The 57671-nt window shown below is 27.8% G+C and carries 46 protein-coding genes and 1 pseudogene (1 of these 47 running past the window's edge); 34 read left to right on the top strand and 13 right to left on the bottom strand.

Going from position 1 to position 57671, the window contains the following annotated elements; translation table 11 throughout:
- A protein-coding gene (locus tag LPC13_RS07290; protein WP_195245080.1) for an endo-alpha-N-acetylgalactosaminidase family protein crosses the window boundary here: on the top strand, positions 1-3886 show its 3' portion. 1952 nt of this gene lie to the left of the window's left edge; 3886 of the gene's 5838 nt are visible here — the last part of the coding sequence; its start codon lies off the left edge, out of view; the stop codon is at positions 3884-3886.
- Positions 3887-4149: 263 nt separating this feature from the next.
- A complete protein-coding gene (locus LPC13_RS07285) occupies positions 4150-10005 on the top strand; it encodes an endo-alpha-N-acetylgalactosaminidase family protein (protein ID WP_234088724.1) in 5856 nt (1951 codons plus the stop codon).
- A 110-nt stretch (positions 10006-10115) separates the two neighbouring features.
- Here the strand turns inward: LPC13_RS07285 and LPC13_RS07280 are convergent, their stop codons facing one another.
- Both LPC13_RS07280 and LPC13_RS07275 read right to left on the bottom strand, forming a co-directional pair.
- On the bottom strand, positions 10116-10928 hold the full coding sequence (locus tag LPC13_RS07280) for a TPM domain-containing protein (RefSeq protein ID WP_005210691.1): 813 nt from the start codon (positions 10926-10928) through the stop codon (positions 10116-10118).
- A 2-nt stretch (positions 10929-10930) separates the two neighbouring features.
- A complete protein-coding gene (locus tag LPC13_RS07275; protein ID WP_040418606.1) occupies positions 10931-11500 on the bottom strand; it encodes a LemA family protein in 570 nt (189 codons plus the stop codon).
- Positions 11501-11686: 186 nt separating this feature from the next.
- Between LPC13_RS07275 and LPC13_RS07270 the strand changes: the two genes are divergently transcribed.
- The 12 genes and pseudogenes from LPC13_RS07270 to fsa all read left to right on the top strand — a co-directional run bounded on the left by LPC13_RS07270 (position 11687) and on the right by fsa (position 22097).
- Positions 11687-13363, top strand: a complete 1677-nt coding sequence (locus tag LPC13_RS07270; RefSeq protein WP_234088723.1) for a DEAD/DEAH box helicase family protein — start codon at positions 11687-11689, stop codon at positions 13361-13363.
- A gap of 3 nt (positions 13364-13366) precedes the next feature.
- Positions 13367-13573 (top strand): annotated as a pseudogene (locus tag LPC13_RS17165) (helicase associated domain-containing protein); the annotation flags it as partial.
- Positions 13574-13786: 213 nt separating this feature from the next.
- Positions 13787-14242, top strand: a complete 456-nt coding sequence (locus tag LPC13_RS07265) for a hypothetical protein (RefSeq protein WP_234088722.1) — start codon at positions 13787-13789, stop codon at positions 14240-14242.
- Positions 14243-14380: 138 nt separating this feature from the next.
- The gene (locus tag LPC13_RS07260; RefSeq protein WP_005210686.1) at positions 14381-15694 is read left to right on the top strand and encodes an MATE family efflux transporter; all 1314 of its coding nucleotides are present in this window, start codon (positions 14381-14383) and stop codon (positions 15692-15694) included.
- A 171-nt stretch (positions 15695-15865) separates the two neighbouring features.
- Positions 15866-16687 (top strand): MerR family transcriptional regulator, encoded by an 822-nt coding sequence (locus LPC13_RS07255; protein WP_005210684.1) that lies wholly within the window; start codon positions 15866-15868, stop codon positions 16685-16687.
- 62 nt (positions 16688-16749) lie between these two features.
- Positions 16750-17106 carry a hypothetical protein gene (locus tag LPC13_RS07250; protein ID WP_005210682.1) on the top strand — a complete coding sequence of 119 codons (357 nt, stop codon included), beginning with the start codon at positions 16750-16752 and terminating at the stop codon, positions 17104-17106.
- Positions 17107-17357: 251 nt separating this feature from the next.
- Complete coding sequence (locus LPC13_RS07245) at positions 17358-18029, top strand: DUF969 domain-containing protein (RefSeq protein ID WP_005210680.1); 672 nt, start codon at positions 17358-17360, stop codon at positions 18027-18029.
- A 20-nt stretch (positions 18030-18049) separates the two neighbouring features.
- A complete protein-coding gene (locus tag LPC13_RS07240) occupies positions 18050-18979 on the top strand; it encodes a DUF979 domain-containing protein (protein WP_005210677.1) in 930 nt (309 codons plus the stop codon).
- Between the two features lie 142 nt (positions 18980-19121).
- On the top strand, positions 19122-19763 hold the full coding sequence (pcp, locus tag LPC13_RS07235) for a pyroglutamyl-peptidase I (protein WP_040418602.1): 642 nt from the start codon (positions 19122-19124) through the stop codon (positions 19761-19763).
- 1 nt (position 19764) lies between these two features.
- Positions 19765-20202, top strand: coding sequence for a gamma-glutamylcyclotransferase family protein (locus tag LPC13_RS07230; protein WP_040418600.1), 438 nt, complete (start codon positions 19765-19767; stop codon positions 20200-20202).
- Positions 20203-20337: 135 nt separating this feature from the next.
- A complete protein-coding gene (locus LPC13_RS07225) occupies positions 20338-21180 on the top strand; it encodes an Mrp/NBP35 family ATP-binding protein (protein WP_005210670.1) in 843 nt (280 codons plus the stop codon).
- A 272-nt stretch (positions 21181-21452) separates the two neighbouring features.
- Positions 21453-22097 (top strand): fructose-6-phosphate aldolase, encoded by a 645-nt coding sequence (gene fsa, locus LPC13_RS07220; RefSeq protein ID WP_005210669.1) that lies wholly within the window; start codon positions 21453-21455, stop codon positions 22095-22097.
- A 249-nt stretch (positions 22098-22346) separates the two neighbouring features.
- Here fsa and LPC13_RS07215 read toward each other — a convergent pair whose 3' ends face one another.
- Positions 22347-22679: a DUF1622 domain-containing protein gene (locus tag LPC13_RS07215; RefSeq protein WP_005210668.1), complete on the bottom strand. Its 333-nt coding sequence runs from the start codon at positions 22677-22679 to the stop codon at positions 22347-22349.
- Positions 22680-22770: 91 nt separating this feature from the next.
- Positions 22771-24192 (bottom strand): LTA synthase family protein, encoded by a 1422-nt coding sequence (locus LPC13_RS07210; RefSeq protein ID WP_195245089.1) that lies wholly within the window; start codon positions 24190-24192, stop codon positions 22771-22773.
- A 598-nt stretch (positions 24193-24790) separates the two neighbouring features.
- Between LPC13_RS07210 and LPC13_RS07205 the strand changes: the two genes are divergently transcribed.
- The 6 genes from LPC13_RS07205 (at position 24791) to LPC13_RS17085 (ending at position 30642) form a co-directional block, all read left to right on the top strand.
- Positions 24791-25018, top strand: coding sequence for a YgjV family protein (locus LPC13_RS07205; RefSeq protein WP_005210666.1), 228 nt, complete (start codon positions 24791-24793; stop codon positions 25016-25018).
- A gap of 130 nt (positions 25019-25148) precedes the next feature.
- Entirely contained in the window at positions 25149-25979 is an 831-nt protein-coding gene (locus LPC13_RS07200) for a mechanosensitive ion channel family protein (protein ID WP_005210665.1), read from the top strand.
- A gap of 211 nt (positions 25980-26190) precedes the next feature.
- On the top strand, positions 26191-27759 hold the full coding sequence (locus tag LPC13_RS07195; protein ID WP_040418612.1) for a MutS-related protein: 1569 nt from the start codon (positions 26191-26193) through the stop codon (positions 27757-27759).
- Between the two features lie 134 nt (positions 27760-27893).
- The gene (locus tag LPC13_RS07190; protein ID WP_040418598.1) at positions 27894-28940 is read left to right on the top strand and encodes an SGNH/GDSL hydrolase family protein; all 1047 of its coding nucleotides are present in this window, start codon (positions 27894-27896) and stop codon (positions 28938-28940) included.
- Between the two features lie 129 nt (positions 28941-29069).
- Positions 29070-29576, top strand: coding sequence for a hypothetical protein (locus LPC13_RS07185; RefSeq protein WP_051040652.1), 507 nt, complete (start codon positions 29070-29072; stop codon positions 29574-29576).
- Positions 29577-29712: 136 nt separating this feature from the next.
- Positions 29713-30642, top strand: a complete 930-nt coding sequence (locus LPC13_RS17085; RefSeq protein WP_005210661.1) for an SPOR domain-containing protein — start codon at positions 29713-29715, stop codon at positions 30640-30642.
- A 455-nt stretch (positions 30643-31097) separates the two neighbouring features.
- Here the strand turns inward: LPC13_RS17085 and LPC13_RS07175 are convergent, their stop codons facing one another.
- Positions 31098-31835, bottom strand: a complete 738-nt coding sequence (locus LPC13_RS07175; RefSeq protein WP_005210659.1) for an NAD-dependent protein deacylase — start codon at positions 31833-31835, stop codon at positions 31098-31100.
- Between the two features lie 239 nt (positions 31836-32074).
- Between LPC13_RS07175 and LPC13_RS07170 the strand changes: the two genes are divergently transcribed.
- Entirely contained in the window at positions 32075-32281 is a 207-nt protein-coding gene (locus LPC13_RS07170) for a hypothetical protein (protein WP_005210657.1), read from the top strand.
- Between the two features lie 193 nt (positions 32282-32474).
- Positions 32475-32948, top strand: coding sequence for a peptidoglycan recognition protein family protein (locus LPC13_RS07165; protein ID WP_005210655.1), 474 nt, complete (start codon positions 32475-32477; stop codon positions 32946-32948).
- Positions 32949-33051: 103 nt separating this feature from the next.
- Here the strand turns inward: LPC13_RS07165 and aspD are convergent, their stop codons facing one another.
- The 4 genes from aspD to LPC13_RS07145 all read right to left on the bottom strand — a co-directional run bounded on the left by aspD (position 33052) and on the right by LPC13_RS07145 (position 37243).
- Positions 33052-34680 carry an aspartate 4-decarboxylase gene (aspD, locus tag LPC13_RS07160; RefSeq protein ID WP_195245411.1) on the bottom strand — a complete coding sequence of 543 codons (1629 nt, stop codon included), beginning with the start codon at positions 34678-34680 and terminating at the stop codon, positions 33052-33054.
- Positions 34681-34907: 227 nt separating this feature from the next.
- Entirely contained in the window at positions 34908-35558 is a 651-nt protein-coding gene (locus tag LPC13_RS07155) for an HD domain-containing protein (RefSeq protein ID WP_005210650.1), read from the bottom strand.
- Between the two features lie 16 nt (positions 35559-35574).
- Positions 35575-36300 (bottom strand): hypothetical protein, encoded by a 726-nt coding sequence (locus tag LPC13_RS07150; RefSeq protein ID WP_005210648.1) that lies wholly within the window; start codon positions 36298-36300, stop codon positions 35575-35577.
- Positions 36301-36373: 73 nt separating this feature from the next.
- A complete protein-coding gene (locus tag LPC13_RS07145; protein WP_005210646.1) occupies positions 36374-37243 on the bottom strand; it encodes a methionyl aminopeptidase in 870 nt (289 codons plus the stop codon).
- A gap of 190 nt (positions 37244-37433) precedes the next feature.
- On the opposite strand from LPC13_RS07145, the gene LPC13_RS07140 reads away from it, so the two are divergent.
- The 10 genes from LPC13_RS07140 (at position 37434) to LPC13_RS07095 (ending at position 49763) form a co-directional block, all read left to right on the top strand.
- Positions 37434-38207 carry a YdcF family protein gene (locus LPC13_RS07140; RefSeq protein WP_234088721.1) on the top strand — a complete coding sequence of 258 codons (774 nt, stop codon included), beginning with the start codon at positions 37434-37436 and terminating at the stop codon, positions 38205-38207.
- 100 nt (positions 38208-38307) lie between these two features.
- Positions 38308-39195, top strand: coding sequence for an ABC transporter ATP-binding protein (locus LPC13_RS07135; protein ID WP_040418596.1), 888 nt, complete (start codon positions 38308-38310; stop codon positions 39193-39195).
- A 1-nt stretch (position 39196) separates the two neighbouring features.
- Positions 39197-40009: an ABC transporter permease subunit gene (locus tag LPC13_RS07130; protein ID WP_005210643.1), complete on the top strand. Its 813-nt coding sequence runs from the start codon at positions 39197-39199 to the stop codon at positions 40007-40009.
- A gap of 182 nt (positions 40010-40191) precedes the next feature.
- On the top strand, positions 40192-41049 hold the full coding sequence (locus LPC13_RS07125) for a nitroreductase family protein (protein ID WP_040418594.1): 858 nt from the start codon (positions 40192-40194) through the stop codon (positions 41047-41049).
- Positions 41050-41246: 197 nt separating this feature from the next.
- Entirely contained in the window at positions 41247-41576 is a 330-nt protein-coding gene (locus tag LPC13_RS07120; protein WP_005210641.1) for a DUF4259 domain-containing protein, read from the top strand.
- Between the two features lie 157 nt (positions 41577-41733).
- Positions 41734-42429 (top strand): hypothetical protein, encoded by a 696-nt coding sequence (locus LPC13_RS07115; RefSeq protein WP_005210640.1) that lies wholly within the window; start codon positions 41734-41736, stop codon positions 42427-42429.
- Positions 42430-42451: 22 nt separating this feature from the next.
- Positions 42452-48148, top strand: coding sequence for an endo-alpha-N-acetylgalactosaminidase family protein (locus LPC13_RS07110; protein WP_234088720.1), 5697 nt, complete (start codon positions 42452-42454; stop codon positions 48146-48148).
- Positions 48149-48331: 183 nt separating this feature from the next.
- Entirely contained in the window at positions 48332-48523 is a 192-nt protein-coding gene (locus LPC13_RS07105) for a hypothetical protein (RefSeq protein ID WP_195245399.1), read from the top strand.
- Positions 48524-48680: 157 nt separating this feature from the next.
- Positions 48681-49121 (top strand): GNAT family N-acetyltransferase, encoded by a 441-nt coding sequence (locus LPC13_RS07100; protein WP_005210632.1) that lies wholly within the window; start codon positions 48681-48683, stop codon positions 49119-49121.
- 30 nt (positions 49122-49151) lie between these two features.
- Positions 49152-49763 carry a DUF975 family protein gene (locus tag LPC13_RS07095; protein WP_005210630.1) on the top strand — a complete coding sequence of 204 codons (612 nt, stop codon included), beginning with the start codon at positions 49152-49154 and terminating at the stop codon, positions 49761-49763.
- A gap of 120 nt (positions 49764-49883) precedes the next feature.
- Here LPC13_RS07095 and LPC13_RS07090 read toward each other — a convergent pair whose 3' ends face one another.
- The 4 genes from LPC13_RS07090 to LPC13_RS07075 all read right to left on the bottom strand — a co-directional run bounded on the left by LPC13_RS07090 (position 49884) and on the right by LPC13_RS07075 (position 52800).
- Complete coding sequence (locus LPC13_RS07090) at positions 49884-50519, bottom strand: ABC-2 transporter permease (protein ID WP_005210628.1); 636 nt, start codon at positions 50517-50519, stop codon at positions 49884-49886.
- Positions 50519-51373: an ABC transporter ATP-binding protein gene (locus tag LPC13_RS07085; RefSeq protein ID WP_005210627.1), complete on the bottom strand. Its 855-nt coding sequence runs from the start codon at positions 51371-51373 to the stop codon at positions 50519-50521. Before LPC13_RS07085 ends, LPC13_RS07090 begins: the two co-directional genes overlap by 1 nt.
- A 2-nt stretch (positions 51374-51375) precedes the next feature.
- Positions 51376-51750: a GntR family transcriptional regulator gene (locus LPC13_RS07080; RefSeq protein WP_040418592.1), complete on the bottom strand. Its 375-nt coding sequence runs from the start codon at positions 51748-51750 to the stop codon at positions 51376-51378.
- Positions 51751-51933: 183 nt separating this feature from the next.
- Positions 51934-52800, bottom strand: coding sequence for a S66 family peptidase (locus tag LPC13_RS07075; protein WP_234088719.1), 867 nt, complete (start codon positions 52798-52800; stop codon positions 51934-51936).
- A 186-nt stretch (positions 52801-52986) separates the two neighbouring features.
- Here LPC13_RS07075 and LPC13_RS07070 point away from each other — a divergent pair, with 186 nt between their 5' ends.
- Both LPC13_RS07070 and LPC13_RS07065 read left to right on the top strand, forming a co-directional pair.
- Positions 52987-53670, top strand: a complete 684-nt coding sequence (locus tag LPC13_RS07070) for an MgtC/SapB family protein (protein WP_005210617.1) — start codon at positions 52987-52989, stop codon at positions 53668-53670.
- A 275-nt stretch (positions 53671-53945) separates the two neighbouring features.
- Positions 53946-57671: alpha-L-fucosidase (locus tag LPC13_RS07065; RefSeq protein WP_234088718.1), on the top strand; the 3726-nt coding region annotated here is incomplete at its 3' end.

The following is a 57671-nucleotide window of genomic DNA, read 5'->3' as shown; positions in this document are numbered from 1 at the left end:
TCCATCAGAAAAAGCTAAGACTTATGCATTTGTAAATGATAATGATTTTGCAATAACTATGAATAATAATGTTGTTGAATATTCAAGTAGAATTCTTCTTAATACTGTTAATAAGAATGGATACAAGGAAACAGGAATTGGAACTGGTGCTTGGACTTATAGAGAAGAAGTTGAAAATGGAGTAGAATACTATAGCTACGAAGATAATTTATGGGCAGAAGCTTATATAACTAAAGACCAAAATGGTGATGATATTGTAGATTGGCAAGATGCTGCTATAGAATACAGAAATAGAGTTGAAGCACCACAAGGTGGAGAATATATTAAAGATAGCTTATCTTATATAGCATTCAACATTGGATACACTCAAAGTCCATTCTTAAGAACTTTAGATACAGTTAAGAAAATATCTAACTATACAGATGGATTTGGACAAATGGTTCTTGAAAAAGGATATCAAGCTGAAGGACATGATGACTCAATTCCAGACTACGGTGGACATATTGGTATAAGACAAGGTGGAGTTGAAGATTTCAACACATTAATTGAAGAAGGAGCTAAGTATAACGCTAGATTTGGGGTTCATATAAACGCTACTGAATATCAAAAGGATGCATTCCAATATCCAGATAACGGATCGGTAAACGAAAATTCTGCTGGATGGAACTGGTTAGATCAAGCTTACTATGTTGATCAAAGGGCTGATATAACTTCAGGAGAATTATTCAGAAGATTAGATATGTTAAAAGAAGATTTGCCTGATTTAGGTTGGGTATATGTTGACGTTTATACAGGAAACGGATGGAATGCTCACCAACTTGGAGAAAAAATCAATGATTTAGGATATCAAGTTGCAACAGAATTCCACAGTCCACTTGAAGAACACGTAACATGGACTCACTGGGGAGCTGACCCTGCTTATCCAAATGAAGGTGGAACAAGTGAAATATTAAGATTTGTAAGAAACTCTACAAAGGATGGATTCTTATCTAATCCATTATTAAAGGGTAACAAGCATTTATTATCAAATGGTTGGGGTAATAACCATGCTATAGAAGGTGAAAAGGGTATGGATACATTCTATAACCAAGTATTACCTACTAAGTATATGCAACACTTTGATATTATGAAAATGACTGATGATGAAGTATTATTCAATGAAGATTTAAGAGCTGTAAGAGAAGGTGCAGACATTAATTACTATAAAGATGGTAAATTGGTTGCAACTACTCCAGAAAGTACAATCGGATCAACTGGTATGGGTAAAACTAATTTATTCTTAGAATGGAACTTCGATGAAGAACAAGATACTAAGATTTACCACTGGAATCCATTTGGAACTACTTCAACATGGGATGTACCAGATTCTTGGTCAGGATTATCTAACGTTCATGTTTATGAATTAACTGACTTAGGTAGAGTTGAAGTTGGAACTGTAGATATTGTTGATGGAAAAGTTACTTTAGATGTTGAACAAAATACTCCTTATATAATAACTCAAGGAGAAGTAGCTCAAGATAGAATAGATGATTGGGGTTATGGTTCACAAATAAAAGATCCAGGATTTGACTCTCAAGAATGGAATACTTGGTCTAAGACATCAACTTCAGGAAATACAGATCACATAACATTTGTTAATGAAACACTTACAAGCAGAGCTGGTAATGATGTAGTAGCTATAACTAATAAGCAAGGAACTATATCTCAAGAAATTGAAGGCTTAGAATCTGGAAAAACTTATTCAATTTCTGCATGGGTTAAGAATAATGATAAGAGAACTGTTACTTTAACTGTTGATTGTGGTGATGTAAATGTTACTAACGTAACTACATTAGATGCATTTGCAAGACAAGGTGAAGGTCATAAATATTTAAATGATAAGTTTACAAGAATGGAAGTTGAAGTTACTGTACCAGCTGGTGTAACTACTGCAAGCATTTCTCTTGATGCAGCAGAAGGAAATGGAACAGTATATGTAGATGACTTTAGAATTTGGGAACATCCAGGACAAACTAATAAAGATGGATATGTATTCTATGAAGATTTTGAAAACGTAGATGAAGGTATTACTCCATTCTTCTTAGCTCCAGGAAGAGGAACTTCAAATAGATCTCACTTAGCAGAAAAAGATTTACTTGGAAGACAAAAAATGACTTGGGTACTTGATGGTAGATTCTCATTAAAGACTAACCAACAATCAGGTGAAACAGGACAAATGTTAGTAACTGATGATTCTACATTTAAATTAGAAGCTAATAAGACTTATGAATTAGGATTCATATACTCTTTAGCAGATGCAACTCCAGGATATACTGTAAATATTAAATCTAGAACAGCTGGAACTATAGTAAGTATTCCTTTAACATCTACAAATGTTGCAAGTGGACAATACACTAATGTAGAAGAAAGAACTACTACATTTACAACTGGAAACAATGATGATTACTATATTTCAATAGATAAGGGTTCAGGATATGCAGATTTAATTTTAGATAATATTTATGTTTCTGAAATTGATACAACTGTAGAAAATCCAGTATTAAATAAAGTTAATTTAAGCCTATCAATTAATGAAGTAGCTGTAGGAGAAGAATTAGATTTATCATTAGTTTTAGTTAATGGATTAATGAATAATGGTTCTAAAGCAGATTTAAGTGATGCTACAATTGAATATGTTATTGATAATAATGAAATTGCTACAATAGAAGACGGTAAATTAGTGGGCTTAACAAATGGAGTAACTGCTATTACTGCAAATGTAACATCTAATGGAAATACAATTTCATCTAATACAGTAACTATAAAGGTTGGAGAAGTAGAAAATGAAATTCCACCAGTAGTTGAAGTAGATAAATCAGGATTACAAGCTGTAGTTGATAAAGTAGATACTTTAATAGAAAGTGATTATACTCAAGAAAGCTGGGCTAATCTAATTGTTGCTTTAGAAGCTGCTAATTCAGTTTTAGCAGATAAAGAAGCGACTGAAGAAGAGGTTAAAACTGCAACAACTAATTTAGAAGCTGCAATTAAATCTTTAGAAGAAAAAGAAGAAAATGCATTTAAGGCTCATTTAGAAATAGCAGTAGAAGAAGCATTAAAAGTAACTGAAGCTGAACTTTCTAATGTTGTACCAGTTGTTGTTGAAGAGTTTAAAGCAGCAATTGCTGAAGCACAAGATATATTAAATAACAATAAAGCTACTCAAGCTGAAGTAGAAAAATCATTTGATAGATTAGCTAAAGCAATGCAAATGTTATCTTTCCAAAAGGGAGATAAAACTAACTTAATAAGCTTAATAGAAAGAATAGAAGCTTTAGATTCAAGCAAGTATATAGCATCAACTTGGGATAAGTTAGCTATAGCTTTAGAAGCATCAAATGGTGTAGTAGCTGATGAAAATGCTATGGAAGCAGAAATTGTAGAATCTTATGAAACATTATTAAAATCATTCTTAGAATTAAGATTAAAACCAAATAAGGATGCTTTAAATGATTTAATAAATAAAGCTGAAAGTTTAGATAGTAGTAAATATACTGAAGAAAGCTTTAATGCAGTTAAAAAGGCATTAGAAGAAGCAAATGCTGTATTTGCAAATGAAGATGCAACAATAGAAGAGATAGAAGTAGCTGAAGAGAACTTAAGAAAAGCTATGAATTCATTACAAGCTAATTCAGGAAGTGGAAACAATAATTCAGGAAATAGTGGAAATAATGGCGGTTCAAATAATGTAGGAAATAGTGGTTCTACAAATAACTCAGGAAATAATGGAAATTCATCTAACAGTGGAAAATTACCACAAACAGGTGGAACTCCAGCTGTAGCAGTAGGATTGTTTGGTACTATATTAGCTGGAATAGGTGCTGTATTCTCTAGAAAGAAAAAATAATCATAAAAATTAAATAAGTAAAACAAAAAAGAATTGAGAATTAAGAAAATTCATAGAATTAATCTTAATCTCGGTTCTTTTTTTGTGTGTAAAAAATACTGCATAATAAACTTAAAAACAAACACGCAAGATAATTATAAAAATTAGCAACTTTTAATAGTTAAAATATGTAAAAAATGAATTAAAATGTAAGTAGGTTATATGAAAATGTATACATAACATTTTGGTTTAACCTATAAAATGTATTTGTTAGGGGGAGAAGGATGCTAAAAAGAAATACTATGAACAAAAATATTGCCCTTATTATAGCGGCAGCGGTAATTGTTGGACAAATTCCTGTATCGGTATTAGCAGAGAATAATACACTAGCTATAGGTGAAGGTGTCGAAGCAGTGGAAGCAAGTGGGGTTGATGAAGCTGAAGTATATGTAGAGGATTATGCATATAATCAAGACTATAATGATTTTTCAAGTACTTCTTGGACAAAGTTTTCAGGGGATGGAACAATAGCAAAAAATTATGATGCTGGAGAGCTAGAAATTAAAAGAAGTGGAAATGCTAAATTAATATTTGTTGAAGATCAAAGTCCATCTTTAAAGAATTTTGAAGCTGAAGTTAGATTTCAATTAAATCCTCAAGATGGAGAAGCTGTTGGGAGATTTGGTCTTGTATTTAGGGGTACAAGTCTAAATAGTCATGGTTTTATAGGATATAACGGTGGTCAAGAACCAGGTAAATGGTTAATTGAAAGTCCAGATGCATGGAATGACCAAATTCAAGGTCCTGTTTTAGAAGCTGGACAATGGGTAACAATGAAAGTTAAGGTTATAGATAGTACAGTAATCTTAACTGTAAATGGAGAAGAGATTTATAATGATGTTGTTAGTTTAAATGGTTTTCCAACAACAGCAGGTCAATTTGGATATAGAACATGGTATGATAATAAAGATATTAAGGTTGACTATTTAAAAATTAAGTCTCTTGATGAAACAGGTACAGAAATAAGTTCTGTAGAAGAAATTAATGTTGAAACTATAGCACAATCAAGACCTGAGTTGCCATATAAAGTGAATGTAACTTATCCTGATGGAACTACAGGTGAAGAAATTGTAATTTGGGATTATATAAATCCAGAAAGTTATGCACAAGCAGGTAGTTTTGTTGTGGAGGGAACTATAAAGGGAGCGTCAGCAACTTCACCAAAAGCAAAGGCTAATATTACTGTTAGAGATAAAGCAACTTATTCAACTGATTTTGAAACGGCTGAAACTAGTGGTGATTGGGAAGTGTTACAAGGTGGTGGCACTCCAACTATTTCAGGAGGAAATATTAAAGTTCCTATGAATGGAGTTTCAGTTGCAGCTGATATGGCTTGTCCTGATGTAAAGAATTTCGTATATGAAACAGATTTTACAACAAGCACTAACGATGGAAGAATAGGTTTAGCTTTTAGAGTTAAAGACAAGGATAACTGGGGAGCTGTTTGTTATGATGCTGGAAACTGGGTATGGAAATCAGCCATAGGTGGTGCTGGAAGCTGGGGTTCATTTACTGGGTCTAAAAAATTAGAAGCAAATATAACTTATAGAATGAAACTTGAAGTTAAGGATGCTAAAATGACTTTATCTATCGATGGTGAAGTTATTGGAAGTGCAACTTCAGATAAAATACCAACAGAAGCGGGTAAAATTGGTTTAGCAGGATGGTTTGGAAATAAAACAGTAACATTAGATGATGTTTTTGTAGAGGAATTAGTAGATACTAATGGAGAACAAACAGCTGGTGATATTCAAACTATTGAGTCAGATGTTATGACAGTTAAGTTAGATAGCAAATTCCCAAGAGTAGTTGAATATAATTGGAAATCTGATGATTCAACATTAGTTGGTCAAGAAGATATATATAACTATGTTAACATTAATGGTAAAGATTATGAGCCAGTTGTTGAAAGTGTAGTTGCTGATAATAAAGCTACCTATACTATGACAATTGATGAAATTGGTGTTACTTTGACAACAGTTATGTCTGTTGAGGATAATAAAGTTAGAATAGAAATCACTGATATAGAAGAAAATAGTAATTTCGTGGTTAAAAAGGTAAGTTTACCTAAGCATAGCTTTGCATCAGTTAGAGATGATAATGGTGGAGCAATTGCAGGAGTATTATCAACAGGAGCTTGGCATCAAATCACAGATGAAATGGCTAATGTTTCAGATATACAACCTTCTGAAAAGGCAAAAACGTATGCATTTATAAATGATAATGATTTTGCTATAACAATGAACAATAATGTCATTGAATATTCAAGTAGAATTCTTTTAAATACAGTAAATAGAAATGGTTATAAGAGTACAGGCATGGGAACAGGTACTTGGACTTATAGAGAAGAAATAGAAAATGGCGTAGGTTACTATAGCTATGAAGATAATTTATGGGCAGAAGCTTATATTACGAAGGATATGAATGATGATAACTCTGTAGATTGGCAAGATGCTGCTATTGAATATAGAAATAAAGTTGAAGCGCCAATGGGAGGAGAATATATTAAAGATAGTTTATCTTATATAGCATTCAACATTGGATATACTCAAAGTCCATTCTTAAGAACTTTAGATACTGTTAAGAAAATCTATAACTATACAGATGGATTTGGTCAAATGGTTCTTGAAAAAGGATATCAAGGTGAAGGTCATGATGATGTAATTCCTGACTACGGCGGACATATTGGTATAAGACAAGGTGGAGTTGAAGATTTCAACACATTAATTGAAGAAGGTGCTAAATATAACGCTAGATTTGGTGTTCATGTTAATGCAACAGAATATCAAAAGGATGCATTTGAATATCCAGAAGAAATAGTTAATGAAAATGCTCCAGGTTGGGGATGGCTTGATCAATCATATTATGTTAATCAAAGAGCAGATATAACTACTGGTGAATTATTTAGAAGATTAGATATGCTTAAAGATGATGTACCAAACCTAGGTTGGGTATATGTTGATGTTTATACAGGAAATGGATGGAATGCACATCAGCTTGGTGAAAAGTTAAATGATTTAGATTTCCAAGTTGCAACAGAATTCCATAGTCCACTTGAAGAACACGTAACATGGACTCACTGGGGAGCAGACCCTGCTTATCCAAACCAAGGAGGAACAAGTGAAATTTTAAGATTTGTAAGAAACTCTACTAAGGATGGTTTCTTATCTAATTCATTATTAAAGGGGAATAAGCACTTACTTGCAAATGGTTGGGGTAATCAACATGCTTTAGAAGGTACTAATGGTATGGATACATTCTATAATCAAGTATTACCTACTAAGTATATGCAACATTTTGATATTATGAAAATGACTGATGATGAAGTATTATTCAATGAAGATTTAAGAGCTGTAAGAGAAGGTGCAGACATTAATTACTATAAAGATGGTAAATTGGTTGCAACTACTCCAGAAAGTACAATTGGATCAACTGGTATGGGTAAAACTAATTTATTCTTAGAATGGAACTTCGATGAAGAACAAGATACTAAGATTTACCACTGGAATCCATTTGGAACTATTTCAACATGGGATGTACCAGATTCTTGGTCAGGATTATCTAACGTTCATGTTTATGAATTAACTGACTTAGGTAGAGTTGAAGTTGGAACTGTAGATATTGTTGATGGAAAAGTTACCTTAGATGTTGAACAAAATACTCCTTATATAATAACTCAAGGAGAAGTAGCTCAAGATAGAATAGATGATTGGGGTTATGGTTCATTAATTAAAGATCCAGGATTTGATGCTCAAGATTGGTCAATATGGAATAGAGAATCTTCTGAAGGAAATACAGACCACATAACATTTGTTAATGAAACTGTTCAAAGAAGAAAAGGTAATGATGTGGTTTCAATTGCAGATAAGCAAGGTAAAATAACTCAAAGCATAGAAGGGTTAGTACCAGGAAGAGCTTATTCAATTTCTGCATGGGTAAAAAATGATGGAGGAAGAGAAGTTACTTTAACTACTCATATAGGAGATACTACTGTAACTAATACTATGGATAGAGCATCTCAAACTAGACAAGGTGAAGGCGTTAAATATTTAGATGACAGATTTGCAAGAATGGAAGTTGAATTTACTGTACCAGCAGGTGTAACTACAGCTGATATTTCTTTAGAAGCTTTAGCCGGAAATGGTACTGTTTTAGTTGATGATTTTAGAATTTGGGAACATCCAGGAGAAACTAATAAAGAGGGATATGTATTCTATGAAGACTTTGAAAACGTAGATGAAGGTATTACACCATTCTTCTTAGCCCCAGGAAGAGGAACCTCTAATAGAACTCATTTAGCAGAAAGAGATTTACTTGGAAGACAAAAAATGACTTGGGTACTTGATGGTAGATTCTCATTAAAGACTAATCAACAATCAGGCGAAACTGGTCAAATGATTATAACTGATTCAACAACGTTTAAGTTAGAACCAAATAAAACTTATGAATTAGGATTTATTTATTCTTTAGCAAATGCAGCTCCAGGATATTCAATTAATGTTAAGTCTGTATCAGGTGGAACAGTATTAAACATTCCTTTAACTGCCACAGGTGTTGCATCAGGACAAAATACTAACATTAATAGTATAGCTGAGACATTTACTACAGGAGATAAGAGTGATTACTATTTATCTGTAGATAAAGGTTCAGGATATCAAGAGCTTATTTTAGATAATATTTATGTTACTGAAATAGATAATACTGTAACGAATCCAGTTATTGATAAAGTAAACTTAAGTTTATCAGTAAATGAATTAGAGGTAGGTGGAGAATTACCTTCATTTATAATGCTAGTTAATGGATTAATGAGTAATGGTTCTAAGGCTGATTTATCAAATGCTACAATTGAATATGTTATTGCTGATGAAGCTGTAGCTAAAATTATGGATGGTAAGTTGGTTGGAGTATCAGAAGGTACAACTACTGTAATAGCTAATTTAACTGTAGATGGAAAAACAGTTTCATCTAACTTTGTAAACATTAAAGTTGGAGAAAATGAAGTTCCTCCAGTAATTGAGGTTGATAAATCAGGATTACAAGTTATAGTTGACAAGGTAGGTACTTTAATCGAAAGTGACTATACAACTGAAAGTTGGGCTAATTTAACTAGCGCATTAGAAGCTGCAAATAATGTATTAGCTAGTACAGATGCAACTCAACAAGATGTTGACACTGCAAAGAATACATTAGAAGAAGCTATTAAGGCTTTAGAGAAAAAGCCAGTTACACCACCAGTAGATGTAATTAAGACTCATTTAGAGATAGCTGTAGAAATGGCTACTGAAGTAACTGATGCAGAACTTGAAAATATAGTTCCTGCAGTTGTCAATGAATTTAAAGCAGCCCTTGAGGAAGCTAAGAATTTATTAGCTAGTGATACATCAACTCAAGAAAAAGTAGATGCATCATTTGAAAGATTAAGTGAAGCAATGCAAATGCTAGAATTCAAGAAAGGTGATAAAGCTAATTTAATAAAATTATTAGAGAGAATTGAGGCTTTAGATTCAAGTAAGTATATAGCATCAACTTGGGATAAATTAGCTATAGCTTTAGAAGTATCAAATGGTATAGTTGCTGATGAAAATGCTATGGAAGCAGAAATTGTAGAATCTTATGAAACTTTATTAAAATCATTCTTAGAATTAAGATTAAAACCAAATAAGGATGCTTTAAATGATTTAATAAATAAAGCTGAAAATTTAGATAGTGCTAAATATACAGTAGCTAGCTTTAGAGCAGTTGAAAGAGGATTAGAAGAAGCAAATAGAGTATTTGCAAATGAAGATGCAACTAAAGAAGAAGTAGGAAAGGCCGAGGCTAACTTAAGAACTGCTATTAGTTCATTACAATCTAATGCTGGAAGTAGTAATTCAGGAAATAATGCTTCAAGCAACAATAGTTCAAATAATATAGTAAGCAATAGCAATTCTAATAAAGTAGTTAGTAATTCAAGTGATAGTGGGAATTCATCTGCTAATGGTAAATTACCACAAACAGGTGGAAGATCAGCAGCTGCAGTAGGGGTATTTGGTACTATATTAGCTGTAGTAGGTGCTGTATTCTCTAGAAAGAAAAAATAACGATTTAATAATATTTCTAAGATTAAAACTCAGATAATTAAAAATAAGAGAATTGAAGACTAAAATATAAATTAGTTTTCAATTCTCTTTAATCATTTTATTTATTAATATTACCAATTACCAGAGGAACCTCCACCATTTGATGAACCACCTCCGAAGTTGCCAAATCCACCGCCAGAATTTGAGTTTCCGCCACCGAATCCACCACCACCACCTCTTCTTCCACCAAAGAAATCATTCCAAAATAGTAGTTGAAGTAATGATGATATAATCCTACCTTTATTAAAAAATAAATCAAAAAATATAAGTATAAAAAAAGCTACTCCAATAAAACCAAATTCTTTATTATTTGAAGTTTTAGAATTAGTAGTATTAGATACAGACGAATCATATGATTTATCTAATGTAATTCCATACTCAGTTGCAATATAGTCACATAAGCTAGCGTAAGAATTTAAAATACCTTCTTCATAATTACCTTGTTTAAATTCAGGCTTAGCTATTGAATCCATTATTCTATTGCTAAGAGCATCTGGAATAGCTCCTTCAAGGCCACGACCAACTTCAACTCTGAAGGTTCTATCGTTTATAGCAACTAGTAGTAATAATCCATTATCTTTGTCACTTTGACCTATTCCCCAGTTTCTAAAAAGTTTATTACAATAGTCTTCGATAGGAATATTATTAGTAGAATTAATTACGACTACAACAGCTTGGGCTGTAGTTTTATCTTCTAATTCTTTACCTATTGAAACTATTTTTTCTTTATATGAATCACTTATTATATTTGCATAGTCATTAACATATTTTAAGTTTGTAGGAGATGGAAAAGCATCATTAGCTTTAGTAATAAAAGATGCACTACATAAAATAATTAAGAGAATAGAAAAAAATAATTTGAACTTATTTTTAATATATTTCATATTTAACTAGAAAAATCAACTTCAGGAACATTTTGTGCATCTTGGTTTGCTTTATATAAAGGTTTTTCCTTAAAATTAAATATTGAAGCTACAATATTTGTAGGAAAACTTTTTCTCTTTGTGTTATATTCAGTAACAGCAGTGTTATAATCTTGTCTTGCAATAGCTATTCTATTTTCAGTTCCTTCTAATTGAACACTTAAATCAATGAAGTTTTGATTAGATTTTAAATCAGGATAATTTTCAACAACAACTAGTAATCTTGAAAGTGCATTACTTAACTCATTATCTGCATTAGCTTGATCATTAACATTAGTTGCACCAGCTAACTTACTACGTGCATTAGCTATATCTGTAAATATATCTTTTTCTTGTGAAGCATATCCTTTAACTGTATTAACTAAATTAGGAATCAAATCTGAACGCCTTTGAAGTTGGGTATCTATATTGGATTCAGAAATATCTACTGCTTGTTCAAGAGTAACTAAATTATTATAACTTGAGATTGTAGGAATAGCTATAATGATTAATATTACAGCAATTACGATTAATGTCTTAACCCATGATTTCATAATTTCATCTCCTTTCATTATGTTATTATTTGCATAAATTTAATTAGTATGAATTATATCCACATTACAAAGATCTAATCTATAAAATATTTAATTATACTTGAAAAAGCACAATGAGAATTATATAAGTTATAATATAACTTATTATGGAATTATTTATTCAGTATAGGAGTCAAAGAAATATAGATGAATGAAAAAGAAAAAATATTACTTGAACTTAAGAAATTAACAAAGAATAGACAGTGTTACCTAATAAAAGAAAAGTTAAATAATATTGATAAAAAAATAAAGGGTATAGTTTTTGAAGAATATTTAGAATTTTTATTTGAAGGAAATGGTTTTATAGCAACTATAAAAGGTGGAGCATATGATGGGGGAGCAGACATACTTTTATCTAGGCCCAATAATCCCAATAAAATTATTTGGATTGTTCAAGCAAAAAATATATTAAACCCTTTAGGAAATCATATTATAAGAGAAGAATTAAAAAAATTTGAAGAAGAAGCAAGTAGAAAATATAATTGTAATTATTTTATGATAATATCTGTAAATGGTTATGTAGAAAAAATAAATATATTTAATAAGACTAATATGTCATTAGAGAGTTTTGATTATATTGAAGAGTTAATAAATAATTATAGTGACAATATAGATGAAGTTATTTTGTTACCAGATTTAAGACCACATAATCGATATACATATAAGGAGATAAAAGCAGTATTCGAAAAAAATAATAGAGTTGCAGTACCAAATGCAACTGGTACTGGAAAAAGTTATATTATACTTCAATTACTTTTTGATTATATAAAAGAAGATAAAATAATTTTAGCTCCAACTAATGAAATATTAGATAGATTAAAGAAATTAGCTCCATGGAGTGTGAAAAAATGCAAATTTTATACTTATAGTAAATTTTCATCTTTATATTTTAAGGGAAAATTAAATGATTTAAAAATTAAGTTAATTGTATTAGATGAATTACATAGAGCAGGAGCAGAAAAGTGGGGACAAGCAGTTAAGTATATTTTAAATGAAAATAAAGAAGCAAAGGTTGTTGGGTTATCTGCTACACCTATTAGATTTCTAGATGATAATAGAGATATGATAAAAGAATTACTTCATGGTAATTCAACGACGCCTTTAGGATTATCAGATGCAATCGTTAGAAGAATACTTCCAATGCCAGTCTATGTTTCTGCCATGTATAACTTAGATATTGAAATAGATAAGAAGTTGAAGTTAATGAAGAAGCTTAATATTTCAAAAAGTGATAAGGAAGAATATATAAATGAGTTAAATTTATATAAAAAACTATGGGAGAGAGAAAACAATATAGAAAATATTATAAAGAAACATCTACCTAAGGGAAAAAGGTTAAAGTTTATAGTTTTTTGTGAAAATAATAAGCATTTAAAAGAAATGAAAGAGGTAGTAGTTCAGTGGTTTGAAAATATTTTATCTTGTGAAAAGAAAGTAAGTTGTTATACTGTAACGTCTGAAAAGTCTAATAGCAAAGAAATTTTGGAAGCTTTTGAAAGAGTTAATGATGAAAATCAAGTAAAACTTCTTTTCGCAATAAGCAAACTTAATGAAGGAATACATATAAAAGACATTAGCGGAATTATTATGCTTAGAAACACTAAATCACCAAGTATATATTATCAACAATTAGGAAGATGTCTAAGTAGTGATTATGAGGGGGATAGTCCTGTTGTATTTGATTTTGTAGATAATATAGATAATTTGGAATTGATTAATTTTAGAAAAAAGTTGGAAGTATCAACTTCTATTAATAATATCTATAGACATCAACTAGGACTTGAAGATTATAATATAAGATTTTCTTTATATGAGGAACATTAAAATATTATATATGAGCTTAAGAATATTGAAAGAAAAATAACTTATAACTGGGAAAAATCATTTGAAAGTTTACTTAAATTTAAAGAGGTTAATAACCATTTAAATGTTCCAAAAAATTTAGAGTATTCAAGGTTATATAGTTGGGTTAATCTTCAAAGAACGCTTTATAAAAAACAAATATTAGGGGAAGAGTTTGTAGAGAAGTTAAATTCAATAGGATTTATTTGGGATATTAATTTTTATAATTGGAAGGAAAATTATAAAAAATATGAAGAATTAATAGCTAATTCTGATTATAAAGAAATTTATTACTACAAAATAATTGATGATAATTATTTTATACCTATATATAAATATGAATCACTTAATTCTTATTATGAAAATAACTCATTAGTTCCGGAAAAAGATTTTATAATAAGATGGATGGATAAGCAGATAAAAGAATTTATATCAGGAAATTTAGAAGAAAAAAGGACACGAATATTAATTAGAGAATTTAGGGAAATATCAAGATTTGAAGAAAATAAATGGATTAGTAGTATTTGTAATATAATGAAATTCTATAGATTTGTTAAAAAAGATTATGGTATAGATTGTTATTTAAAAAGGGTGGCTCCAGATAAAAGTAATTTAATTAAATCTTTAGAGTTAATATACTCAAGAAAAAATATAATAGAAAAGACTGTAGAAAAGAATTTGCCTGCTACTTGTAAAAGTCTAAATTTTAAATATGAAAATGATGAATGGAATAGTATGGCATTTATAGTTAATCTAATACAAGATAGAAGTTTTGATGAATTAAAAGATGAATTCATTGATGAACTAAATAGTATATATTTTAAGGATATTATAGATATGTATGAGAGTAATAGAAGATGATTATTAGCAAATATAATAAATTCTAATGTTAGATTAAGTAATGTTTTAACTCTAAGAAATAAATATTTTTATTTAAAATATATTGACTCTTTTGTTACACAAGAGTTTATAATGTGTAAGGATAAAAAATAGAAGAAGGTGGTATTGTTGAAGAAGGAATTTTTTAAATATGCTATTCCATCAGCATTAGCAATGTTTATTTCCTCATTATATACAGTAATTGATGGTATATTTGTTGGACAAGGTGTTGGAGATTCAGCATTAGCGGCTGTAAATATAGTATTACCATTTACAGTAATGCTATTTGGACTAGCATCTATGTTTGCAATAGGTGGAGGAGCATTAGTTTCTAAAAATATTGGAGCTAATAAGGTAAATAAAGCAGTAAATATTTTTAGACAGGTTTTTAAGTCGCTTTTAATATTTAGTTTAATAATTAGTTTAATTTGTATTATTTTTACTAAGCAAATAGTAAGTCTTTTAGGAGCAACAGAAATTTTAAAACCATTAGCTGTTGATTATTTAAGGTTTTATGCATTATTTTGCATTCCTAATTTAATAGGAATAGTACTTAATAGTTTTGTAAGAAATGATGGTAGACCAAAGCTTGCAATGATATCTACAATAAGTGGTGCAATAACTAATATAGCATTGGATTATATTTTTATTTTTAAATTAGGAATGGGAATAAAGGGAGCAGCTATTGCAACTGGTTTAGGACAAATAATAACTGTTACTATAATATTGCCACATTTCTTGATGAAAAAAGGATATTTATCATTTGGAAATGTAAAATTATCAATTGATACAATAAAAGAATTTTGTACTATAGGATTTCCATCATTTTTTGCACAAGGTAGTTATTCTATAATAGTGTTACTTCATAATATAGCATTAGTAAATTATGTAGGAGAAATAGGAGTATCAGCATATAGTATATTAAATTATTTAACTACTAATATATATATGGTGCTTTATGGAATAACTTTAGGAGTTCAACCGCTTGTAAGTTATAACTATGGAAGAAAAGATAGTAAAAAGATGTTAGGTTTCTTTAAAATAACAAATGTTTCAAATATATTAATAACTACATTTTTTGTAGTTATAAGTTTTGTTTTTGGGCCAATGCTAATATCAATATTTACAAATGATATGTATATATCACAATTGTCATATGATGCTTTAAAAATAGCATGTTTAAGTTATTATGCAGTAGGATTAAATCTAAATACTCTTGTATATTATCAAGCAATTGAAACACCTAAATATTCAAATTTAAGTTGTTTATTAAGATCAGTGGTGTATTTACCAATATGTTTATTTGTACTTGGAAGAATGTTTGGAGTAACTGGAATATGGGCAAGTGCTATTGTATCAGAAAGTTTAACTTTTATCACAATTAAATTACTTGCAGATATAAAGACATCTACTGCAAAGGTAGTTAATGCTTAATAAAGAGTTTAAATAAGAAATATATATTATAAAACTAGGCTTATTCATAAATGCTTAAAAGGTGTTTATGAGTAAGCCTAATTTTGATTTCAATAAATTATTAAAGTATAAGTTATTAATGTATAATAAGGAATATAAGTATGTATTTAATAATTGGGAGAGAAATATATTATGAAAACAAAATATTCAATTGGAAAAGTAGCCAAAATACATAATATGACCATAGAGTCTTTAAGACATTATGATAGAGTAGGGTTACTTAAGCCATCATATATAAATGAGGATACTGGATATAGATATTATAGTGCAAAAGACTTTGTAATACTTGATTTAATAAAGCAATGCAAATCTATGGGACTATCTCTAGATGAAATAAAAATAATAATAGAAAATTATACTTCTTTAGAATCGGTATTAGATGTTATAGGAAAGCAAAAGAACATTATTGATACAAAAATAAATGAATTAAATAGAATAAAAGATAATATTAATTTTTTAGAGGAACGAATAAAAAAAACTTTGGAAGAAGGCTTAAATAGAATTTTTATTAAAGAATATAGTGAAAGAGAATTTGTTAAATACAACAATACTAATAGATTTACAGAAGAATTTGAGGTGAATTTAAGTAAGGCGTTAGCAGAAGTTGAAAAGGATAATTCATATTTTAATAAAGAATTAGCATTTATTATTGATCATAATGAATTTATAAAAAATAATAAAATAATTTATAAAAATATGATGCTTAGTTTTTCTAAAAATGTTGATTTTAAAGGTGATGAAAAAATAGTAATTCCAGCAGGAAAATATTTAACTTTAAACTTTGATGATGATTATAATGAAAGTAAAAAATATTATAATATTATTTTTTCATACATAAAAGAAAATGATATTAAAGTAATTGGTGATTTTTATGAAATTTATATTATTACAAGAGTAGGTAGTGATGGTAGGGAGAAATCTTTAGGAAAGCTTCAAATACGCATAGATAATTAAATAAAAAGTTATAAAAAGTCCACAATATAGATAAGATATTAATAAATGGAGGATAAATTAAAATGAAAAAGTTATTTTTTTTAGTACTGATTATAAGTTTAATGAAAATAAGTATTTGCAAGGCAGACACAATTAATCCTGAAGAAATAAATGATTATGATTTAGTTAGACATTACTATTATAATTCAGATTATGAAAATCCCTATAGCTATTATTATGATTATAAAAAAGGTGGCTTTATAGATTATGAAAATAAATATAAAGATAATCATATATATAAAAATAATTTAGATAATCATAAAAAGCATAAGGACAACTTTTATGATAATTATTATAAGGATTACTATAATAATTATTATGATTTCAACTATTATGATTATTATTATGATTATTTACAGCATAATTACTATATGGATTAAATTTATATTATATTTATTATGAATAAATATTGAATAATGTGGAATATTTATTCAATATTTATTTTATTTTAATATGGCACAAAAATGAAAAATTAAAAATAGAGTGATAGATGTAAAGGGGAATTATTGATGAAATATTAAAAAAGAGGGTGTTGTATTAATAAAAGGTTATTAAATAGCAAATAAATCTGTAGACAAATGTCGAAAAAAGATGTATATATATTATATAAACATATGATGGAGGGAAAGAAATGGTATTAATAGGAATTTTAATAGTAATTATAGGATTTGCATTAAAACTTGATAGTATTGCAGTAATAATAATATCTGGACTTGTAACAGGTTTTGCAGCAAATATGGATTTAAATGAAATATTAACAATACTAGGACAAACTTTTGTTAATCAAAGATTAATAACAATTTTTATATTAACGTTACCTGTAATAGGTATATCAGAAAGATATGGTTTAAAAGAAAAAGCAGTTTCATTAATAAAGCAAGTAAAAAATCTTTCAACAGGAAAGCTTTTAACACTTTATTGTTTAATAAGACAAATTGCTGGAGCTATGTCATTAAGAATAAGTGGACATCCTCAATTTGTTAGACCTTTAATAAATCCAATGGCTCAAGGAGCAGCAATAAGTAAGTATGGAAAATTAGATAAAAAAACAGAAGCTAAAATTAAAGCAGCAGCAGCTTCTATGGATAACTACGGTAATTTCTATGGGCAAAACTTATTCCTAGCTAGTTCAGGAGTTTTATTAATTTCTAATACATTAAGTGAATTAGGATATGCAACAACAGGATTAGATATTGCAAAGGCATCGATTCCAGTAGCGATAATTGCATTTGTATTAGTATTAGTTCAAAATATTTTACTGGACAAGCAGTTAGAAAGACAATTTGGCAAAAAGAATAAATAGTCACTAAGGAGGAAAAAAGTATGGATTTTGCAGCAATTTCTAATACATTATTAGAGATTTTCTACATAATAATTGGAATTATGATGTTAAATACAGCTGTATTAACATTAAAAGATAAAAATCATAAGGCTAAAATAGGAACAGCATTATTTTGGGCTTTACTTGGAATAATATTTATATTTGGACCATCAATACCACCAGCACTAGTTGGTGCAACATTAGTAGTTATAGCAGTACTTACTTTAACTAAGCAAGTTAAACCAGGAACTGTTAAAGCGTTAGATGAAAAATTTGGGGAAGAGCAAGCTGAAAAGTTAGGGCTTAAGGTATTTGTACCATCATTAATTATAGCTTTAGCAGCATTAGGTATTGCACAATTTACACCAATTTCAGGAACAGCAGCTATAGGTGTAGCGGCAGTTATTGCAGTAATAGTTACATTTATTATTACTAAAGCAAAACCAAGAGTATTAGTTGAAGAATCAGATAGAATGCTTCAATCAGTAGGATCAGTTAGTATATTACCACAATTATTAGCAGCGCTTGGAGCGTTATTTACAGCAGCAGGAGTTGGAGATGTAATTTCTTCAGGAATATCAAGTGTATTACCACAAGGGAATATATTCATAGGAGTTACTGCTTATTGTGTAGGAATGGCATTATTTACAATGATAATGGGAAATGCTTTTGCAGCATTCTCTGTAATAACAGTTGGTATAGGTATACCATTTGTATTTGCACAAGGAGCTAATGTTGCAATCGCAGGAGCTTTAGCATTAACAGCAGGTTACTGTGGAACATTATTAACTCCAATGGCAGCTAACTTTAACATAATGCCAGCAGCGTTACTTGAAATTGAAGATAAAAATTCAATAATCAAGCACCAAGCACCAGTAGCATTAATTTTATTAGCAATACATATTGTTTTAATGTATTTCTTAGCATTTTAATTAAAAAATAAATTTAATATGTTATAATGTATATGAGGTATTTTCTAAAGATTTTATGCTTTAGGGAATATCTCATAATTCGTCAGGTAGAGATTAATTAAATTTTACCAAGGAAGAAAAAGTGAAAAGGGAGAAGATAGAGATGAAAGTTTTAATAACAGGATTTGATCCATTTGGAGGAGAAGCAATTAATCCAGCACTAGAAGCAGTTAAATTATTACCAAATACTATTTCAGGAGCTGAAGTAATTAAGCTTGAAATACCAACAGTATTTAGAAAATCTTTAGCTAAAATTGAAGAAGCTATAGAAGAACATAATCCTGATATAGTAATTTCTGTAGGACAAGCTGGAGGAAGATTTGGAATAACTCCAGAAAGGGTTGCAATAAACTTAGATGATGCAAGAATTGAAGATAATGAAGGAAATCAACCGTTAGATATCACTATTTATGAAGATGGAGCACCAGCATATTTTTCTAACCTACCAATAAAGGCTATGGTTAATGAAATGAAGAGTAATGGAATTCCAGCATCAGTTTCAAATACGGCAGGAACTTTTGTATGTAACCATGTTATGTATGGTGTATTATACTTAGTAGATAAGAAATATCCAAATATAAGAGCAGGATTTATACACGTTCCATACATCCCATCACAAGTAGTTGATAAACCAGAAAAGCCATCAATGAGCACAATTGATATCTCAAAAGGGCTAGAATTATCAATAAAAGCAGCAGTAGAAAATTCAGAAGATATTAAAGCTGTTGGTGGAGCTATTTGCTAAGATGTTAGAACCAATACAACCAAAGAAGATATTTGTTTATGGTAGCTTAAGAACAGGTTTTTTTAACTACGATAAATATTTGATGGGAAAAGTATCAGACTCTAAAATTGGAAAAGTTAAAGGAAAGTTATATCATATGCCTCATAAGGGATATCCAGCATTGATGGAAGGTGATGATGAGGTATTTGGAGAAGTAATGACTTTAAATGATTTTGAAAGTGTAATGATTCCTATGGATAAAATGGAGAATTACTATGGGGTTAATGATAGTAGAAATGAATATAATAGAATAGTAATGGATGTTGAGCTTTTAGATGGAAGTATTGAAAGTTGTTATGTTTATTATTATGCTATGAATGATGAAGCTATTTTCAATAAAAATAGCATTTACATAAAGAATGGTGATTGGAAAAACTATATGTTAAAACAAACATCATAATATAAACTTTCTCAAGAGATTGGAATTATTTCTATTCTTTTGAGGAAGTTTTTTTCATATTTGACAAAGAAAAATATTAGGAATAAACTTATGATAAATAAATATAAAAAGAGTTTATAAAATGAGGTGAAATAAATGGGAAACTGTAATACATGTCCAAGTCATGGTTCATGTGGAAAAGATGAAACGCAATGTGGAATTGAAAATAATGAGCAAAATAAAATAAAGAATATAATAGCTGTAATGAGTGGTAAAGGTGGAGTAGGTAAATCTACTATGTCAGTTATGATAGCTAGACAATTAGCTCAAAGAGGATATAGAGTTGGTATATTAGATGCAGATATAACAGGACCAAGTATACCAAGATTACTTCATATAGAAGAAGAGAGAGCAAGAGGAACAGAAACACTTATTTATCCTGTTGAAAGCAGTGAAGGAATTAAGGTGATGTCTTTAAATCTTGTTGTTGAAAAAGAAGATGAGGCAGTTATTTGGAGAGGACCAGCTATAGTAAGTGTAGTTAAGCAATTTTGGACTGGAGTATATTGGGGTGAGTTAGATTATCTAATAATTGATATGCCACCAGGTACTGGCGATGTTCCTTTAACTGTTATGCAAACTATTCCTATAAAAGGAGTAGTAATGGTGTCTATTCCTCAAGATATGATATCTATGATAGTTTCTAAATCAATTAATATGGCAAGAAAAATGAATATAGATATATTTGGGGTAATTGAAAACATGAGTTATATTAAATGTCCAGATTGCGATAAAACTATTAAATTATTTAATGGTGAAAATACAGAAAAATTCTTAAATGATATGAAGGTAGATCTATTAGGAGAACTACCAATGCATAGAGCAATTACTAATTATGGAGATTTAGATCATATTGAAGAAGAGGAAGAGATAGCAGAGCTTTTTGATCCTATAGTTGAAAAGATAATAGCTAAATCAAAGAAAAAATTAATATTATAAAGTTATTTATTAATATATAGTAATAAAAATATTTTTTATTAAATAAATAGCACCTAGTAAGAAGATTTAAACTTGCTAGGTGTTATTTATTTATGATGTATAAAAATAATTGATAGATTATAGTTTTAGTACAGAATATTTATTTAAATATTAGTGTGGAATAATAAAAAGCTAAGTTTCATATCATATAACCTAAATAGTTAGACATATATTTAATTAAGTTGTTAAAAATATAGATAATATTAATAAATTATATAAAAGGAGAAGATGATATGAAGATTTTTATAGATACGGCAAATATTGAACAAATAAAAAAGGCAAATGATATGGGATTAATTGATGGTGTTACAACAAATCCATCGCTAGTTGCAAAAGAAAATAGAGAAATGGTAGATATAATTACAGAAATAAGTACCATTGTAGATGGACCAATAAGTGCTGAAGTTATGAGCTTAGATACTAAAGGAATGATTGAAGAAGCTAGAAAATTATCAAAAATAAATAAAAATATTGTAATTAAAATTCCAATGACATTAGAAGGGTTAAATGCAGTTAGAACTCTTTCAAGAGAAGGAATAAAAACTAATGTTACATTAATTTTTAGTGTTCATCAAGGTGTTTTAGCTTCTAAGGCTGGTGCCACATATATAAGTCCTTTTGTTGGAAGGCTTGATGATATTGGACTTAATGGAATGGATTTAATTAAAAATTTAATTATAGCTAAAAAAAATTACGGGTTTAATACAGAGATAATTGCTGCCAGCATAAGAACTAAAGAGCATATCTTAGAGTGTATTTTATCAGGAGTAGATATTGCAACAATACCTTATTCGCAAATAGAAGCCATGGCAAAACATCCATTAACAGATGCAGGAATAGAAAAGTTTATAAAGGATTATAGCAAAATTAACAAATAAGTTAGTTGACTTAGATAATTTAATTGCAAATATAGAATAGTAAAAATAAATAGTATAGGTAAACATAGTTTAATAAAATAATAGAGGTTGTATCAAAATCAAAATAGAGATAAAATACTTAGAAATATAAGAAGTGTTACTCATTAGCACTATTTTAAAAAATAGACTAGTTTTGATACAACCATTTTTGTTGACATGTAATATTAAAATTTATGTAATATGAAGTTTAGTGTAAAATTAAGTTTTACTCTAGACAGCATTATGAGATTCACTATGTTTAATTTCACGTTCTAATATAAAAGTCATTAATGCTCTTAATAAGAATAAAGAAGCTAAAATTACTAATTCATCAAGTGTTTTAACTAAAACTGTTTTTAAAATTTCAGCCGCAAGTTTAAATTCAAGTGCGGTTATCATTGAATTTGCAAATTCATATTTAAGAGAATAGCCTTCTCTACCAAATTTAGATTTTACATAGTGATAAAAAGCTTTAAAAGCGCCTACTGTTAATACAATAACTCCCATTAACTCAAATATATGAATTAGGATAGGTAGTATTGTAGTAAAAATTTTTTCTAACATTTTATTACCCCGCTATTATATAGTATATTTATATTTTAGAAATATAAATATACTATAATAATAATAGGACAAGTTTTCAATAATAAATGGATTAATGACTAAAATTTTCACCAAGAACTTTATCATAAGTTATTAAATCTAAAGTTTCATTTCTAGAATTATTGCTTTGAATACTTGGTGAATAAAGAGGGCATTCATTCATTAAGCTTTTCATTAATTCTAATAAAGGTGTATTTTTACCGTTAATTAAATCTGTTATTATATATGGAATATAAAATGCAGAAATAGTATCTATATCTGTATTAATAATATTGTTATCGTAATTATTCCAAATAATATATTTTTGAGTATAAATCAAATCAGCATTAAGATTATTTAAACCAAGCCTGTCATACACGTCATCATCAGGAGTAAAGAATGGAAAGTGGTCGCCAACAAAGACAAGAATAACATCTTCATCAAAATCCTTTAGCCAATTTGTAAATTCTCGTAATTCAGTGCTAGTCTCTTTAATTCCATCTAAATAGTATGATAATTGATCAGAATTATCACTTGTTTCACTATAATAGGGCTGATGATTTTGCATTGTTGTAGTAAATATATAGCTTGGACTAGAGTTTGTTTGTAAAACCGATTTAATTTGCTCAAATACACTTTTATCAGAAATATATCTTCTAAAGTTTTCAGTTTCAACAGTCATATTATCATCAAAATATAAATTATCAAATCCATATTCAGCATATAACGTATCTCTATCATAAAAAGTTTTACTAAAAGGATGAATATAAGTTGTATTATATCCTAAGCTCTTAAAATAACTTGGAAATGTGTCTATAGTATCTTGTTTTTTTAATAAATTTTGTGGTACTGATGGAGTATTAAGTGCGAATGTAGGTAACCCAAATAAAAGTTCAAATTCTGTTCTAGTGGTATATCCTCCAAAGGTTGGAACCACACAATTACCAACGTAGCCTTCATTTCCAACTTCATCAAAAGCACTATAAATTTCTGGATCTATATTTAATGAATCAAAAACTCTAAAATCACTAAAAGATTCAGACATTATAAATATAACATTTGGATTATTAGACTCATAACTATTAGTAGAATCAGAATTAGTATTTTTATTAATTATAGAATTAATAGTATTTTCGCTATAATTTTCAGGCATTTCTACTTCATCTAGTAAGTTTTCAGTAGTGGTTTTTGTTAAATAAGGTAAAAAACCAATATCATTAAATTGCTCATTACTTTCCAATATGTTTGTAGCAGTTGAATTTTCTATTTCAAATACAGAAAAAACATTAGCCGAAAGTGAGGTTGTAAATATAATAGTTACTAGTATTGCAATTAAAGCACTACCGCAAAGTCGTTTTTTTAATGAAAAATTAATAGAAAAATTAAATTTATAAGTTATAAAAATATATATAGCTAACAATAATAAGTTTATCACTAATGGATAAGTTATTTTTAGTGAGGCGAATTTACCCACATCACTTAAATTTTTTGTCATTAGTAAATCGCTTATAACTAAATGACTTCCACTAGTTTTATATTTAAAATATTCAACACAAGATAAAATATAAAATATGATTCCGTGAATAGATATTGCCAAGTAAGATTTTTTAAAAATAAATAAAACTATAACTAATAAAATGGACATTATAAGTATATTAAAAAGAAAAATATTAGGTTTAGTTAATAAAAAGTTTAATGTACTAATAAAATTTTGGCAAATATTATATTCAAGCAGTACTGATATAAAAATTGGATAAAATAAAATTAATAAATATTTATATTTATTTGTTAAATTTAACTTCATTTGTTTTATGACTCCTTAAAAATTTATAAAATTTATAAGTTTATTATATACTTAAAAGTATTTTTTTGTATGTATTTTAAGAGAATATTAAAGTAATTTTAATAAAATTTGTAATTAAATAAGTGAGTATGAAAAAATACCAATAAACCCCATGAGTTTAACTGTATGAATAAAAGTAACATTTTATAGATTAGATAATATAATTTATCTTTTATAACTGTAATAAACCTTAAGCTAAGGAGGAAAAATAAAAAAGAACTTATTTTTATAAAAAGAAGGAGTGTAGTATATGTTTGGTATACCGTTTATTGAATGGGTAGGATATGCAGCGTCAATAATGATTGCTATATCACTTATTATGACAGATATGGTTAAATTAAGAATAATAAATTCTATTGGGTGTGTATTATTTGCTATATATGGATTTGTTGTAAAGGCTTATCCAGTTGGAATAATAAATACATTTATTTTTATTGTAAATATGTATTATTTATATAAAGCTTATAACAATAAATAAATTTAAAAGTATTTGTAATAAAACAAAAAATATATACTTTAATAATGAGGCAATTTATAAACTAGTATTTACAAAAAAAATTTTAAATATATAATATACATAGTAAATAAAGTGTAGAGGAGAGATTGCTATGAATATGTCATTAGAAAAGTATATAGAAAATATTATTACTTGGGCAAGCACTAAAGGTATAAAGCTAATAATAGGAATACTAATGCTTTATATTGGATGGAAAATTGTTAATAAATTAGTAAAGATAATGAATAGAACTTTGCAAAGAAGAAATGTTGATGCAACCTTAAGTTCATTCTTAGACACTTTTGTTGAAATTGCTTTAAAGATAATTGTTGTAGTTATTTTTATGGGTTATGTAGGAATAGACACGGCAGGAATTGCAGCATTGGTAGCTTCTGCAGGGGTTGCTATAGGTTTAGCTTTACAAGGAAGCCTTTCAAACTTTGCTGGTGGAGTAATAATATTATTAATAAGACCTTTTAATGTTGGTGATTATGTTGAAGGATCAGGTCATTCAGGAACTATTGAAAAGATAGGAATATTCTATACTCATATGACTACTGTAGATAATAAATTGATACTTATTCCAAATGGGAATTTAGCAAATGGAAGTATAGTAAATTATTCGGCTAAGGAATTAAGAAGAGTTGATTTAACTTTTGGTGTTGGATATGAAGAAGATATAATTAAAGTTAAAAGAGTTTTAAGCAATATAATAGAAGCCCATGAGTCTATATTAAAAACACCAGAACCTTTTATAGCTCTTTCTGCTCATGGTGATAGTGCTGTAAATTTTGTTGTAAGAGTTTGGTGTAATAATAAGGATTATTGGAAGATTTATTTTGATTTATTAGAACAAGTTAAATTAAAATTTGATGAAGAGAATATTAGTATTCCATATCCTCAAATGGATTTACATATAAAAAGAAATATATTAAGTGAATAACAAATAAAGAGGCTGTTTTAAAGTTTTACTTATGTTTAGTGAATTTATGAAATAAGTTTAAGTGTTTTATAATTTGGACATAATGTTTAATTTTAAAATAGCCTCTTATATAATTTTATCTATTATTAAAAGACAATAGTAGTGTATAATATTTAAGAGTCAATAATTAAATTTTATATAAGGAAAAGGAGAAAAGAAGATGGGGAGCTTAATGGATGAAATCATGGGATTATATGATTCTATGAAAAATGATTTTGCAGAAGAAAGAAAGAAAAAAAGAAACTTTAAAAATATTAGAACTTACTTTGATATGGAAGAAAGTGATGGATACACAATAGATGACCAAACTTGGGATGATTTCAATATGAATGATTTATTTAGTAAGTTAGATAGAACTTATAGTAGTGTTGGTGAATCTATTTTATATAAAATTCTAAGAAATCCTCTTCATAATAGAAAGAAGCTTAAGGAAAGAGATGAATTTATAGAAGGTTTAAGAAAAGATAGTGATTTAAGAACTAAATTACAAATGATCTATTTTAGATTAGGTTACGATAAAAAAAATACATTTTTAGATATGATAATGGAATCTCTAGAAGAGAATAAAATGAAATATTATATGTATATATTTTTTGGAAGAGTTGCAACTATTGGTACTTTAGTAGCGTCAATTTTATTTAATGAGCCTAAGTTACTTTTAGCAACATTTATTTTAATCTGGGTAAATGTTTTTATTAATGATAAAGAAAGAAAAAATGTTAAATCACAAGGATTATTATATTTAAGAAATATTATAGTTTCTGCCAAGAAGATTCAAAAGATAAAAAATCCAATGATTAAAGAGTATAATGAAAAAATTACAGAGATATTAAAAGAACTTAAAAGTTTAGATAAAGCAACTAAACCAATTGAAATTGCTAATGCTGGTGGTGGTGCATTAGAAGTTTTTACTATTCCATTTTTATTAGAGGAAACAGCATTTTATAAAATAGCAAGCTTATTAGAAGAGAAAAGAGAATACATATTAGATTTGTATTACTTATTAGGTGAATTAGAAAGTTATATTTCTATAGCTTCCTATAAAGAACAATTAAAAGGAAATTATAGTAAGCCAAATTTTGTAGATGATATAAATATTAATATTGTTGAAGGTGTACATCCATTAGTAAATAATGCAGTACCTAATTCTATTAATTTCTCAAAAAGAGGAATAGTTTTAACTGGAACAAATATGTCAGGTAAATCAACATTTTTAAGAATGATTGGACTTAATATGATTTTAGCTCAAACATTTAATTTTACATTAACTAAAAAATATGAAGCATGCTTCTTTAATATAGTATCATCTATAAGTCCAAGTGATGATGTAACGGCAGGAAAGAGCTATTACATGGCAGAAGCAGAAGCATTACTTAGAATAATAAATGCTCTTGATTTAGAATTGCCAGTATTCTGTCCAATTGATGAAATATTTAGAGGAACAAACCCTATAGAAAGAATATCGTCATCAGCAGAAATATTAACTTATATTAATAGCAAAAAAAGTATATCTATAGTAGCAACTCATGATAGAGAACTTACTGAAATATTGAAAGAAAATTATGATTTCTTCTATTTTAGTGAAAAGGTAGATAGTAAAGGCTTAAATTTTGATTATAAGCTTAAAAAAGGAGTATCAAAAACTCGTAATGCAATAAAATTATTAGATCATATTGGATATCCTAAAGAGATAATTAAAAAGTCATATAATAGGGCTGAAACTTTAGAAAAATATATGTAAAAACGTTTGCCTAAAAAATAAGAAATAAGTAATAATATGTAGATAAAAAATGTGTTTAAAATTTCAATAATACCTATTTTTTGAAAAAAACAGTTGTATAATTAATTTAGGGAAATATTGGAGGTATGGGTATTATGAAATTAAGAAAAAAGGTCACAGTTTTATTTGTATTAAGCTTTTGCATAGTTTTTATGGCTTTTATAGTACATGGTTATAATATTCAAGCTAAAAAAAATGAATATATAGATAGTATTAAAAAGTATATTGTAATAGGTGATTCAATATCAGAAGATACAGATGATGTATTTAATATAAATTATAATAATTTAATATATAAATTCTTAAAATCTTTAAATAGTAATTTAGAGTATGAAAATTTAAGTACAACTAATACAGATATAAATGATTTAAATAGAAGTGTTAATGAAAATAAGGATAAGATACGACAAGCTGATTTAATAGTATTAAATATGGGGGAAGAAATTATTATAAATTCCATTAATGATAATTTAAAGAATAAAGAAGATTTAAATTATTATGATGATAATGAAAGTAATATAAGTAATAATGTAAATACTGTAACTTTAGAAGAGGATTTGTCAAAGGAAGTAGAAATTTTTAAAGAGGAATTTTTAAAAACAATATTAAATATAAAAGAATTATCACCACAATCAGAAATATATGTTAATAATATATATAATCCTCTTAATGATAATGAAGAATTGTATTACTTTTTTGAAAATAAAATAGAGGAAATTAATAGTGTGATTTATCAAGGATATGATGACGGATTATATAAAATTATAGATGTGTATAAAATTTTTAAAGACAATAATGCTTATAGTTTAAATTATGATTTAGAAAAGATTCAGGTTACCGTAAATAACAACGGTCATGCAATTTTAGCAAGTGAAGTCATTAAGAATTATGAGCAATATGTTAAATTAGATGTAAATAAAATTAAAAAAGAATCTAATGAAATAGTAGGTAAAACAATTCCTGACTCAAAAGTAATTGCTTTAAGTAAAAATGGTATCATTGGAACTGCTGAAGTTGAGAAAAATGGTAATTTTCACATTGATATCCCACAATTAAATAGTGGAAGTGAAATAGACTTATTAATATATGATAAAGATTTATTTTCAATACTTTATACAAGTAAAAGTATAATGGTTAAATAACAAAATTATCCTCATAAACCTAATATTTAACTGAGATTGTATAAAATAATTTTCTACCAATAAGGAAATACTAAGTGTGAATACTTAGGAGGAAAGTAAATACTAAAAATAATATTGGAGGAAAAACAAATGAAAAAAAAAGTTGTATCATTATTAATATGTTCTGCATTAATGATGGTTGAAGGCGCAAATGCCTATGCTAGTACTTTAAGTGTTGAACCAGAAAACTCAACAAATAAAACTACTATTGAAGAGCCTTCTAAAAAATCAGAAGAAAAGGTAAAAAACACTTCAGAAGAAGTACCAGAGAAAAAAGAAGATAGTAAAGTAAAGACAACTTCTAAGGAACCATCAGAAAGTAAAAATGAAGAAAAAACTGAAAAAACAAGTAATCCTTGCAAGAAAAAAGAAAAAGAAGATAAAAAGAAAAAAGATAAAAAATGTAAGGATGATGTAAAGAAAGAAGATAAGAAAAAAGAAGATAAAAAAGATACTGACAAATGTAAGGACAAGAAAAAGAAAGAAGAGATAAAGAAAGAAGAAGTTAAGCCAGAAAATAAGTGTAAAAATCCTTGTGGCAGAGATGAAGCAGACAAAGATAAAATAGATAATTCAACAGAAAAATCAGAATCTTAAAGAAATTATAAATAGATAATAAAAATAGGACTATATACATAGTCCTATTTTTATTTTAATAATTAGTAAATAGTAACTGATATATTAAATTTTCATATATTGATTACGAAGTTGAATATATTAGGAGGTTTATGGGGTGAAAAGTGGGAGGTTAAAGGGGATAACAAAAGTTATTTTTATATGTATTTTTGCTATATCAATATGCTCTATATCGCCAACAAATGTCCAAGCTAATAGTGGGGGTAAAGGAGTAAATATTTTAGTAGCTAATAGTACATCAGAAGAAATCTTTTATAGAGTAATAGTAGGAAGTTTTAAGAATATATCAAATGCTAAGAAAATGGTTACTACTATGGAAGGTTTAGGATTAGATGCATTTATAAGTGAAGAAAATATTAATGGGCAAAATTTAAATAGGGTAGTTGTAGGTAGTTTTAGCCAACGTAAAAATGCAGAGAGTATGGTAAGTGATTTAGAAGATATGGGATATGATGCATTTATAGATACTTTTATTAAGTATTCAGATAAGGATAATTCTAGTATAAATAATTCAAATGATAAGACTATTTATTATGCTGTTATTGCAGGTAGCTTTAATAATATAGAAAATGCCAATGAAAGATTAAAAGAATTACAAGATGATGGTTTTGAGTGTTACATTAGTACAGATTTAATAGATGGTAAGGTTTATAATAGAATTATAACTGGAAGCTTTACAAATAAGAAAAATGCTCAAAACAAAGTTAATGAATTGGTTAAAGAAGGATATGAGGCATTTATAGATGTTTATGAGGAAAATAATAAAGTAACGTCTCCAAATAAAAAAGAAACAACTTATTATACAGTAGTTGTAGGCAGTTTTAAAGAATATAAAAATGCTGAAAATATAGTTCATGAGTTAAACGAAAAAGGTATAGATTCATATGTAAGTCCTACTAATATAAATGGTGAGATAATTAATAGAGTGATAGCAGGAAGCTTTATTAATAAAGAAAATGCAAATAATATGATAAATACTTTAAAGTTAAATGGATACGAAGCTTTTATAGACGTATATATTCAATAAAACTTTGATATATATATTGAAAAATATACAAATGCGAAATAATATTCGGATTGGTTGATAAAATTGTATTAAAAAATAGAAAAAAATAAGTAGCTGAAGATTTTACAGTAGATAATTTCATTAAACTTCAAACAAAGGCTGGTAAAGCAACATTTGCTGCATTTGTTCCAGTTAATAAACAAGTAGAAATCAATACTGCTTGGGGGGATGTTCTTATAGCTAATAGACCAGAAGTTGAACATGGAGCTGGAGATTATATTGTATGTGATGCAGATGAAAATGGACAACCCAATTTTGAAGATGTTTGGGTTGTAAATAGAAAGGTTTTTGAGACAACATATGATATGGGGGCTTTTAAATAATAATTAGATTTTAATATACAATAAAGATAGGTATGTCAATAAATGGAGTTGATTTATTGACATACCTATTTTAAATTAAGCAATATAATAATTTTAAATAGTATTAATAGCCTTATCTAATACTTTTCCTATAGAATCATTAATAACTAAATCAGCTTTACTATCAGCAGAAGTAGAAGTTTTATTGATAAGTACTAAATTTTTACCTCTAAAGTAATCAATAAGACCAGCAGCTGGGTAAACAACAAGAGAAGTTCCACCTATAATTAAAGTATCAGCATTAGCAATTGCATTAACTGCCCCTCTAATAGTATTATCATCTAATCCTTCTTCATAAAGAACTACATCAGGTTTAACTCTTCCACCACATTTAGTACAAGTAGGCACGCCTTTTGATTCTAGGATAAACTTTTCATCATAAAAAGCATGACATTTTACGCAATAATTTCTTAAAACAGAACCATGAAGCTCAAAAACATTTTTACTACCAGCAGCTTGATGTAATCCGTCTATATTTTGAGTTATAACAGCTTTTAATTTGCCCATTTTTTCAAGTTTAGCAAGTGCAAGATGGGCTTTGTTAGGTTTTGCTTCTGGATAGATAAGCTTAGCTTTATAAAAATTAAAAAATTCTTCAGGATAACGTATATAAAAGCTATGAGATACTAATTGTTCTGGGGTAAATGTTATATTAAGTTTCTCATTAAATAATCCATTAGAACTCCTAAAGTCAGGAATTCCACTTTCAGTTGATACACCAGCTCCTCCAAAGAATACAATATTATTACTTTCTTTAAGTATTTGACTTAATTTTTCTATTTCAGTACTCATAATAAAATCATCTCCGTATTTATTTTATGATTTTATTATTGCACAAATAAATAGAAAAATAAAATAAGATTAATAAGGGTTAAATTAATGGATATTGAATAATTAATAGATAACTAAGATTAAAACTATTCTTAGAGGAATAGGGCAATGTAGATTTTATATAGTAATAAATAATTTAATGAAAGAGTATTAGGTTTATTGTTTTTAAACATACTAAATCAATAAAGGAGAATGATGTTATGAAAATAAAGATGGTATGTGATAGAGATAATGAAACAAAGGATATTGAACTTCCAATGGATGAAAGTGAACTTCTAAAAATTCAAGGTCAGGTGTTAGATAGAGATACAATTGGATATATAGAAGGAATAGATGTGAATTATTATGATGAAAGTGGTAATAAAATTGATAATATTTTTTTATTAAATAGACAACTACAAGGATAATAAGAAAATCTTTAATAAGAAAGGAATTAGTTAAAGAAGTAATTAATTCTTTTTATTAGTCATTGAATTATCTTTATAGTTATTTATAGAATTATTATAGTTTAAAATTTATTAATATTACTATGGATTATTTGTGTAATAAAGTGGATAATTTAAATTATAAAATATATAATTCAATTGGGGTGACTATATAATGGAAATTAATATAAAAAAAGTAGATCTAAAATTTAATGAAGAACTAATACCGTTAAACCATATTGAGAATATAATAATTCACCATACACATAATCCAAAGCTTACAGTAAAAAGTACTCATGAAATGCATATAGAAAGATTTAAATGGGCTGGCATAGGATACAATTATTTTATTGAAAAAGATGGAGAAATATTTGAAGGAAGAGGCATGTATGTAGGAGCACATGCAAAATTACATAATCATAATTCAATTGGAATTGCACTTGCAGGAAATTTTGATGAAACAAAGCCATTAAAGGAGCAAATGGATGCTTTAATAAATATTACTTTGTATTTTATGAAAAAGTATGATATTGAAACTAAAAAGGTTTTAGGGCATAGAGAACTTGAGGGAGTTACTAAAACTTGTCCAGGTAAGCTTTTTAGTATGGATGAATTTAGATTAGAGTTGCAAAAAAGAATTAATAAATAAGCTTTAATAAGATAAAGAATAAGTTATTTTATATTTATAATAAAAGAGCAAATTAATAAATATCTATTAATTTGCTCTTTTTATTTTGGATTAATTTAGAGGATTACTGTTCTTGTGAACTTAACTCAAATTCATTAACAAGATTATTGAATATTTTTCTAAGTGTTTGACCTATAAGTATATAGGCTTCATCATTAAGATTTGCAAGTGAAACTCTTAATCCCCATCTACAAGAAGCAAAACCATCACCGTTTAATAATATAGTTGAATGATTTTTAGCTAAATCATAAAGAATATCGAATGGAGTATGAGATTTTTCAATAAAATCTGAAAGCTCTTGTCCATATTCAACTCTTGCCCAATCTAAAATATTAATTTCTGTATAATAAGAAGCGTAGTTAGGATCATTAAAAACTTCAAGTTCTAATCCATCACACAATAGCTTTTTACGCCTCTTACAAATATCTATAGTTAAATTTTTATATGTATTATCACTATCTATTAATGTAAATGCACAGAAAAATGCCATTTGTACTTGTTGAGGAGTAGAAAGTCCAGCAGTATGATTTAAAGCAACTTGTCTACTATCAGCAACTAATCTATCCATAAATGGAAGTTTTTCGGGTTCTGAAGAAAGATGGCAATATCTTAAATTTAAAGTTTCTTTATGAGATTTTGGTAATTCGCTTATTAGCTTATTGTATATATTATTTTCATTAAGCATTACAGCACCAAGTCTCCAACCAGTTACTCCAAAATATTTTGATAATGAATAAACACCTATTGTATTATAAGGTAAATCACTAATGACAGATCTAAAGTTATTAACAAAAGTACAATAAACATCATCAGTTATAATCATTAAATTAGGATTATAGTTATTTACTATGTCAATTAAGTTTTCTTTACATTCATCATTTAATGCTATTGAAGCAGGATTGTTTGGGTTAACTATAAAGACTGCTTTTATAGAGGTATCTTTAAGCTTATCTAATTCCTCTCTTGGATATTGATAAGTTGGAATTCCATTTTCATCAACTTCACTAGCATGAATATTTATAACTTCAAAATTATAGGTTGGTAAGTGTGGTATTTCTAAATATGGAGTAAATATAGGTGTCATTAAAGCTATTTTATCACCTTTATTTAAAAGATTATTTTTTGCTAGAGAATCAAAGATATAGCACATTGCTGCAGTACCACCTTCAACTCCAAAGACATCAAAATTGCTTTCAAATTTTTTATCTCCACATAATTCTTTTAATAGATATTTATTTACTACTTTTTCAATATGTACAAGCATTCTATCGGGAACAGGGTAGTTATCTCCAATTATTCCATCAACTAATTCAAAAATCCACTCATCTGCATCAAAAGCAAGTGTATTAACACCATAGTGATAAAGTTCTCTAATTAAATCTACTCCAGGTAAAAGGGGATTATCATTTAAGTAATTTAACAATCTTTTAGCTATACCATCTTTTTGTGGCATACCTGCTAAATCACCAATACAAAGAGTTCTTTGTGTTTCTAATACTGCAAATTGTCCGAAAGTAAAAAATGCTTGTCTAGGAGTTGCAGCTGTCCAGTTAGGATTGCCTCTTCCAGCATCTAATATGACATTACTTTTATTTAGCTTGGCTAATTTAATTAATTTATCTTTAAATTCAAATGGACTTACTTTTCCGTATATTTTTCGTAATTCTTCTTTGGTTAAATCTTTATTCAAAATGAAGCTCTCCTTTCAAGATGTTTAACTATTGAAACATTTCTTGCAAGTATTAATTTTATAACAAAAATGAAAAAAATAAAACAGAAAAAATAAGTTTTAATAATATGGCAAATTTTATATAAAAAAGTATCTATAAAATTATATTATTTCAAAAAAATAGTTGCTTTTATGTAAATATATCAATAAAAACTAATTAAATATAATACAATGGTATAATTGAAGTGAATTTAATAATTAAAGTTCCACTCAGAGTAGAATTCTTTTAGGAAGTTCTCCATAAATTTATGTCTTTTTTCTGCAATAATTTTTGCTGAATCAGTATTCATTAAATCCTTTAATTTAAGTAGTTTTTCATAAAAATGATTTATTGTATGATTTTCAGCATTTTTAACTTCTTCTAATGATGTAAAATTAATTGGCGCTATATTAGGATCATAAATTGGTCTATTTTTACTTCCACCATAAGCAAAAGTTCTGGCAATTCCAATGGCACCAATAGCATCAAGTCTATCAGCATCTTGCACTATCATTCCTTCTATAGTATTTTGAGTTGAATTAACTACGCCACCTTTAAAAGACATAGTTTTTATAATAGTAATTATTTTATTAATTGATTCTTTATCAACATTCACTGAATTTAAAAATTCTTCTGTTATAGTAGTATTTGTTTTAGTACCATTTGAAAATTTCCAATCATCAATATCATGAAGTAAAGCGGTCATTTCAACTATAAAATTATCAGCTTTTTCTTCGTTAGCTAAAAATCTTGATAAATTATAAACTCTTTCTATATGAAACCAGTCATGACCACTACCTTCACCATATAACTTGTTTTTTACAAATTCCTTTGTTTTTTCTATAATTAAATCTTTATCCATAAGTATTTAACCTTTCTTATTTAATATTCAAATCTTTACAATAAGAGATTATCAAATTATTAATATCATCACTACTTTTTAATACTTTAATATAGTTAAGAAATTTATTTTCTGCTTCGTTTAATGAAATATTATAAACACTTAAAAAGCTAGATTCAAAGTTTTCTTCATTTAAATTAGTATAAAAATTTTTAAATTTATTTATTCCAAATAAAGAAATCAAATAATCTAAAAATGCACCACCTGTGGTATAAGTAATGACATGATTATTTTTATAAAATATATTATTATCTATAAGTTTTTCAATGTTAATATAAAAATTATTTTTAATAAAATAACTAACCCAGTGATAATTAGAAATCCCCCAGTAAGCTTTATCAAAATACATAGCTAATGCTTCTCTAATAAATGTTTGAGGAGGTATACCTAGAGTGTTATAAGAAATAATATGTGCATCTTCATGGAAACCGATACATTTAAGATGTTCATTATATACTGCATATATTTTATCCATTTTACAAGCAAAGCCATTACAAGGTTCATTATCACCATAAATTTCTCCAACCTCTTTAGGTGAGTTACAAAGATAATAATTAATTTTAGAATTCATTTTAACTTCTAGAACGTTACAAATATGTTGAAAACAAATTTCTTGAGTTGATACTATTTTATTAATATCATTTTTTACAATTGGATTATCAGTATAGTTAAAAATATAATTTTTACTTTCAAATTTATTCAACTAAATTCCCCCCTTCTAAAAAATATAAGATTCATATAAAAAATAATGGTACAAAATTTTGTACCATTATTTTTTAATAAGTTAAAACTTCAACACCAGTTTCAGTTACTAATACTGTATATTCCCATTGAGCTGATGGATATCCATCTTCAGTTAGGACAGTCCAACCATCATCAGAATCTATAAATATGTCAGGTTTACCCATATTAATCATAGGTTCAATAGTAAATATCATACCAGGAACAAGTAACATTCCAGTATTTTTTTTACCTACATGAGAAACGAAAGGTGCTTCGTGGAATTCAAGGCCTATTCCGTGTCCGCCAAATTCTCTAACAACAGAGAAGCCATTTGCTTCAGCATGTTTTTGTACTGCTTCAGCAACATCGCCTAAAAATCCCCATGGTTTTGCAGCCTCTAATCCTTTATCTAAGCATTCCTTAGCAACTCTAACTAGTTTATCTAAATCAGGATGAACATTTCCTATTTTAAACATTCTAGAAGCATCGGAAAAATATCCATTATAAATAGTAGATACATCTACGTTTACTATATCTCCTTCTTCTAAAATAACATCATCACTAGGGATTCCATGACAAACTTCATCATTTAAAGAAGTACAAACACTTTTAGGATATCCTTGGAAGTTAAGAGGAGCAGGAATTGCACCTTTTGACACTGTAAAATTATGAACTAAAGTATTTATTTCTTCTGTAGACATACCAGCTTTAATATTTTTAGCTACTAAATCTAATACTGCAGTATTTATTGCACAGCTTTCTTTAATTTTTTCAATTTGCTCTGGTGTTTTAATTATATTATGAGGTGGAACAACGTGTCCTCTAAGTCTATAAGAGTTTATTTTTTCATCAAAATGAAGATGACAATTTTTGTATTTTTTATTGCTGCCACACCAACAATGATCATTTCTATTAAGATTCATCTTTTTATCTCCTTGTTACTATTTGTATAATTTTATTATATTACTTTATTTAATAAAAGGAAAATAAAAATAAATTAATATTTTTATTAGGAAAAAAAGTTAAATAAAGTAAAAAGAGTTTTAAGTTTAATAAAATATAACTTATAATTAAAGTAAATTAAAAAAGGTATTTATGTAAGGGGGAGTAGTGTTGAGTAATAAAGAAAAGATTATATATAAGTCATTTATAGCAATAGGTGTAGTATTAATGCTCTATTATTTAATATTAAAGATTTCGTTTGGATTTATTGCATTTTCAAGTATGTTTTGTATGTTAGGAATAGCACTTTTTATGTATGGGTTAATAGAGATAAAATTTGAAATTAATATCTGGGGAAAAATTCCTAGAATATTAAGACGAGTAATTACTATATTTTTTACAATAGCAGTAATAATTTTTATAACTATCGAAGGAATAATAATTTATAATGGGCATCATTATGATATGGAGAAGCCACAGTATTTAGTTGTTTTAGGTGCTGGACTTAGAGGGAGTGAAATTAGTACATCTTTACTCTATAGATTGGAAACAGCATTAGAATTTAATGAGATTTATCCAGATGTAAAAATAATTGTATCAGGTGGACAAGGAGAAGGTGAAGATATTACTGAAGCTTCTGCAATGAGAAATTTTCTAGTGTCAAATGGAGTAGATGAAAATCTAATTATAATGGAAGATAAGTCTAGAAATACTTATGAAAACTTTTTATTTACTAAGGAATTACTTGAAAAGCAAACAGGAAAAGAGGAATTTAAAATAACCGTTATATCTAATAATTTTCATATGTATAGGGCTAAATACTTAGCCAATGAGGTTGGGTTCGATACTTTAGGTTATCCAGCACCGGCCCATAAAAGTTCAACTTTGGTATTTTATGTGAGAGAATTCTTTGGTGTTATAAAAGCGTATGTTTTTAAGCAATAAAGTTTATAAGTGGTTTGGTAAAATCACATAAAAAGTTGTTAGAGCAGGTGCTAATTTTATAAGAAGTAAAGATCATATAAGTAAAAATAGGGGGATGGTTATGTATATTATTGAAACTAATAATCTAACAAAATCTTATGGCAAAAGTAGAGGAATAATAGATGTAAATCTAAAGGTAAAAGAAGGAGAAATATTTGGGTTTGTAGGACCTAATGGTGCAGGGAAATCCACCACTATTAGAACGCTTTTAAATTTTATATTTCCAACTTCTGGTTCAGCAAAAATGTTAGGAAAAGACATAGTTAAAGAAAGTAATGAAATAAAAAAATATATTGGATATGTACCAAGTGAAGTTAGATTTTATGATGAAATTAAGGTAAAAGATATAATAAAATATTCTTCAAGCTTTTATAGTGGAGTTATTCAAGAAGAAGTAGATAATTTATATAGATTATTAGATGTTGATATTAATAAGAAAATGTCAGAGCTTTCTTTAGGAAATAAAAAGAAGGTTGCTATAGTACAGGCTTTAATACATAAGCCTAAGTTACTTATTTTAGATGAGCCTACTAATGGGTTAGATCCATTAATTCAAAAGAAGTTATTTGAATTATTAGAAGAGGAAAGAAAAAAAGGAACTACAGTTTTTTTATCATCTCATAATTTAGTTGAAGTAGAAAATTTGTGTGATAGAGTTGCTGTTATTAAAGATGGAAAAATTATTGATACTGTTGTTATAGAAAAGCTTGCAAAAAAATCAGCTTTAAAAATAGTAGTAAAATCAAATGAATTAAATGAATATAAAATAAAAGAAATAGGAGGACAATCAATTCACCGAGAAAATGATGAAATTATATTTAATTATAATAAAGGAATTGATTCTTTAATTAAGGAGTTTTCAAAATATAAAATAAATAAATTATTAATTAGTGAGCAAACGCTTGAAGATACATTTATGAATTATTACGAAAGCAAGGAGGGAAAATAATATGAATATGTTTAAATTTGAGTTTAAGAGATTATTAAAAGGTTCAATTATTTGGTCTTTAGTATGTAGTGCTTTAATTGTAATGTTTATGTTATTTTTCCCAAGTATGAAAGAGATGGGAATGCAAGAATTAGTGGGATCAAAGCTAGAGGTACTTCCAGAAGCTTTTCTAGAAGCATTTAATATAAGTGGAGCTACTGATTTTAGTAATATTAGTGATTTTTCAGCCTATGTTCTTCAATATATAATTATGGCTGGAGGAATATATGCAGCTATACTTGGTGTTTCAGCCTTAGTTAAAGAAGAAAGTGAAGGAACTATTGAATTTTTATATTCTAAGCCAGTTACTAGGAATAAGATAATTACAGCGAAGGTTTTAGCTAATGCAGTTATATTTTATATATTTTTAATTATATTAGGGGCTATAACTATGGCTGTTTCTGCAGTAGTTAAGCCAGAAGATATAGAAATGATTGATATGTTTATGGATATTAAAACTCTTTATATAGGTATGGCTCTTATAGGATATATTTTTATGGCAATTGGATTTTTAATATCAGTATTTATTAAGTCATCAAAGAAAGCAATTCCAATAGCTTTAGGTGTATTTTTTGCTAGTTATATCTTAGGTATTTTTTCTAAACTACAAGACAGATTAAGTGGATTTATTTATTTCTCACCTTTTGATTATGCACCACCATCTGAAATTATTAAAAATGGCTTTGAAACTAAATTTATAGTTATTGGATTATGTATAATCTTTATTTCTATAACTATAACTTATATTATGTATAATAAAAAGGATTTTAATTAGTTATAATATTAATAGTAAAGTCGGCTTATGCCGACTTTAAAAAACTTAAAAATAAATATGACTGGCTTAAATATAAAATATTATTAATTTTACATTTTTATTATGTAAACTAAAAATCTTTGAATATATATGGATTTATAGTAAAATAATAGTTAATGTATAAAAGAAATGAGGAGAGAATTATGGTTAATGATTTTATATTTAATGAATCTATAGATGAAATTATAAAAAAGAGAAAATCTATTAGAACATATACAAATGAAGAAGTTTCACAAGAAATTATAAAGAATTTAAATACATATATTAAAAATTTAAAGAGTCCATTTAATGAAAGTGTAACTTTTGAAATTATAGACTCTAAGGAACATATAAATGGATCAAAGATAGGTACATATGGAATTATAAAAGGTGCCACTAAGTTTATAGTTGTTAAGGTTAAAAAGAGTGAATTTTCATTACAAGATTTAGGTTATAAGATGGAGTCATTAATACTTTATGCAACGTCTTTAGGATTAGGAACATGTTGGATTGGTGGGACATTTAAGAAGGGGCAATTTGCAAAAGCTATAGATTTAAAAGGTGATGAAATTTTACCAATAGTTTTACCTATAGGATATGAAGCATCAAAGAAAAGTTTAGTTGATAGAACAATGAGAAAGTTTACGAAATGTGATTTTAGAAAACCATGGAATGAACTATTCTTTTTACGTGATTTTTCATTACCTTTAACTACATATTCAACTGTAGGAGAATATAAAAATGTTTTTGAAAATGTAAGATTGGCACCATCGGCATTAAATAAGCAACCCTGGAGAATCATAAAAAATGGTGATAATTTTCATTTCTTTATAAAAAAAGATAAAGAACCTTCTGAAAAAATAAATTATGATATTCAAAAAATTGATATGGGAATTGCTATGTGTCACTTTGATTTAAGTTGTAAAGAAAAAGGAATAAATGGAGGTTTTAAATTCGAAAAGCCTATTATAGATGATATTCCTAAGAATACTAAGTATATGGTTAGTTGGATTAGAGAATAAATATAAATTTAATATAGTTAATTTATGGAAGATAGTTAATAATCAAATCTTATGTTTTTGATTATTAACTATCTTTTTTTATAAAAAGTTTAGACTAAATAAATATCTAGAATAAATTCAGAGAGAAGGGAGTATTTAATAGTATAATTAAATATTTATTATAGTATAAAAATATTTTATGTAAGGAGATAAATATAATGGGAATATGGGGATTAGATATTTATGATGATGATTTGGCTATGGATATAAAGAGAGAGTTCGAAGAGTACTTAGAACAAGGAATGGATGAGAATGAGGCTTTGGAAGAGGTAATTTTTAATAATGATAGTTTGTTAGAAGAGGTTGAAGAGTGTGGAACATTTATATTAGTTTTAGGAGTGTTATTAAAAGAAAATCAAATTACTAATTCTAAAATAGATAAATTGTTAAGGGAATTGAAAAATAACAAGGAGTATTGGAATTATGTTAGGGATAATTCCAATGATTTATATGAATCAAGAATGGACTTATTAAAAGAGCTTATATAATATATATCAACAAAATAAATTTCAATATCTTGTTACTTTTGAACAATTTAACAAGATATAGATGAAAATCGACAAGATACTTACGAAAACGTAAACATAAATTATCTATAATTAAACTATGGAAAATTAAAAATATACAAAAGGGAGATAAATTATAATGGCAAAAAGAAAATTTCAAAAAAGAATGGCATATGCACTATTATCAGCTTTTATAGTTAATGGTGTTAGTTCTGGAATTGAACCAATAGTACATGCGGCAGTAATTCAGCAACAATATACTAAAGATTTTGAGGAAAGCATTGATGGATTTGAGAAAGTATATGGTGGTGGAATTGTAAGTCATGTAGACGGAGGACTTAATATTGAAGCTGCAAATTGGCCAGATGAAGGAAATTATACTTTAGTAGTAGATAATAATTCACCAGAATTAAAAGATGGTGTAATTGAAGTTGATATGAAGGTCAAAAGTGATGCTGGAAGATTAGGAATTGTTTTTAGATATGTTGATGAAAATAATTATAATATGATTGGTTATGATGTTTCTGGAAATTGGGTTTTAAAGAATATAAAGGATGGAAATGATGTTCAAACTACAATTGTTTCACAAGGGTTATCACTACAAAATGGAACAACTTATAAAGTTAAAGTTGCTTATACAGGAAGCGAAGTACAATTATATGTAGATGATAATTTACTTTATTCAGGAGAAAGTTTAACAACTGATACGGAAGGTAAAGTTGGATTTAGAAATTGGGGATATACAGGAAATTATTCTCATGTAAATTATGATAATTTACAATATTATACTCAAAGTGGACCAGATTTTGTTGGTGAAGAATATATAATTAACTAAGGATGGTTATTTAGAAACAGCTATGACTTTAAATAATTCTGCAGGACGTTCAGCTATATTATTTAGATATGAAAGTCCAAGTAGTTTTGCTGGTATAGCATATGATACAAATGGAGCTTGGGTTTGGTTAAGTGAAGGTTCATATGGTACATTGCCTTTTACAAAAGTATTAGAACCAGGAACAGAATATAAAATTAATATTAAATATGTTGGTACTCATATTACTATTGTTATAGATGACGAGGTAATGTATCAAGGAGAAATATCAGGAATTAAAACTACAGCAGGTAGAATCGGTACAAGAAACTGGGGATGGACAGGTAATTACGGTAGTAGTACATTTGACTATTTTAAAAATGGAAAATTTAGTTCAGTTACCTTAGATTCAGATTATAAGTATGTATTATATAATGAAGCAGGAACTTATGATATTCCTATAACATTAACAGGAGATAATACTCTTTCTAAATTAACTGTTGGAGGAAATACTCTTGTAGAGGGAGAAGATTATATACTTACTGATAATATTTTAGTTATTAAAAAAGAGTATATAGAGAAAGTGAAAGAAGGTGGAACTACAAATATAAATATTATATTTGAAGATGGATATTTAACTACATTTAAGTTGCAAGTTCAATTACCACCTGATGAAGCTGCAAGCTATATTAGAGATTTTTCTACAGATGGAATAGGTGGATTATCAGTTATTAAGGGCAGTGGAAGTGCTGAATTACAAGAAGATAAATTATTATTCAAATCAGATGGTAATTCAATTTTAATAGATGAAAATTCTCCAGAATTATTTAATAGTTCAGTAGAATTTGTAGTGGATCCATTAACTGATGCTGCTAACATTGGAGCTATAGTAAGATATTCAGAAGATGATAATTCTTGGACTTATATTGGACAAGATGGTTCAGGCAATCAATATGGTTCATACTGGTATGTAGAAAATAGTAATGGGCAAAGAAGAGCTTTAGTACAAGATACTGCAAGAATTTATGCTAACAGAGTTAAACCATATAAAATAAAAGTTAAAGTTGTAGAAAATGCTGTTTCTATATACTTAGACGGTGCAGAAATATATAACGGTGTTGTACCTGAATTAACAAGTAAAAAAGGTAAAGCTGGTATAAGATTAGGTGGAAATAACTCTGGTAAATATCAATATTTATCAGTTGAATCTGAAGAAGTATTATCAACTAATGTAAATGAAGTTACTGAGAAAGAAATTTCATCAAATGACTTAACTGTAAAGATGGATGCTAGTTTCCCAAGAGTAATTGACTATACATTAAATGATAAGAAGTTATATGGTCAAGAAAAACCAATTTACTATATAAGTATAAATAATAAAAATTATGTACCTAAAGTAACTTCAGAATTTAATGGTAATGAAGCTGTATATCATTTATATGTAGAAGAATTAGGGGTAACTTTAGATACAAGATTTACTGTAGAAAATAATGTATTAACCATGAATATTGAAAATGTTGATGAAAGTATAACTAGAGTAGATACAATAAACTTCCCAAATCATAGCTTAGTATCTGTTAGAAGCAATCAAACTAATGCAGAATTTAATGGGGCTGATTATGAAAATGATGATGTTAAGATAAACTTAACTTCTAAGAGAGAAGATACAACTTATAGTAATACCAATATAGCAATATTAAGCTGTGATGACTTGGCTGCAAGTATAACAAGTAATTCAATTAAGCTTAGAGATCAAATAAATTATCAAACAGTTTCTGTTGATGATTATTATTCTACTGGTTTATGGCCAAATGAATATTTATATCGTGGAATAGATGGAGAACTTATAAATGAACCATATGCAAAAGTTACAATAACTGACGATAGAAATAAAGATAATTCTGTTGATTATCAAGATGGAGCTATTGCTTTAAGGGATGATATTCAAGAAAATAGATTGGGATCAGAGCTTGTAAATCAAACTTATAGTTCAGTTGCTATGAATGTTGGAAGTACTGCGCACTATCCTTTCTTAAGAATATTAGATAATATTAAAAAGTTTAATTTAGCAACTGATGGATTTGGACAAACTATTATTATTAAAGGATATCAATCAGAAGGTCATGATAGTAGTCATCCGGACTTTGCTAATATAAGTAATAGACTTGGTGGAGAAGAGGCTTTTAGAATATTACTAGAAGAATCAGATAAATATAATGCAAATATAGGTGTTCATATAAACCATACAGAAGCATACCCAGAAGCACCACAATATGGTTCAAATATAGTATCAACTGTTGGTGGATGGTCATGGTATGATGACTCTAAGCAAATAATTAGAGAAAATGATATTATGAATGAAGAAAGTGGTATGGGAGCAAGACTTGAAGAGTTAATTGAAAAAGCACCAGGTTTAGATATGATATATGTTGATGTATATATGGATACTAGATGGCCAGCTTACAAGTTAACTTCTAAATTAAATGATTTAGGAATTGCAGTTGCATCTGAATATGCAAAACAATTAGGAACTACAAGTGTATGGGCTCATCATGCTTATAATGGTGGATATGGTACAAGTAGTGAACTTGCTAGATTTGTAAATCATCAAGAACAAGATGTATTTGGTGGAACTAATTTATTTAGAGGAAATTCAAGACAAGGAATTAATGGATGGCAAGGTGAAAGTAACTTAAATACAACTGTAAGTAACTTCTTTACAAGTCAATTACCATTTAAATATTTAATGAACTTCCCAATAAGCATATGGGAAGATAACCAAATAACATTTGGTGAAAATAATGAAGTTGTTTCTAAAATGGACAATGGAGTAAATGTTATAACTCAAGATGGTAAGGAAGTAGCTCGTGGAAATAAAATATTTATACCATGGACTATAGATAATGAGGAAAAGATTTATCATTGGAATGATAGTAATTCTTCAACAACTTGGGATTTACCAAATTCATGGGCAGGTTTAGAAACTGTTTACCTATATGAATTAAGCGATGAAGGTAAGATTAATGAAACTGTTGTTAATGTAGTTAATAATAAGGTAACATTAGAAGTTAAAAAGAATGCTGGATATGTTGTTTATAAGGGTGAAAAAGCACAAGAAAAGATGGAATGGAGTACAGGAAGTCTTGTAAAAGATATGGGATTTGATAGCCATTCATTTGAATATTGGAATAAATCTTCAAATGGAAAATCTACTGATCATATAGAAGTAGTTAATAATTCTAAGGGAAATACTCATATTAAGGTTAGTGGTACTGATGATGCTTTAATATCTCAAACAATAACTGGATTAGAACCAGGACAAACTTATTCAGCATCAGCTTGGTTTGAAGTTAGTGATGGTAGAAGAGGTACTTTAAGTATATTAACTAGTGATGGTAAAGAAGTTTCTGAATATATAGATCGTTGTAATGTTAAGTACGGACATACTCATTCTGATAAGACAAATAGTTACTATCAAAGAGTTAGAGTTAACTTTACAGTACCAGAAGATTCTACTACAGCTACAATTCAGTTGAAAGCAGCTGAAGGAGCAGCAGGTTCATTTGTAAATATGGATGATGTTTTAGTTATGAAGATAGGAGTATCAGATAAGCAAGGACACGATTTCTTTGAGGATTATGAAAATGTTGATTTTGGATATGGTCCATTTATATCAACAAGTTCAGATCACTCTCACTTATCAGAAACTAATGCACCATATACTAATGATACCATTGAAGGTAGATACTCATTAAAGATTAGAAATGGTAACTATATGAGAACTATTCCAAGTACTATGAGATTAAAACCAAATACAACTTATAGAGTTGGATTTGATTATATTTCTTATGCAGAGCAAGGATTTATTGCAGCTATTAAGTCAGATAAAGCATCAGAAGCTGGAGATACAGCAAATGCAGTATTAAAGACAGCTGATTTAAATACTGGAACAAATCAAGCAGTATTAGAATTTACTACTGGAAACTATGATGATTATTATTTAGATTTAACAAAGCAAAATAATAATAATCTAATAGTAGATAATGTTTTTGTAGATGAAATAGTTAATATTTCTATAGATACATTAGTTGAATTAGTTAATGAATTAAAGGCTTTAGATGAGTCAGCATATACAACAGAAAGTTTAAATTCTTTAAAAGATAAAATTAAAGATGCTGAAACAGTAATAAATAAAGCTAATGCAACTGAAGATGAAGTGAAAAATGCATACAATGAATTAACTAAGGCAAAAGAAGCGTTAGTTAGATATGCAACAGTAGCGGAAGTTAATGATTTAAAAGCGACTATTGAAGAAATGAAAGCTATCAATAGCAATGATTATAAGCAAAATGATAAGTGGACAGTATTCCAAGAAAAAATAGTAGAGGCAGAAAAGTTAGTTAAGGAAAATAAGATAACAGTTATTCAAATAACTAGCATAAAGAGTGAGTTATATAAAGCTAAGAGTGAATTAACTAAGGTTGATAGTGCAGATAAAGCTAATATAGAAGCATTATTATTAGAAGCACAATCAGCTAAGGAAGAAGATTATGCTCAAAACACAGCTTGGCAAGATTTCAAGCAAGATATAACTGAAGCAGTTGCTATTATAGCAAATGAATCTGCAACTCAAGAAGAAGTAGATTATCGTTATAACAAGTTAAAGGAATCTTATGATAGTATAGTTCCTACTAATAAAACTTCATTAAGCACTTTAGTAGAACAAGCCGATGGATATAAGGCTTCTGATTATACTGAAGGAAGCTATAATAATTTAGTTGAAGCTAAAAATGCTGCCACTAGTATTTTAGAAAATGATTCTGCTACAAGAATAGAGTTTGTAGAAGCTCAAAAGAACTTAGAAACTGCAATTGAGCTATTAGAAAAATCAGAAGTTCCACCAGTGGAAGATGTATTTAATACTCACTTAGAAATAACAGTAGAAGAAGCTTTAAAAGTAACAGAAGCTGAACTAGATAAGGTTGTTCCAGTAGTTGCAGAAGAATTTAGAGCAGCACTTGCAGAAGCACAAGCTGTATTAGCAAATGAAAATGCAACACAATCAGAAGTAGATGCATCATTTGAAAGATTAAGCAGTGCAATGCAATTATTATCTTTCAATAAGGGTGATAAGGCTAACTTAGTAAGCTTAGTAGAAAGAATAGAAGCTTTAGATTCAAATAAATATATAGCAACAACTTGGGATAAATTAGCTGTAGTTCTAGAAGCGTCAAGAGGAGTAGTAGCAGATGAAAATGCATTAGAAGCAGAAGTTTCAGAAAGCTATACTACATTATTAAGAGCATTCTTAGAATTAAGATTAAAACCAAGCAAGGATGCATTAGAAGGTTTAATAAATAAAGCACAAGGCTTAGATAGCAGTAAGTATACAGCAGCAAGCTTTAGAGCAGTTGAAGAAGCATTAGGTGCAGCAAATGAAGTATTTGCAAATGAAGATGCAACAGCAAGCGAAATAGCAAGGGCTGAAGAAAGCTTAAGAAATGCTATAAACGGATTACAAGCAAGTATAGGAACTGGAAATAATAATTCAAACAATAGTGGAAATTCTGGTTCAAATAGTATAACAGAAAATAATAATACAGCAGGAAATTCAGGAAGCACTGGAAGTACATCAAATAGTGGAAAATTACCACAAACAGGTGGAACACCAGCAGTAGCAGGAGGATTATTTGGAACTATATTAGCTGGAGTAGGTGCTATATTCTCTAGAAAGAGAAAATAACAGTTTAATAATAGTTATAAGATTAAAACTAAATAATTAAAAATAAGGGAATTGAAAAATATAAATTATTTTTCAATTCTCTATTTTTTATATGAAATAATAGCATAAAAATAAAATAAATAGTATTTTATTGAATAGCCTGGTTAAAATAACTATAGAAAAATTGATATGGAGGTTGTAACTATGGCTTTTGAAAAACTTGAGAAAAAAATTAATCAAATTAATAAAAAGATTAAGCAAGGAAGATTATCTCAAGAAATAGCAGATGAAATAAGCAATGTTATTAATGAGGTTGAAGAGCTAGGAGGCGACGCAAAAGAAAAATTTAAAAGTGGTATAAATAATATGAAAAATGCATTAAAGAAAATGAAATAAAATATTAAATAAAAATGCAAGATACCTAATTTGTTAGTATCTTGTATTTTTTATTTATCGTATACAGAAACATTAACAATATTTAGCAGAGTATGTTAATATATAAATATATTTATTAAATTACAGAAAAAATTCTACTAGATAGGAGGAGATTAAAATGATAGTAAGAAAAGCTAATATAAATGACGTTAATAAAATAGCAGAATATAATTATAATCTTGCATTTGAAACAGAAGATAAAAAACTTAATATGGAGGTTTTAACAAAAGGGGTAACAGCTTTATTAAAAGATGAAAATAAAGGTGTTTATCATGTATGTGAAATAGATGGAAATATAGTTGGACAAATTATGTATACATTTGAATGGAGTGATTGGAGAAATGGAACATTTTTATGGATTCAAAGTGTGTATGTAGATAAAAACTATAGAGGTAAAGGCGTTTTTAAAACATTATATAATCATATAAAAAACATATGTGATAAAGATAAAAATATTTGTGGAATAAGATTATATGTAGAAAGAGAAAATTATGTTGCACAAAAAACATATAAAAGCTTAGGTATGGAAGAATGTAATTATTACATGTATGAATATTAAAAGTAAAGAGATAGGAGGAGTTAATTATATATGATTGATAGAGGTGAAATTAAATATAATTCAAGAGAGCAGTTAAGAGGGAATTGGGGAATTGCGATAGCTGCAACATTTCTTGTATCTTTTTTATTAGGCTTGCAATTTAATTACAGATCTAATGATGTATTAAATTTCGGGTTTATTAGTTTTTCTATTAATATAGTATCGTTGTTATTTACAGGAGTATTAACAACAGGGTTATGTAGATTTTTATTAAATATAGTTACCAAGGTTAAAAGACCAGGTTTCGAAGATTTATTTTACTATTTTAAAATTTATGTTAAAACATTAGGCTTAAATTTAATAATAACTATAGCTGTGGGAATTGGAACTATGTTATTTGTAATTCCAGGAATAATTATAGCACTTACATTTTCTCAAGCCTTTTATATTTTAGCAAAGAATCCTGAGAAATCTATTGGTGAAGTACTTGGTCAAAGTGCAAGTATGATGAATGGATATAAAATGGATTTATTTATGTTAGAGTTATCTTTTATTGGATGGTGGTTTGTAGGAATTATAACTTTAGGAATAGGATTATTATGGGTTGCTCCATATGTAAAAGTTGCAGAAACAAATTTCCATTTACAAATAGCTAATAGATAAAAAATTATAGAAATTAAATAATATTAAAAAGGGTTAGGATTCAAACTTACTAGTTTTAATCCTAACTCTTTTATAAAAAGTTACTTTTTATTCATAGCGTTGCTTTATTTAAATTTCTAATTATGAAATTTCTTTTTTAGCAAATTTATTACAAGTAAAGAAATAAGATGCTAATAATAAAGTTATAGAAATTAATATACCTAAAATACTTAAAGTTGTAGTATTAAGAGATAAATTAATATTTGGAAGATACTCTAAAAGTGGAGCGGAAAAACAAACTGGAGCAATAGCTATAAAAACAAGTACAAATCTTCCTTTTTCAAAGCCTAATAAAAGTGTTGCTGGCATTAAGACAGATGTGAAAAATATTCCAATAGCAAGAGTGATTAATGGCACAGCATATATAGGCATAGAATTAACAAAATCATTATAACCTAATATTTTTACAATAGTGTTTAAAATAGTAGAAATTAAAATTGCAATTAATGTATTTAATAATCCATAAATATATTTAGAAAAAATGTATTGGTTAATTCTAATAGGTAAGGAATATATTAAATAATTCATTTTGCTTTTTTCTTCATAAAAAATAACTGAATAACAAGCTATCATTAAGTACATAGCACCAGCAAAAACAATCATTGTTGGTTGTACAGCAGCAAAAAATATGCCAAGCCCTACAATAATAAAAAGATTCTTTTTTAGTGCAAATAATGAATTATATTGAAGTTTAATTAGATTTACTAAAGTATTCATTATGAATCCCTCCTAGTATAATATAATAAAATATCTTCTAGAGTACATTTTTCATAGACTGCTTCATCACCAAAAAGTTCATAAGCTTTATTTTTATCAGAAATTAATCCTTCAAATCCAAATGCATATTCTTTTAAAGAAATAAACTCTTTTTTTATAGAATTATCTACTAATTCTTTTTTACTTTTAACTATAACATGATTATTTAATATACTATCTTTCTCATCTACAAGAAGGATTTTACCATTATAAATCATTATTATATAATCAGCAGATTTATCTAAGTCTGTAGTTATATGAGTAGAGTAGAATACAGTCATATTATCCATATCTATATGCTCTTGCATCAGTTCTAAAAACTCATTTCTTATAATTGGATCTAAGCTTGAAGTAGGTTCGTCCATTATTAATAGTTTCGGATGATGTGATAAAGCCATTATAAGTTCAAATTGCTTTTTTTGTCCCTTAGATAAAGATTTATACTCTTTATCTTCATTTATTTTAAATTTGTTTATATATTTTTTATATAAATCTTCATCCCAATTAGAATAAAACTTAGAGATTATTTTATGAAGGCTAGATATCTTACTTTCTTCTAAAAATCCAGACTCATCACCAACATAAGCAATATATTCCTTTGTTTTAGTATCTTTATTAATATCAGAATTAAGTATTTTTATTTCACCAGAATCAAGTTTAGTCATTCCTAGTAATGATTTAATTGTAGTAGTTTTACCAGAACCGTTAGGACCAATAAATCCAGTAATATATCCTTCGGGAATATCTAGTTTATCAATAGTTAAAGAAAAGTTTTTATAAGTTTTTTGTAAATTTCTGATTTCAATTACATTCATAGTTATACCTCCTCATATAGACTTTTAAAGATTTCAACACATTCGTCTAAAGTTAAGCCAAGTGATTTGGCTGATATTATTACAGCTTCAAGTTTGTCTTCCATCTCGGCCATAGCAGCTTCTCTTAATCTTTCAGAATTAGAACCTGAAACAAAAGTACCCTTACCTACAACAGTTTCAATAAAACCTTCTTTTTCAAGCTCTTCATAAGCTCTTTTAGAAGTTATGATACTTACTTTTAGTTCTTTTGCTAAGGATCTTATTGAGGGAAGTGGATCTCCAGGCTTTAAGTTACCATTCAATATTTGATTTTTAATTTGAGTTTCTATTTGTTCATAAAGCGCCACTGGGGATGAATTGCTAATTAATATATCCAAGTGTTCACCTCCGTACTTTAGTGTATATATTTAATATATACACATACTAACACTATTATGAATAACGGTCAATAGTATTGTAAAATAAATTAAATAAAAATGGTCGGTAATACCGACCATTTTTATTTAAAAGTGTCTTTATACTTCTATGTAAAGACAACTACGTTTTTTATTAAAATTATATTAGCGTTTAGATAATGAAATATTTTTTCCAATAATTATACATTTAGAATTAGGACCATGACCAATTTCTTCTGTTTTAGCTATAGGTAAATTAGAATTATTTATTACTTTTACTACTAATTCCTCAATAGTAGGAGAAATATTATTTTCTTGCATTTTACTAAATGTACCTAAAATAATTCCATTAATCTTATTAAAAACACCCATTTGTTTAAGTTGATTTAAAAATGTTGATATAAGTGCAGCTTCGCCTCCCATGCTTTCTAAAAATAGAATTTTATCAGTAAAATCTGGCATGTATTTTGTTCCAGCAAGCTTTAAAAAACAACGAATATTACCACCAATAACAGTTCCTTCTATTTTTTCTCCTTGAATAAATTTATAAGAAAAATTAAATAAGTCATTTTTATTATCAAATAAACTATTTATAATATTAGTCTTCTGATTTTCACTATCTGAATATATAAGGTTTCTTATTTGATAAAGATAGGTATGAATATTACTTTGTGAATAAATAGCATTTAATACTGTAGTCAAATCGCTATATCCAAAGAATGGTTTTGGATTTTTTTTGATAAAGTCATAATCTAAATACTCTAAAACTTCATTAGCAAGGTCACCACCAGAAATATCAAATATAGCTTTTATTTCAGTATTTTTATATAAATCCATAAAGGCTTTTGCTTTATTTTCAGAATCTCCATTAAATGGTGAATTAACTTCAAATATGTAGTTACTACAGATAGGATTTAAACCAATAGTTTTTAAAGTATCTAAGAGATTTTCAATCTTGAGCTTATTAGATAATGGTTGCCCATTTGAACACGCAATTATAGCAACTTTATCATCTTTACTTAATATAGGCATAATATTTCCTCCCAATATATACAATTTAATTTATATAATAGTATCATTGAGCGTTATAAACTTCAATAAAGTAAATTTATAAAAATAGGAATTTAAATATAATATATAACTTTAAAAAATGAGGAAATACCCACTATTAAATTTAATATTATTAAGTAGGGGGTGTTTTATTTCTTGTATGGTATTATGGAATATTTAGAAGAATTAAATTATGTATCTATATTTCTTAGGTTAACTATGGCTGTATTTTTTGGAGGAATAATAGGGTATGGACGGGAAAGAGAAGGAAGACCAGCAGGGCTTAGAACACATATACTTGTATCTATAGGAGCAACACTTGCAATGATAACTAATATTTATATATGTCAAGTATATGATTCAGCTAGTGATCCTACTAGACTTGGAGCACAAGTTATAAGTGGTATTGGATTTTTGGGAGCTGGCACTATTATAGTTACAGGAAAAAATAAAGTTAGAGGGTTAACTACAGCAGCTGGATTATGGGCTTCAGCTTGTATGGGTTTAGCTTTAGGGGCAGGATTTTACTTTGGGGCTATTATAGGTTGTGTATTAATATTTGCAGTAACTGTTGTCTTAGCTAAGTTAGACAAAAAAATAAATAATAAATCAAGAAATATAACATTATATATTTTGCTTGAATCTCACCTTGAAGTAGCTAAATTATTAACTTATATACAAAGTAATAATATAAGAATTAGTGATATTGAAATAAGTAATAATAATGTAACATCAAATGAATTAATAGGATTACTTTTAGGACTTAAGATATCAAGAGAAATATGTCATAACGATTTCATAAATACAATAAGAAAAAGAGATGGTGTAATATTTCTTCAAGAGATAAATTAAAACTTAAAACATATGTGGTTTAGAAGAATTAAATCGCATATGTTTTTATAGATTAAATTTTATTTAAGTGTGAAAAAAAGAAAATAGCTACTTATGTAGTAATAATAATACAAAAAGTAAAATAATTATATATTTTTTAAAATATTGGTAAAATTGATTGAAAATATTTACATGGTGGTATAATATAAGATATGTAAAGGTTTATATTAGAATTGATAAAGTGTATTGATCTTAATATAAATGAATCTATGGATATATTTTAAGGGGGAAATTTTATGAGAAGTGTAAAAAAAATAGTAGCAGCAGTAGTTATTGCAGGTGTTGCTTGTCAAATTTTACCTGTAGAAGCTATTGCAGCTCAACTTAACACAGTTGCACCACCAGAAGCATTTGGAGCGCTGCCAAATGATTCTCAAGTTCAGTATCACGAAGAGGAATTAGCAGCTTTTATTCATTTTGGTATGAATACATTTACTAATAGTGAATGGGGAAATGGAAGAGAAAATCCAAATAGCTTTAATCCAACTGATTTAAATACAGATGAGTGGGTAAGAGTATTAAAAGAAGCTGGATTTAAACGTGTAATTTTAGTTGGAAAGCACCATGATGGTTTCTGCTTATGGCCAAGTAAAGTTACAGAACATGATGTTGAAAGTAGTACAGATTGGCAAGCATCGCAAGGAGGAAATGGAGATGTATTAGCTGCCCTTTCAGAATCTTGTACTAAATATGATATGGATATGGGAATATATCTTTCACCATGGGATGCAAATGCTGAATCTTATGGATATGGTACTGGAACAGATGATGCAACTGATACAAATGGTGATTACAATGAATACTATATGACTCAATTAAGAGAAATATTAGGCAATCCTAAATATGGTAATAATGGTAAGTTTGTTGAAGTGTGGATGGATGGAGCTAAAGGTAGTGGTGCAGCAGCTCAACAATATAAATTTGATGATTGGTTTAATTTGATAGAAGAATTACAACCAGGTGCATTAGTATTTAGTCCATATGGAACAGGAATAAGATGGATAGGAAATGAATCAGGAAGAGCAGGAGATCCAGCTTGGTCTAAAGTTAATCTGAAGCGTATAAGAGATAGATATGATGCAGGTTATGGAGATGAACAAGCATATCTTAATAATGGTGATCCAGAAGGTGATATATGGAGTGTTGGAGAATGTGATGTATCTTTAACAAGCGGATGGTTCTGGCATAATGGAAATGGTCCAAAGAGTATGGAACAATTAACAAATATCTACTTTAGTTCAGTAGGACGAGGACAACCATTATTGTTAAATGTTGCTCCAGATAATACTGGGAACTTTACAGCAGAAGATATTGAAAGACTTCAAGAATTTGCAGCAGCTATTAATAATTCTTTTGATGAAAATTTAGCAGGTCAATCTACAGTAACTGCTGAAGCATCTGAAATCAGAGGTAATAGCAATGATTATAGCCCTGCAAATGTATTGGATGATGATGATGATAGTTATTGGACAATGGATGATGGACAAACTACAGGTAGTTTAACAATAAATTTAGGAGAAGAAAAGGTATTTGATATAGTATCTATTGAAGAATATATAAAACTAGGCCAAAGAATTTCAGAATTCTCTGTTGAAGTATCTTCTGATGGACAAAATTGGAAGAAATTTGGAGAAGGATATACTATAGGTGCAAAAAGATTAGTTAGAGGTACACCAGTAACTGCATCTCAAATTAGAATAAATATAGAAGGTTCATTAGCAGTTCCGTTAATAGAAAATGTTGAGGTTTATAAGGCAGATGAAGCATTTGAAATGGAATCAATAGTACCATTAGGTACAGAATTCATTGACAATGTACAGTTTGATAATAAGGATGCTTGGACTCAAGAAAGTATTGGAATAAATAGCACTGGTATGTATACATCAAGTGCTGGGGTTCATTCAAGCTTTACATTTACCGGAACAAAAGCTTGGGTTATAGGAACTCTTGACCCAAATCATGGAATAATGGAAGTTTGGATTGATGGAGAGAAGGTTGATGAAGTAGATACTTATAAAGCAACTAGATCTATATCACAAATATTATATACAACTGATGACTTAGCTTATGGAGAACACACAGTTAAAATAGTTGTTAAGGGAGAAAAGAATGCAGCAGCTAGAGGACAAGCTATAGGATTAGATGGAGCTTATTATTTAAATAACAATGGAGCTGGTATGTTTGAAATAGAAAACACTAGTTACAATGTTAATGAAGGAGATTCTATTGATGTAACAATAAAAAGAGTTGGAGGAAGTACAGGAGAAGCAACGGTGCATTTTTCAACATCTCCAGATAGTGCTGTTCATGGAAGACATTATCAAGATGTAAATACAATAGTAGAATTTGCTGATGGGCAAGATACAGCTACAGTATCTATTCCAACAATAGACAATACCGAAAAGTCAGGTAATTTAAAATTCTATTGTAATATAGATACACCAACAAATAGCTCGATAATAGGTTTTAATAAGAAAACAGAAGTTACAATTATAGATAATGACATGGAACAAGAAATAGACGAACCTTATACTGAAGAAAGACCATTTATTTTCCCTAATAAAGCTGATGAAGCTAAGGTGTTAGAAGCAGAGCATTTTACTCTTGAAGCAATAGAAGGAGATAAATATGTTAGAATAACAGAAGATTCACAGGCGAGCAATGGAAAAAAAGTAGGTTGGTTTGAACCAGGAAATAAAATAAAGGTTCCATTCTTCACAAAGAGAGCTGGTGTTTATACAGTAAATGTAACTTATCAATCAGGGCGTAGTGAAGGAAATTTAAATAAGCTTAATTGGAGTGGAACTAATGTTGTTGAAGGAAGTGTATCAGTACCAGGAACAGGTAATCAACAACCAATTCCATTTATTAATACAAGCTTTGATATAGAAATAACAGAAGCTGGTGCAGGGGAATTAATTTTTACAGCAGATTCACAAGCATCACCAAATATAGATTTCTTTGAAATAGTACCTAAAGAATTAGAAGCAGGTCCACATGGAGAAGAAAATCCAATTATTTTATCAGACGATGAAGTAATCATAGAAGCAGAAACGTTAGAATTAGATGGTCAAGGTGGAGAAATAGAAAGTAAAGATGGCGCTAGTGAAGGTAAACTTGTAGGATGGTTAGGTAAAACAACTAGAGGTAATGCGTGGTTAAATATGTGGCTAAACTCTGATAAATCAGCTGAATATGATATAGAAGTAAAATATTTTGCAGGGGCAAACAATGTTTTATACTATGAAAACATTGATGGATCAGTATCAGGAAGTATAGAGTGTCCTACAACAAGTCCTAATTTCTCTACAGTAAAATTTAGAGTTTCACTTAATGAAGGATTGGATAGGATAAAATTCTTTAATAATGATGCATCAACAGTAAATATAGATACAATAAAGATAACAAAGGTAGAAGAAGAGGTTATTGAAGAACAAACAGGAATTAATATGACTGTAGCTGAAGAAGTAACAGTTGGAAATGACTTTGGTATCAATGTTAACTTAAGCGACATAAAAGAAAATATGTATGCTATGGAATTTGAAGTTGACTATGATGAAACAAAAGTAGACTTTAAAGAAGCAACTTCTGTAGATGCAGATAAATATTTTGTACAAGCTAAAGCTACAGATGGAAAAGTAAAAGTAGTAGTAGCTGGACTTGGAATAGCTTTAGAAAATGTTAAAGACATTGTTAAGTTAACATTCACAGCTAAGGCTAGTGGAGAAAATATAGCATTTGATTTAATAAATGGTAAAGTTGCAGATGGAGAAGGTGCTGAAGAAGCAACTAAGACATCAACTGTAACAACAAATATAAAAGAAGCTGTAAATAAATCTGAATTAACTTCAGTTATTGAAGACGCTAAAAATATAATTGAAAATGAATCAGATAAGTATACAGAAGCAACAATAAATGCATTAAAAGAAGCTGTTAAATTAGCAGAAGAAGTAGTAGCTAAT

Origin of the sequence: Clostridium celatum, assembly GCF_021412605.1 — a bacterium.
GTDB classification, from domain to species: domain Bacteria; phylum Bacillota; class Clostridia; order Clostridiales; family Clostridiaceae; genus Clostridium; species Clostridium celatum.
Note: the sequence above shows the minus strand (reverse complement) of the source record. Positions and strands in the feature narration are given on the sequence as shown.

What these genes read in the sequence shown, in the direction of transcription:
- LPC13_RS07125 (WP_040418594.1), top strand. Translation starts at nt 40,192, where the DNA reads ATGGTTAATGATTTTATATTTAATGAATCTATAGATGAAATTATAAAA.
- LPC13_RS07270 (WP_234088723.1), top strand. Translation starts at nt 11,687, where the DNA reads ATGAATGAAAAAGAAAAAATATTACTTGAACTTAAGAAATTAACAAAG.
- LPC13_RS07285 (WP_234088724.1), top strand. Translation starts at nt 4,150, where the DNA reads ATGCTAAAAAGAAATACTATGAACAAAAATATTGCCCTTATTATAGCG.
- LPC13_RS07280 (WP_005210691.1), bottom strand. Translation starts at nt 10,928, where the DNA reads ATGAAATATATTAAAAATAAGTTCAAATTATTTTTTTCTATTCTCTTA.
- LPC13_RS07095 (WP_005210630.1), top strand. Translation starts at nt 49,152, where the DNA reads ATGATTGATAGAGGTGAAATTAAATATAATTCAAGAGAGCAGTTAAGA.
- LPC13_RS07070 (WP_005210617.1), top strand. Translation starts at nt 52,987, where the DNA reads ATGGAATATTTAGAAGAATTAAATTATGTATCTATATTTCTTAGGTTA.
- LPC13_RS07170 (WP_005210657.1), top strand. Translation starts at nt 32,075, where the DNA reads ATGAAAATAAAGATGGTATGTGATAGAGATAATGAAACAAAGGATATT.
- LPC13_RS07230 (WP_040418600.1), top strand. Translation starts at nt 19,765, where the DNA reads ATGTTAGAACCAATACAACCAAAGAAGATATTTGTTTATGGTAGCTTA.
- fsa (WP_005210669.1), top strand. Translation starts at nt 21,453, where the DNA reads ATGAAGATTTTTATAGATACGGCAAATATTGAACAAATAAAAAAGGCA.
- LPC13_RS07245 (WP_005210680.1), top strand. Translation starts at nt 17,358, where the DNA reads ATGGTATTAATAGGAATTTTAATAGTAATTATAGGATTTGCATTAAAA.
- LPC13_RS07090 (WP_005210628.1), bottom strand. Translation starts at nt 50,519, where the DNA reads ATGAATACTTTAGTAAATCTAATTAAACTTCAATATAATTCATTATTT.
- LPC13_RS07210 (WP_195245089.1), bottom strand. Translation starts at nt 24,192, where the DNA reads ATGACAAAAAATTTAAGTGATGTGGGTAAATTCGCCTCACTAAAAATA.
- LPC13_RS07130 (WP_005210643.1), top strand. Translation starts at nt 39,197, where the DNA reads ATGAATATGTTTAAATTTGAGTTTAAGAGATTATTAAAAGGTTCAATT.
- pcp (WP_040418602.1), top strand. Translation starts at nt 19,122, where the DNA reads ATGAAAGTTTTAATAACAGGATTTGATCCATTTGGAGGAGAAGCAATT.
- LPC13_RS07205 (WP_005210666.1), top strand. Translation starts at nt 24,791, where the DNA reads ATGTTTGGTATACCGTTTATTGAATGGGTAGGATATGCAGCGTCAATA.
- LPC13_RS07275 (WP_040418606.1), bottom strand. Translation starts at nt 11,500, where the DNA reads ATGAAATCATGGGTTAAGACATTAATCGTAATTGCTGTAATATTAATC.
- LPC13_RS07265 (WP_234088722.1), top strand. Translation starts at nt 13,787, where the DNA reads ATGGATAAGCAGATAAAAGAATTTATATCAGGAAATTTAGAAGAAAAA.
- LPC13_RS07185 (WP_051040652.1), top strand. Translation starts at nt 29,070, where the DNA reads ATGAAAAAAAAAGTTGTATCATTATTAATATGTTCTGCATTAATGATG.
- LPC13_RS07120 (WP_005210641.1), top strand. Translation starts at nt 41,247, where the DNA reads ATGGGAATATGGGGATTAGATATTTATGATGATGATTTGGCTATGGAT.
- LPC13_RS07255 (WP_005210684.1), top strand. Translation starts at nt 15,866, where the DNA reads ATGAAAACAAAATATTCAATTGGAAAAGTAGCCAAAATACATAATATG.
- LPC13_RS07155 (WP_005210650.1), bottom strand. Translation starts at nt 35,558, where the DNA reads ATGGATAAAGATTTAATTATAGAAAAAACAAAGGAATTTGTAAAAAAC.
- LPC13_RS07135 (WP_040418596.1), top strand. Translation starts at nt 38,308, where the DNA reads ATGTATATTATTGAAACTAATAATCTAACAAAATCTTATGGCAAAAGT.
- LPC13_RS07145 (WP_005210646.1), bottom strand. Translation starts at nt 37,243, where the DNA reads ATGAATCTTAATAGAAATGATCATTGTTGGTGTGGCAGCAATAAAAAA.
- LPC13_RS07110 (WP_234088720.1), top strand. Translation starts at nt 42,452, where the DNA reads ATGACTTTAAATAATTCTGCAGGACGTTCAGCTATATTATTTAGATAT.
- LPC13_RS07075 (WP_234088719.1), bottom strand. Translation starts at nt 52,800, where the DNA reads ATGCCTATATTAAGTAAAGATGATAAAGTTGCTATAATTGCGTGTTCA.
- LPC13_RS07190 (WP_040418598.1), top strand. Translation starts at nt 27,894, where the DNA reads ATGAAATTAAGAAAAAAGGTCACAGTTTTATTTGTATTAAGCTTTTGC.
- LPC13_RS07105 (WP_195245399.1), top strand. Translation starts at nt 48,332, where the DNA reads ATGGCTTTTGAAAAACTTGAGAAAAAAATTAATCAAATTAATAAAAAG.
- LPC13_RS07100 (WP_005210632.1), top strand. Translation starts at nt 48,681, where the DNA reads ATGATAGTAAGAAAAGCTAATATAAATGACGTTAATAAAATAGCAGAA.
- LPC13_RS07200 (WP_005210665.1), top strand. Translation starts at nt 25,149, where the DNA reads ATGAATATGTCATTAGAAAAGTATATAGAAAATATTATTACTTGGGCA.
- LPC13_RS07225 (WP_005210670.1), top strand. Translation starts at nt 20,338, where the DNA reads ATGGGAAACTGTAATACATGTCCAAGTCATGGTTCATGTGGAAAAGAT.
- LPC13_RS07175 (WP_005210659.1), bottom strand. Translation starts at nt 31,835, where the DNA reads ATGAGTACTGAAATAGAAAAATTAAGTCAAATACTTAAAGAAAGTAAT.
- LPC13_RS07165 (WP_005210655.1), top strand. Translation starts at nt 32,475, where the DNA reads ATGGAAATTAATATAAAAAAAGTAGATCTAAAATTTAATGAAGAACTA.
- LPC13_RS07215 (WP_005210668.1), bottom strand. Translation starts at nt 22,679, where the DNA reads ATGTTAGAAAAAATTTTTACTACAATACTACCTATCCTAATTCATATA.
- LPC13_RS07085 (WP_005210627.1), bottom strand. Translation starts at nt 51,373, where the DNA reads ATGAATGTAATTGAAATCAGAAATTTACAAAAAACTTATAAAAACTTT.
- LPC13_RS07240 (WP_005210677.1), top strand. Translation starts at nt 18,050, where the DNA reads ATGGATTTTGCAGCAATTTCTAATACATTATTAGAGATTTTCTACATA.
- LPC13_RS07195 (WP_040418612.1), top strand. Translation starts at nt 26,191, where the DNA reads ATGGATGAAATCATGGGATTATATGATTCTATGAAAAATGATTTTGCA.
- LPC13_RS07115 (WP_005210640.1), top strand. Translation starts at nt 41,734, where the DNA reads ATGGCAAAAAGAAAATTTCAAAAAAGAATGGCATATGCACTATTATCA.
- LPC13_RS07250 (WP_005210682.1), top strand. Translation starts at nt 16,750, where the DNA reads ATGAAAAAGTTATTTTTTTTAGTACTGATTATAAGTTTAATGAAAATA.